Here is a 57,671-nt window from a genome sequence, read left to right as displayed (position 1 = left end):
GTTTGTTCGGTTTTAGAGTGTAAGGCAAAAGTGCTTTTTACTTTCATCCCACACTCCTCATCCTCATTGATTTAATGAGCACTATAATTTAAAAGACTGATAAGCTAGTTTCAGAAAATACATAGCGTTTTTTGATCTAAACTATCCTAGCTCATGACGAAAGCCTTAACTTCTAAAACCAAGTAAATACCTTTTCTATGCCAGCTCGTAGCTCGCTTAATTTCATGCACTGAGGCATTCAAAATTTGTTCTGTTTCTTCTCTTCTATTTTTGACCTTGCGTCCCACTCGTCCTAAGCTCAATCATCGCCTCTTCTACTAAAGAGTTTGCTTTCCCCTTATCACGCTCAACCAATAACGCCAACTGGATAAAAGCAAATAACACGTTGCTTTGTTTAAAATAAGCAAAATATCTCGATTCCCAATTTGTTACATACTGTTCTTTTTCTTTCCTTGCATCTTTAAATCCATAAATTTGATCGCCATACTTATAAAAAATATTGATAAAGCGCTCATTTAAAAACGAATATTTTGTTTCACCAACATTAGATAACGGCGCTGTTCCTAAATAAATAGACTCGTAACCACGTTTTTGATAGACAGCAATAAAATGAGTCAGTAAAAAATCCGTAACATGCTCTGGCGCTTGTCCAGAATAACGTAATAAATCATAGGACATTTTCTGATTTTTAATAATTGGTTTAGCTGTAATAAAACCAATCACTTCCTGCCGAACATTTCGCAAAATCCCTACATCACTCAACCTAAGATATTCTTTGTCAAAATATCCCCCAACAAAATTTCGTTCTCGCTGAGACCCTGACCACTCTTCGGATATACGTGCCAATTCTTGCAACAGTTCATCTGAAATAGGCTCATGATACATCGTAAACTTGTAGCCCAAATTACTTAAATGCTGAAGTTTCATGTTATTTGTGTCTAAAGAAATCGATGCTGATTCAATACAAGCAAAATCAACGATTCCTTCTTCCCCAGCTTTCATAAAATTAAATCCCAAATCATGCAAAACCATTGCGTAAACTTCACTGATTCGATAAAAGGCGGCTTGATACCCTAGCAGATCGGCACTATCCATAAAAGCTAATGTAGCCTGTGCCCACTTTTCTTTATTGCCAAGTGGATCAGCTAAAATAAAACATTTATTTGCCTTGATCTGATAAGCAAACAAGATTTGATCTTCATTATTTTCCTGATAATAATAATAAGAGTAATTTTTCAAATATAACAGATGACTGCCCTCAGTCCCGCCGTATTTGTCGATCAACGCTGTTAACCGCTCTTCTTGATAAGAGACACCTAAATTTTTTGACGTATCTGCTAAGTATTGATACAGCGTAATCAAGCTGATCATTGAAATTCCTAAACCAATCAAACCAGAAAACCAGACATCATCTGAAGGAAAAAGTAAAAACGTATGAGGTAACGGTCCTGTTTTATCTGGATGAGAACTGTAATATCCAGCAACAGCGTAAATAATAAATAAGAAACTAAACAAAACCCCGTCGACTGCAAGCGCACCCCAAGAATAAACAAATTTTTCCCGGTAAAACTCTTTTCTTGCTAAAAAGACAGCGGAAAGAATAACTAGATAAACTAAAATCAACTGCCATGAAGCTGTTCTAGAAATTGTATTAGCGATCCCGAAAATTAATAACCCAATCGTTGGCCAGTATGCTTTTTTTACTTTCATAGAAATCCCTCTGGCCAGCCCTAGCAACAAAAATCCGATTAACATATTAAATGTTTGATCTAAGAAATCAAAAGAAAACGGTAATAAAATTTTAAACAGACGACTAACGTTCGATAAGTTCGTGATGGTTGAAAGTAAAACCATCATAATTCCAGCAAAATAAAGTGCTGCAACTAAAATAAAGTGCGCCACTTTTTGCGAGAAAAGCTGTGGTAAATTGTCAAAAAATCGATTGATTTTGATTCCTGTTTGATGAATAAATAAAATAATTCCAGTAATAAAAGGCAACACATAATAAAACAATCGATAATAAATCAACCAAACTACAGCTGTAGATTGCCCAACGCCTAACTGAGATAAACCTAAAATCATCAAGACGTCAAAAGTTCCCATTCCTCCTGGAACCATTGTCAGCATCCCAATCAGGGTTGCTATCACAAACATTGGATACACCGAAAGTAGCGATACATCGACTCTCATCAATGCTCCTACACTTAAAAAGACAAGCAACGCGCCTACCCACTGCCCAAATGAAGCACCTAATAAAAGAAAAACACCTTTCGGAAAAAAATCCTTAAACAACGTATATTTTTTTAGGTGAGTAAATAGCAATAAAATTGGCGCAATCAAACTTCCTGCAAGCAGCCAGACCCAATACTCTCGAAATAAACTATCTGGTCGAATAAAAAAGACATCAACAAACGCAATACACGATAAAATAGACAACCCAGAAATCATAAACAACGCTACTTTAGAAACCGTAGCAACCACTTTTTTACGCGGCGCGTCTTTGCCATAAAAATTAGCTCTCAAGGTTGCACCCACCACACCGCCAAAACCAGCAAGATTATTAATTGTATTTGTGACCCAGGCAGAAACAAACCACTCCCAGCGACTCATTTTTGACTCGCCTTGTTCTTCAAGCACTTTTACCACAACTACATCATATAAAAGCATCGGCAGTACACCTAGCAAACCAGCAAAAATCATTCCGATTATACGAAAGCGACTCTGCTGTCCCATCGTATGAAAAACATCTTGCCAAGTCATCCCCTGAACAATATGCGTCACTTGGTTGGCTACGAAGATTAACACAGAGCCAAGAAATATTAGTTTTAATAATAAACTGTGTTCTTTCATCCAATGGAATAGTTTATTCATTCTATTTTTCACCTTCTCACCACCTTTGTACTTGTTAAACAGTTTTTCTTCTATATGTTAGCTTATAACTAGTCATTTTTCCAGTGTCGCTCTTGAAATCACTATTTTTCAAAAAAGTTAGTTGTTAAGCTTTATTATCCCAGCTTAACAACTACACCAATTATGACTATATAGCGAACTTGCCTTTCTAAGAAAAAGCGAGAGAGATAAAGCTAGAATTAGATCACCTGCTTTATCTCTCAATTTTTTATAAATTTTGTCTTTCTAATGTTCTTAATGAAATATAGCCAAAAATAACAATCGAAACAATCGTCAAGAATAACTGAAACGTATAACTTCCAGTTGAACTAAAGTCAAATGAATAAGCTAATGTTTGTAAAATTCCAGTTATCAAACTACTCAGAATATTGAAACCAATGAACAGTAAAAACGAAAGATTTTTACCTTTCATGATGATACAAGACGCTGCAATCACCATCAACATATTCAAGTAACCAAACAAACTAGAAAAAATAAATTTTCCAAAGCTCAAATCTGTATAATAAAATGCTGAATTAAACCCATCAGCAAAACTGTCCCACGCATCTAATTGAATTAATTTTATCAAAATCAATAGCATAGGAATCAATGCGATCATCAGCATCAAAGCAATCGTACAAATAAAAATTGCACCTATTTTTGCAAAAAATAATTTTCGTCTATTCACACCTGAAGCAACCATCATTGCCATAACATTATTTTTATAATCCATAGAAATCATGTGGAATGGATAAACATAAGCAAAAATAATATTTCCAAATAAGACAACTACACCCACAAATGCTAAGGTTACTATCATTGATGCTGCAGCGTTTGATTCATAATATGAATCTGTAAAATTCGATGCTAAACTTATTGAAAGCAATGTCAAGACAATATTCAACACACTAATAACTCCAGCGGTAATTAAAAAGCTTTTATCTCGTAAAAATTTAAATAATTCCATTTTAAAAATCAGTTTTCCAGTCATTTTTTTGCCCCTCCTAATTCAATTTCTCTTCTAAAATTTTCACTTTAGATAGCTCAGAAATATCAATTGCTTCCTCTGTTAAACGTTGTTTCACAAATACCCAGCGTTCATCAGAGATGTCCAATTTGACGCCGTCTTCAGCTTCTATCTGATAGTAATAATTAGCCTCATCCAAAATTTCGGTCAGACGGGCATTATTTGTCGTGTCAATTCGGCGAATCTGTTTATTCTTTTCTGCATTGATATCGATTGTTTCAGAGATGCGACCACGATCAATCACATATACAATATCACATAGCGCTTCTAAGTCGTTTTGGACATGACTGGAAATCACCAATGTTAATCCTTGTTCTGTCAATTGTTTCAAGTAATTTTTAAACCATTTAACGGTGTCGATATCTAACCCACGAAACGGTTCGTCTAAAATCAAAACCTCTGGTGTATGCATCAAAGCAATCAATAAGATCAATTTTTTCTGCATTCCATAAGAATACGTTTTTACTTTTTGATCCAACACAGCAAATAAATCCAACTCTCTAGCTAAATCTTTCGCTTTGTCTTCATCAAACGTTCCACGCAATCCAGAAAAATACTGGATATTGAACCAGCCAGAACGATTCGAATAAACAGACATGCCGTCTAGAACAATTCCTACATTCAGCAACACTTCATTGTGTAGTTTCACAGATGTCTCATTGATTAAAATTTCTCCTTGGTAATTAGCGATGATATTCGTCATACATTTAAATAACGTTGTTTTACCCGCACCGTTATGACCAACCAAACCATACGATGTGCCTTTTTCAAAATCCAAAGTACGAATGTTTAAAACTTCAGCACGACCATAGCGCATAACTAAATCCCTTACTTTAATTTCCATTGTAAACTCCTTTAATTTTTAATGTGAAAAAAGATGAACAATAATAGTTTATCATGTTTTTTATTATATATGGAAATAGTTTTAAAATAAAAGATGCTTTGACAGAGAATAACTTTTTCAAAATGCTAATAGATATGGTATTAGTTAAAAAATAACCAGTTTCCGTACAGCCTTTCCATTTTGCAGATTATTATAGCGAAGCATAACCTTCCTCCACGTTAATCCCCCGATTCCTTCTCTAAATCAAACCTAAGTCACAAAAAAATAAAAAACTAAGATCAACCCAAAAACAGTCGATCTCAGTTCCTATGCCTTACCCATTCTGTCTGGCAAGATACGTCTCAAGATATTCACTCAACAGTTTATATCCTTCCATCTTTTGTTCTACTTCTTTCGGGCAATAAATCCACTTACCCATAACTTTTCGTTTCTTGGATAGTACTTCTACTTCATCTAAAAATTCATCCAAATCCTCAACGAGCTGTTGACTACTTAATTCATTGCCTAGCAAAATATCTTTCTTTTCTCGTTCATATACAGAAGCCCACAAATACGGCAATACTTCGATTTTGCGAATATTCGCATAAAAATCATCTTTTGGCATCATCCCTTTATGCCCTATTCCTCGTCCTTGTTGGAAAAATGAATGGATATCCCACTCTAATTTTTTCAAACGACGTAAAGACGGACCTTGTGACTCTTCTGATTCATAGCCATTTTGATTATATCTTTCATCAAATGCCCAAGAATTTCTGGTTTCAGCTGTTTGAGGATGCTTTTCTGAAACTCGATCAAGCATTTCTTCGATCGCTAAAGTAACAGTTGGTCTCTCTCCATCTACTTCTGCCACTGGTCTAGCTGGTCTGTTTGCTTGTAGAAATGTCTCTTTTGTTGGGAAATTTCTATTCGCTTGTACAGCAGTCTTTTGTTGTGATGTTTCTGGACTCGTCGGTGGTGCTGGTGGTCCCATCATTGTATTATTTGATCTGGTTACAGGAGCTTGCTGAACAATTGCTACTGGTTCTTGGCTTACTATCGGATCAACGTTTGTTGTTTGACGCATTTTTTGTTCTAATTCAGCAATTTTCTGGTGCGCTTTAATCAATTGAACGTCCACTTTACCCACAGTTTGTGTTAATTTTTTGATTTCTGTTGCATTTGATTTTAATTGTTCTTGATCTTTTTGATGCTGTTCAGCGAATCTTGTTGCTGAATCGCTTTTTGTCAGTTTTACTGTTGGTACTTTTTTCTTTTTACTTTTGATTGTTGTAAGTTCGGTTTCAACGGTTTGTAATTTCATTGTCAATTGATCGATCACTTGGTTTAATTTAACAGTTTCTGACGCTGTTTCTTGTAATTGTCCATGATCTTTTTCTATTCTTGCCAATGCTTCAGCATCTGGTTTTGCTTCAACGGTTGATTCCACCGCATTCAATTTATCATTAACTTGCTTTAACTGTTGTGCAATGGTTGTGACTTCTTCACTGGTTGTTGCCAATTTTTCTGCCAGCTTATCTTGCTCATTAATTGCTTTTTTTGCATTAGAGAAGGTTAATTTCGGTTTTTTCACTTGTTTATTTTTTTCGATTGTTTTATTCAGTTCCATAACTTTTTGATCTGAGTGCACCATTTTTTGCGCTAGTGTTTCAATTCTCTGCAGTGCTTCATCTAAACGAGATTCCAACGACGGTCCTGCTTCTTCACCTGACCCATATGTGATTTTAAATTTCGGCGGTGTCTTTGATTTTGGTATATTTGTTAATTTGTTATTTACATGTGTTTTAAATGTTGAAAATTCTTCTGCTAACTGGGTAATTTTTTTAGTTGCTATTTTTAATTGCTTAGCGTTTTCAGATTCCAACGCCTCTTTAGCAGCAACTTTACTTTGTATTACTTTAACTACTGGCGGCGTTCTCTTGTCTTTGACTGATTGAATTTCTTTGTAAATATCATTTAAGTTGTCACTAAATTGATTCATCATTTCTGTTAAAAGTAAAACTTCACTATTCGTTTCCTGCAGTCCTTTTACCATTTCAAGCGGAACTTCTTTGGAGAAACTAGACATGTGCTCTAATGGTAATTCTGGAACTGTTAAACTGCTGATCCAAGTACGCAAATCGCTGATTTGCAACTTGCTTAACGGATGCGCTAAAGCCAAAAGTAAGGTGATATAAACTGCTTTTTGCGTCACACGCACATAAACATTTTTCGCGACACAGTCTTCAAATTCATGATTGAATTCTTCCGGAAGAACTGCTAAAAGTGTTTCAAATTGTTCTGGCTGTTCATAATCTTCTGTTACTTCGAATTTCCTGATAAGGTAAACAGAATATTGACTCAGCACATCATCTGAATAGAGTTCTTCTCCTAATCGATTTGCTTCAATTTCTTTTCTTAAAAACACTTTTTTATTTACTGGTTTATTTTTTGTAAGATTCAACTTTTCCATATGTACTAACGGCCCCTTTTTTTCTTGTACCTTACCTTTTATTTAAAATCACTCTTTTTATAGTCAAAATAACTTTTTGTAGTACCAGTTTGTTTGAATTAAAGCAGTAAAAATAGCTCTGTACTATTTACACTCTAATTCCCTGTACATTCTGTTTACAATTCTTTGTTTATTACTCTCGTTTTTAACCAATCATCTTTAATTTTACACTAAAAATAGCTCTAGATGTTTTCAAAAAATGTCTAAATATTGAAAAAAAATGAGAATAACTATGAAAAACATTGTTTTATTAGGATTTTCTAATTTTTTTATCTGTTTTTTCATCAAAAAAGATGTGATAGTACCAAAAATCAGCCGTATCTCACTTTGTATACTTACTCTTTATATTGCTTTTCAATTCGTCTATCGGGGATGATCCACATAATCAAAATACCAATATTTAAAATCAACACAAAATAGGGATGAATCAGCCAACCTAAGAACAAGCCTAAGATATTCAAGAATATTGTTACATAAGACTTATTATAGCGCTGAAAAAATTCACTTAATTTAGAATTGCTCCCATTTACTCGTATCAACTCTTTAGTCAGAACTAGGTATGAAATGTTTGCTAAAAGAGTCATGATGCCATAAGTTATCTGCGGTACTAAACTATTGATAAAATCCCCGACCCAAGCAGTAACAAATGGAACCAAGGTTAAAGTAAAAATAAAAAAGTTATTCGCCCAAAGAACACGACCATCTATTTTCTGGACCAATTGAAACATATGATGATGATTGTTCCAATAAATTGCCAGCATTACAAAACTAACTACATAAATAAATAATTTCCGCTCAATTCCGACTAAACCAGCTAAAGTATCTGTTTTCGGTTGGTGCAATTCTAACACTAGGATAGTCATCACTATCGCAATAACAGCATCCGTAAAAGCTTCTAGCCTTGATTTTGACATTTTCTTCATCTCCTTATTTTCATTTTACGTTCTTTTTAGACAAACACAATCATAATGACCCGCCTTAGGATGGAGAGAAAATCAGCCTAAAGGTGGATTCCTTAAGTAAGAATTCTTGCTATACTTTATTCATAGAGAACAAGAGAAAAAATGGAGGTTTTATAAAATGAGACAACAATCAATGGTAATGAATATATTAATGGCAATCGGATTATTCTTCGCAGGTAGTATTATTTTGAGTATTGTGCTTGGACTTTTAGGTGGTTTATTATGGTTTGCGGTTAAAATCATGATTCCTGTGGCTATCGCAGTATGGCTAGTTCGTAAGATTTCAGGTCCATCAAATAATCGTCGTAGATATTACTAAGCATAGTCGTCAATTTAGCATTTTTTGCTTCTTCATAAAAAAAAACGATTCAGTCTCTAGGTGAGCTGAATCGTTTTTTATTTTATTTATACATGTTTCCGCGGAAAGCTTGTTCAAGGCTCTCAAAATAATTAAGAGAATTTTTTGTTTGAATTTCCCATTTATCATCTTTTTTCTTCATTACTACTTTATAATCATCATAATCATCAATACTTACTGGTTTTGAATTTTTGAAGATTTCAGGCAACTTGTCTAACACTGCCTTTTGTGCGGCTTTACTTTTCTCATCAAACTCTTGATCTTCGTGAGCGTCGTAATATTCCTTATTTGCCGCTTCCATGTCATCGCTCATTTCTTTAAATGACAACCCCTCTAGCTTCAATGTTATTTCCGCTACATCAGGAAAATACGATGCAATCTCATACTCAACAGTGGCAACTTTTGCATTATCTTCTCTAAAAACTTTAGCCAGCGCTAAACCTTCTTCATCCGTCACTTTATAGTTATAAAATTGTTTTTTGAGTGCTTTATTGAAATTTTCATCAAAGTTTTTAACTGCTTCATCACGATCATTAGCTACTAGTTTATTGTACTCTTTATTTTCAGTCGCTAAAAAAACTTCATCCACAAAAGCTGTTGCGGCTTTAATTGCTTCTTCACTATGATCCTTGTATTCAGATGCAGCTACATCAAGAATGATTGGTTCTGGTTCTTTTTCTCCATCGTAAATTCTTGGTTCAAAATGTAGTTTGTATTTTTCTTTTTTCTCTACCGGAAAAACAATGTAACCTGTTTTACTTTTCTTACCAGAAATTTTTTCATAAGCAAGAAGCGGTGTTTTACTATCATCTAGATAAAGGTCCAATGCTTCGATTTTACTATCCTCTTCATCATAAAGCATAATATCCTTCGCACTCATATCCAAACTTTTATCTGTTTGATTTTTGATGGTTACTTTTAAAGCAAGAAAGCCTTCCCCATCTTCTGCTTCCTCTTTCTTTGGCACAACGTATTCCCCTTCATCGATCGAAATAGATGCAATTTTCGATTGAGATGCTTTTTTTTCTGTTTTATTGTCGTCTCCGCTTTTACTAGAAGACCCCGATCCTCCACATGCTGCTAATGAAATAATTGCAACTGCTGATAAAAGTACTAACCCAAACTTTTTCATTTCTATCTCCCCTTATTTATAGTTGTTAAATACCATTCCTATTTTACTACAACTGGAAGACTGTTTTATCTCAATCTTATTAGGATTTGTGTAATTTTTTGAGAATTTAAATAGATTCATTTATTTTTTCTGTATACATTTTATCTCGATGAAGCAATAATTGTTGCTCTTTGATTTTTTCAATTGCTTGAAAAGCATAGCCTACACCGCTATGGTAATCTTTATGGACTTGTTTCGAAACTGTTAAAAGATTGCTTTCATGATCACTTCCGCCTTCTGATACAAAAACTAGGTGATGGATTTCAACTTGATGGTTACTCGCTGGAATTCTAACACCAAAACGATTCGTAATCGCTAAATCTTCTCCCGTTACTCTGCAATAAAACAGATCTCTGCTAGCAATCCTATAAGGCAAAGTAGAAATTCCTCGTTTGAAAAATGTTGCTTTACCATAATTTCGACTACAACGATCCGAGCAAAAGGATCTTCTTCGCCCTTCTAAAGGTTGATTACACCATTTACATACGTCTAAATCCTTGCGAAAATCAATTGTTTTAAAGCCAATTGTTTCGCCAAAGGCTTTTTCATATTCATAAAGACTCAACCAGCGTCTTTTATAGGTATCTGATTTCTCCTCTAAACGTAGTTGACTGCCTTTAGCTTTGTATATATATTTATCTGGAATTTCCTGCATAGTTTCTTGAATTTCTTTTTTCCGTTCAGCAGAAAATGCCGAAAAACCATTCGCAGCTAATTCCCCCACACCAAATTGTCCGATTGTTTTACATTTAAAACAAATATAAAATTGTATCGACGAGGAAGAGTCTTCTGAAAAAAGCAATTCTACTTTTCTTGAACATTTTGGGCAATAGGCCTTAGGTAGTTTAAAACGATGATAGCTCATGGTGTCATTCCTTTGAATTTTTTTCTATTATAGCGTACTTTTAAAGTGAAAAAATAGAGGATAATCTATCAAAGATCACCCTCGACTTTATATTATTGAATTATAAATCAGTTTTTAGCTTAATTCTTCTGTTTTTCTTACAATTTTTTTGATTTCATGAATAGCTTTCTTTTGTTCTAAATAGCTTTTCACTTTGTTTTCATCGCTATCCATTTTACTTAATGTCGAATTTAATTTATCGATTTCAACATTGATTTGATACACTAATGAATCTTGATCATCGATCCATTTTTCATCATTTTTAACAGCTTTATCCAGTGCTCGCTGTTCTTCTTTTTCAATCTTATTTTCTTTACGGATAATTGATTTCACTTCATGTAATGCTTTTTCTTGTTCAAAAAAATGGTTGATTTTATTATCAGTTTCTTCCATTTTTCCAAGCGTAATGTTCAATTTATCCATTTCTTTCCCAATTTTCTTTACTAATTTTACCTCTTTTTCTGCATAATTCGCCATGTTTGTTTCCTCCTCGTATAATTTTTATCTAAATGAGTAATACCAAACAGCACAAAATAAAATCCAACTAATAAAACTTAATGTTAGTGCTGAAGATAGTTGTTAAAACAAATAGAATCCCCAGAATCAAGGATCCCCAGTCTAAATTTTTTCTGATTGTTTCATTTCTACTATCCCGCTCCTTCTTAATTCTTTCAATACTTTTATGGTACTCCGAAAAATTCGTATAATCAAAAATAAGGATCTAAAAATCAAGTTTTTATAAAAAAATAATAAAATTATTGCATTTATGTTACGGAAGTGTTACATTAGTGTTGCTTAAAAAATATTTAGGAGTGTGTTAAAATGAAAAAATTATTTTTATCTAGCTTGTTGCTTGGTTGTTTGTTGTTTCCTCAAAATTCTTTTGCTGAAGGTTCACAGACCACTCTTTCATCTGAGCAGTCAGTCGCTACATCTGTAGAATCAAGCTTTTCGAGTGATTCTTCTAATTCTAAAGAGAGTGTAACGAAAGAAAGTACTATAAGTTCCACACAGCCAGAGTCAAACACAACTGCCAGCAATCAAATTGAAAAAGACTATAGTTCTTCACCTGGCAAAATTTACAAAAAAGGGGATACTTTAGACCCAAATGATTTTAAAACTTATTTGGAGGAAATGTCTGGTCTTACATTGACTGATTTGAAATTTCCAGCCAAACATTCATATGAAACCGAAACTTTAGATCTGCACAAAGCTCAAATAATTGCTACAGACGCAACTGGTCAAGAGTATTTATTTTCTGTTACCTACCTTGTTAAAAACAATGTTGCTACTTTAAAGATATGGGATGTTCACTTTGATCAAGACACAAAAATTCTTAGTGGTAAAAAATCAGCAAACTCTGATTTATATGTTTATGGTGTCGGTCTTGAAACACAACCACCTATTTTTGTTTCTTCAGATTTTGCATCTGAACACTTTTCTTTCCAATTTACTTCTGAACATTCTGGTCGTTTACTTTCGCTTATCACGTATTCACCAGCTTCTGTAGAATACAGTGAACCATATACAGTAAAACTTCCGCTTTTTGACGGCACGGAGCCTAGTCAAACTGAGAGTACAACTACTTCTGAACCAAGCAGTAACAACAAGGAAACTGCGAAAAACGAAACTGCTCAGAAAAAAACACTACCTTCAACCGGAGAGTATAATTCTACTTTATTAACTATTCTCGGTGTTATAGCTTTAGCTTTGGGTACATGGCTTTTAGTAAAAAAAGTAAAAAAATAAATAATTTCTATTTCAGCCTTTTTTACTTGTAACATTTCAAATTACTTTTTAAAAAGATTGTGACTTGTGAAATTCGGTTTTTAGGAGACAGAGACAAAACCCTTGAGTTTTGTCTCTGTCTCCTTTCTTCTTTCTTCTTGTCATTTTTTTATGGAACAACTCGTTAGGTACCTAAATGTTAATAAGATTATTTCAAAGTTACATCTTAAAAATGATTAAAAAAAGGGAATTATTCAGACAAGAGAAAATCAAGAATACAACGATGGCATTAGTAACTTCAGACTTTTTCATAGTGTTAATAAATAATTCTTTGTACATTATTTACGAGAAAGAACCTATCGCCTCTAAGCACTTAGTACTATCTACAAAAACATTTGTTATATTATTTTTCCCGTTTTCAAGAAAACGAATCTTGAATAATTAAATATTTAATTTATAAAAAAACACCGATAATCAAAAAAATCATTTTACATTTCGTTTTCATCATTATTTATTGATGTTTTTTTGAAGTTAATCATATAATATTATTTATATTTTCTTTATTTACAGTTTTTGACTGTTTTTCTCAAAAAGAGAGTATAGTAAAGAAAAAAACATGCGTATCCGCTTCTCCAAAAATAAAATAACGGAAAAATCGACTTTTAAATATAAAATAATTTTTATTTTTTTTTGCGAAAATCATTTTAAATTGTTTTTTTTTGTTATATAATTTAATTTATAAAATGAAAAGTGAGGTTCTAATATGAAAACATGGTTACCAGCATGTATATTGTTATTCTGTGGTTTATCAGGAAATACAGAAGTTTATGGAGAACAACAAAAACCATTGAAAGAAAATGTTTCATCTATGGAAGAAACACAGCAACAAAATCAAAAACAGATTACAAAAGAATTTGTAGGGCGAGGCAATGCAGTACAAGAAAAAAATCGCCAACGAAGATCACTAAGTTATTCAAGTTTAGAACCCAGTGGATTATATGCAGAAGAAGGAAATACTTTAATTATTGAAGTCAAGGGACAAGATCTATTAGAATTAGTCATTGGAACACCCGAACGTGATACACAAAAAAAATATTCTTTAAATCAAGGAACAAACATAATAAAAATGGAGAACAAAGGAGCCATTTATATTACAAATCCTAATGACAATGGAAGTGCGTTGGTAACAATTTCAGGGGCAACTGGCTCTATGCCTTATTTTGATTTAAATACAACGAGTGTCGAGGATTTTCAAAAACAAATGTCTACGGAAACAAGTGCAGCAGATGTTCAATTGGTAAGCAACAAAGCTATTATTACCGTGAGTTACGAGCAAGCCAAAAAAAACATCGAAAATCCTAAAGAATTAATGGAATACTTCGATACATTTTTATTAGCTCAAGATCGAGTATCAGGAATTAATAATCAAGGAAAACCAGAAAATTTTGTAGATCGTCATTTCCAACATTTTATAGAAGTATCAAGAATGTATATGTTTGCTACAAACGAATATATGGGATTTAACGGCGATAGTGCATTATCTAAATTATTAAAAACAGATAATGGATGGGGAAGTTGGCATGAAAGTGGACATCAAAGACAACAGTCTCCATGGAAATGGGGATCAGTAACAGAATCTACAGTAAATATTTATTCCATGGCTGCTCAAAAAGAGATAACTGGATCCATAACTGCGCTTGATGAGCATTATCCTCAAATGCATACCTTTTTAAAATCAAAAGATAAAGATTTTGAAAAACAAAATAATAATTTGAAAATGGTGCTCTTTGGTCAGCTAGCGAACACTTTTGGAGAAGACTTTTATCCGACTTTACACCAGTATTATCGAGAAAATGAACTATCTTATAGTACAGATAATGACCGTATTCAAACTTTCGTTTTAAGTGTTTCCAATATAACTGGTTATAATATGGTCCCTTATTTTGAACAGTGGGGATTCTCAATTGAAGAAGCTACAAGAAATCAAACTCTTCACTTACTTGATTTACCTGAACCAATCTGGCTAAATGATAATCAAGAAACCAAAAAATTACCAATAAGACTAATTGACACAGTCTCTCTTTCTGAAACAGGTGTAAATATTAATTTAACTGCTTTCGAAAATGATATTTATCAAGGACAAAAGTTAGTGTTAACCAAAAATGGTCAGTATGTTTCAGAATTGACAAACAAAAAAGCGTATTATAGTAATTTGAATGGAAACGTTTGGCAAACCAAAACTGAGATCACCCCAACGGATAACATTCGGATAGAAGTTAGTAATTCTGATGGTAATTTTCAGATCTATAATGGCTCTATTATAGCGAATCAATTAAAGAATACTATTTTAGAATATTTAAACTCAGAAGAAAGTCTTAGTGATATTCTTACCCAATCCATGTTAGATGACATGAGAAATGAAATAGCTAAAATAACTGATGAAGGTGACAAACAAACCCTTTCAGACTTACTAGAGACATTAGAAACAAGGTATTTAGAATCTTTAGTGAAAGATATCTCACTTGATACAGATGGTAAACTATTTGTAGAGTTTACCAACGATAAATTTAAAGAATATAATAAAATTGTTATCTTGGGAACTGATAATTATCTTGCTGAATTGGTAAATGGTCATCCTTATTATGGTAATTTATCTGGTAATATTTTGATGATTTCTCATCAAGAAAATCAAGAAAATTTTTCTGTGCAATTTAGATTACCTCATAAAACGTATACCACTAGTAAAATTAATAAAAAGGAACTTACATTAAAAAAAGATATTGAGGATCTATTTATAGGAGATAATCAACTAAAAGGGGATGTAACTCAGGAAACACTAGATGATTTACGTACTAGAAATGCCCTTTTATCGGGTAATATAGAAAAACAGTTAACTGCAAGAATTAATTATGCACAACAATTATTTTTTGACTCAATGGTCTCTGAATTAGCTTTCAATAAAAATAAATTAGCTATTACTTTTTCAAATGAGCTATATAAAAATTATAAAATCGTTGTCTTAGAAGATAAAAAATATATGGCTGAAGTAAATAATGGAAAAGCTTATTATGGACAGCTAAGTGGATCAATATTTAATCCTACCAAACAAGCTAATCCAGGTAGTTTATACGAAGTAGAAGTACGACATTCTAGTGGTAATTATATAGTTAAAGAAAAGACTTTTGATTAGAGCAACACTAAAAACTAGTCCCAATCAAGTAGCTACAAATCTAATTTGTTAGATGTTGACTGATCCCTAATTGGTGCTTTTCAAATTTTTGTGACTCAATAGGTAATGTGCAACATCCACTCATTCCATTCACTGTATTTTAACAACAATTTCAGCTTATTTTCGAAGCCATCAAAGTGGAGATCTTTAACTCTAGAGGTTTCATACGTAATGATTTAGTATTTCTTATCATTGTACTATTTCGAAAGCTATTAATTAAAAGGGGCTAAGAAAAAGCTCTTTGTCTACTACTCTGTCGAAGCAAATCAAAAAGTTATCTTGAATACAAAACAGGTCTGGCACATAATGAGCTCAGACCTGTTTTGTATTTATCCTTTTTTCTTACCAATCGATTGAAATGCCCGCTTAATCACATCAAAAAATCCCAAAGACTGCACCATGTGATTAGGTGCTACATATTCCTGCATTTCCCGAAGTACTTTTTTCGGTTGCTTAGAAGAGAAAGTAAATGTTCCGTTTTTTTTCGTTTGAATCGCATAACGTGGAATCCATTTCCCCTTAAACATCACCGAAGCGATCACATAATCGACTTCTTCCCATGGAATCTGAACAAATTTACGGCTATCACGAGAATTGTAAAATTCAAAACCTTTGTCACCGATCATAATTTTTCCATAATCCGTAAGACCTGTAAAAGCAGTAGCATCGGTTATGAAATCTACTTTTGTATTTAGTGATTGAACCATCTTATTTGCCTCATTTCTTCAGTGATTTATCCTATTCATCATAGGTTTTTTCAAACAATTAAGCTATGTAAAAGAACTTAGGGCAAAACTGGGGAATTTTTTGCCCTAAGTTTAAAATTCAGATTAAATTACAGTAATCCGACTACATGGCCAAGTACACCAACTACGAACAAACCAAGAATGATAACAATCGGTGAAACTTTTTTCTTTAATAACCACATACAGAAGAATGTTAATAGTAATGCAGCTAAACCAGGAATCAATTGATCCAAGTTATCTTGTAAAGTCGTCACTTTCATTGCTGAGAGTGCTTTACCTGAGCCAACTTCTTCAAACGCTTTTTGTAGTCCGTTTCCACCACTCGGAAGTTTATCCCACTCTATATAAGCACCTTTATCCAATTTAACGGTAGAAACAATCGGAAGAAACTTGATGGATACCCAGCGCTGTACTAAAGCCGCTAGTACAAACATTCCAAGAATCGAAGCACCTTTCGTTACATCTTGCAATAATCCGCCTGAAAGGTCTTCCGTAATTTTAGAACCCGCTTTATAACCAAATTCTTGTGTGTACCACATAAATGACCAACGAATAATATTCCAAGCTAAGAAGAAAATGATTGGGCCAAGAATATTTCCACCAATTGCAAGTGAAGCACCTAAGGCACCTAACATTGGACGGATCGTAAACCAGAATACTGGATCACCAACACCCGCTAAAGGGCCCATCATTCCAACTTTTACCCCTTGAATTGCTACATCATCAACAGGAGCTCCATTGGCACGTTCCTCTTCCAATGCTAAGGTTACACCCAGAATCGGTGAAGCAATGTATGGGTGAGTGTTAAAGAACTCTAAATGACGTTTTAATGCTGCTGATTGATCTTCTTTTGTTTTATATAATTTACGGATCGCTGGAATCATTGAGAATGCCCAACCACCATTTTGCATACGTTCATAGTTCCAAGAGCCCTGAATGAATGTCGAGCGCCATGCAACGGCTAAACGATCTTTTTTTGATAATTCAATTTTTTCTGCCATGTCTCTCTCTCCTCCTCTTGCTTTAATAGTCGTTTAAGATGTCGCCAAGTGGATCACCAGTATTGCTTCCACCACCGCTGCCATTTGAAGAACCGCCCATTTTAGAAAGGTTCAAGTAGATCAACGCTAAGGCTACACCTAAAGCACCAAGAGCAATCAATGTTAATTGAGAAATTGCTGCTACGACAAAACCAATAATAAAGAATGGCCATACTTCTTTGGTTGCCATCATGTTGATTACTAATGCATAACCTACAGCTACAACCATACCACCACCGATAGCCATACCTTCAGTTAACCATGATGGCATTGATTCTAATGCTGATTGAACCGTTTCCGCAGGAATGAATAATAGTGCTGCTGCTGGAATTGCAATACGGATTCCTTGCATACATACAGCTAAAATATGAAGCATTTCAATTTTTCTAATGTCCCCTTTTTCAGCTGCCGCATCCATCATATGCACAATCGGTACAGCAAGCGTACGAACGATCATTGTTAAGAAAAGACCCGCTACTGCAAGTGGTACAGCAATCGCGATTGCTGAAGGAACACCTTTAACCCCTTGTCCGCCTAATACTAAAATAATTGCTGATGCAACAGATGCCAATGCCGCATCCGGTGCTACTGCGGCTCCAATGTTCGCCCAACCAAGAGCGATCATTTGTAATGTTCCGCCAAGAACGATCCCAGCTTCCAAATTACCTGTTACTAAACCGATCAAGGTACATGCCACTAACGGTTGATGAAATTGAAATTCGTCTAGAATTCCTTCCATACCAGCTAGAAAGGCAACGAAAATTACTAAAATAATTGATATAATAGACATGATAAGCCTCCTATTTTCATTTGATTTTTTGTGTTATTTTGAGTGTGCTTGTGCTAACTCATGTTTTGCTTTTTTAAGGATTTCATCCATGTGAGCACTAGAGTCATTCGGTACTTTACGGACATCAAATTTAACACCCAAATTTGCTAATTTTTCAAAAGCGTCAACATCTTCTTGTCCCATTGATAATACTTTACTTACCACTACTTTTCCGACTGAATGAGCCATCGAACCAACATTTACTTCTTTGATATCCACACCTGCTTCAACCACTTTAACCACATCTTCTGGATTTTCAAACAGCAATAATGCTTTAGTGTTTCCAAAACGTGGATCTTTTGAAATTTCAATTAGCTTACTAAGTGGGATTACATTAGCCTTAACCCCTGGCGGCGCTGCTTGTTCGATCAGTTTTTTACGAAGATCATCTTTTGACACTGCATCAGAAACAACAATGATCCGATTTGGTAAAACTGATTTTGTCCATGCAGTCGCGACTTGTCCATGTAATAAACGAGAGTCAACACGTGTCAAAGCAAACTTAATTTTGCCATCTCCAACAACTGTTCCTTCCGGTAGTGCTCCTTTTGGCTGTGCGTCTTCTGAAACAGCTTTAGGCGTTTCAGCAGGTTCTAATTCTTCCGGCTTGATTCGCACACCTTCTTTAGCTGTTTCAAGGATGTGAGTAGCGATTTCTTGCGCTGAGTTCATTGAGAAACGTGAAGCATATGCTTCGATTAACATTGGTAAGTTCAATCCGCTAACGATCGCCCATTTGTCTTTATGTTCTTCAAAAAGACTATTTGCTTGGTTAAACGGTGTTCCTCCCCATAGATCGACCAAAAATAATACTTCGTCTTCTTCATCAAACGTTGCGATTGCTTCTTTCAATTTTGCTTTTAAATCGTCTGGGCCTTCGCTAGGCATCAATACAACTGCTTGTACTTTTTCCTGTTCACCAAAAATCATGGAACCGGATTGTAAAATGCCTTGAGCAAATTCCCCATGGCTAGCAATAATAATTCCTACCATAATTTGATACCTCCTATATTTTTTTCAATTACTTCGTCATTACCACTATCAACAGATGAAAACACTTACTAGAAAAATAGAAAAAGAAAAAATGCATTACTCAGTATACGTTCTCAGTTATTCTTTACGATCTGTTAGATAATTTTTAATGACCATCTATCACTTAGCAATTACTTTATTCGTCGACTTTAATCGATTGGATCACTCCTTTCAATTTTTAAGCATAAGATACGGCAATTAACGTCAAGTCTATCTGTCATGACATTTATATAGACTCTGAAAAAAGAATCACACTAACTGTTCTTTTTTCAGCAGTTCCATCAAATTTACTTGGTTATCTGCAACCACTTTCCGGATTTCTAATGTAATACCTCGGTCATGTAGGTACTTAAATGCTGCAATATCCTCTTCGTTAACAGCAACAGCATTTGTGATCATGCGCTTCCCACTAGTAAAACTCATCCCGCCAATATTGACTGAGTTGAATACTACATTTCCTTCTACCACACGTTTTACATCTTCTGGATTCGTAAACAACAACATTACTTTTAATCGATCGAAACGTTCATCAGCAAAAATATCGATCATTTTTTCAACGGTAATGACATTTACTTTTACACCCGGCGGCGCTGCTTGTACAAGTAATGCTTTTCTTAGTGTATCGTGCGCAACAGCATCGCTAATAACTAATATCCGGTTTACATTAGTACTTTTAGTCCAGACAGTCGCAACTTGTCCATGAATCAAACGATCATCGATTCGTACTAAACGAATATCCATCATACATTGTTCCCCTTTTCTTGGTTGGTCTAGTCTGCAAATTCTTGATTCTTTATTACTAAAATACTATGTCCCATTAATTATTGCCAAAATAAAGACTAGCAAGAACAACCAAATCATTACAAATGGATTAATTGAACAATCGATAGATTTTGTCCACTGACTTTATTTAAAGCAAGTTTCGTGCCAAAATTAGTGTATTGCTAAAATAAAGCAAAAAATAAGGCTTTTTTTAAGAAAATACACAAAGAAGATACACTAAAACAGTGTATCTTCTTTGTGTATTTTCTCTAGTGTATCTTCTGTATTTTGTGCTTGATTCAACTGTGTATTTTTAATCAGCTGAATAATATAATAGACCTCTTCCAATGGCAACGTTAAGTTGAAAAGCTTTTTTAGATAGCGTGTTGCTTCCATTACGATCTCATAACTAGGCTCAGTTGTGATCTGTCTAAGTTCTTCTTCAGTCAATGTCAATGTATCGTGCTGTAACACTCTTTCCATCATCCCTGCAAGATGCATGACTAAATTAACATAAAAAGAATAATCAAGTTGTAAATCAAGCTTCGTTCTGATAATATCTACAAATTCCCATAGAGGATCGATTACTTTTTTAGGATTGATAAATGTAAAACTTTCCTCCATATAATCAATACAGATTTTTTTAGCTACTGGTTCATCCATTTCTTGTGTTTCTACATAAATGTCACTGTCTATCAACAGCTGATTGATTACAGACTCGGCTTCACCTGAGAAAAAGGTCTCCATTGGAATAAATGGTGCTGCAATTTTAGGATCAGTGATACCTGTTGTAGCGATTACACGATATTCTTCTTGGATTGTGACAAGTTGTTCTTTCATATCAATAATAGATAATGGTAATACTTCCAATTCTAAACCTAATTGTGGCGAAACAGCCGCTTCAATCATTTCCTTCATCCGTTTGGCTGTCCCTTCGCCAGAAGCACAGATTGCGATGATTACCCGTTTTTTCCAAGAGCCTAAAGGATCGATTTCTCTTGTTTGACGGATATCTGCATATCCTTGGAAGTTTTTTAGTGAATCATATAACGTATCCAGCTGAGTATCAATCAATGCTGTTTTTCTAGCTGTTTCTAAAACAATAGGCGTTGTGACCATATCGACCGTTCGAACATCGATTCCTGTCTGCCGAGTGATTTCATCTGAAAAAGTAGCTAAAGAACCCATATCTACTAAAAGAATCACACCGCTATCTTCATTGACTTCCTTCGCCGCATTGACGATTTGACGCAGCGCTTCTTTGGGTTGCATCTCTAGCGGCATATCAACCGCTCTTAGATTATCAACATTCAACAGCTGAGAGACAACTTGCACCATACTCGTAGCCGTGCTTTTCCCATGTGCTGCAACAACAATCCCAATTCGTCCTGCATCTTTATTTTCTCTTAGTGAAATCAGTAACACAGCTAAATAATACGTTTCAAATTCAGGAATCTTCATTTGGTAATTGATTTCGATAATGCGTTTGATTTCTTGTGCTGTCTCAAATTCTACTGGGTAATCCAACACCATATTTCTAATATTTTCATTTAATTGATGCTGATGTTCTTCGCCGTTTTGGATTCGTTTTAAAAATGAGCTGATATGCAAACTCATAGCGTAAATAAAGTTGGATTGAAAATTATAATTAAGTTTTTGTTTGGCAAAATTATAAATTTCTTTGGTGACATCGATAATACGCTGATCTACGATTTCTGCGAGTTTGTTTTCAGTGTCAAAAGTAAACCCATGATCTTTGTAGAAGGATTTTAGATGAACATTGATATCTGTTGTTATAAAGTTATTGATTACTTCTTGTTCTAGCCCATCGGCTTTTAATAAGGCTGCTTTATCCCCAATGATTTCATATAAATTATAAGGCAGTTCATACGAATCTGACTGTATTGTTACTAAGGGTTCATTTGGCGCCACAATCATTTGCGGTTCTAAGTATTTAGATAGTTCAGCTAATGCGTCACGATTGCTTGCCAACTGCATCATGCCTTCTTTAATACTATCAGTCAATTCGTCGATCGTAATTGTCAATTCCTCTCGGTCAATATGATTTAGAAAACCTCTGGCAGTCACTAACTGAACATTTGATTTCAACTGACCGACATTTCCATATGAAACACTTCCAATCAAGGCTTTCACTACATCTTCTGACAAAGAAATTTTTCTCTGAATACGAGAAGCTTCCATTGAAATCATTACTCTAAGCAGATCAATTTTCTCTTTTGCTGGTCGATCAATAAAATTAGGCAACTGAATAATGATAGGGATTCTTCTAACAAATGTATTTAATAAAGAGGAAGTGGGATTTTCTGTCGTGGCACAGATGATTCGCACGTCTGCACGACGTTTTTTCATACTTTCACCTAACCTTGAATAAGTGCCATGATCCATAAAATAAAAAACCATCTCCTGACCTTCTGGTGGTAAACGATGAACCTCATCTAAAAATAAAATGCTCCCATCTGCTTCGTGGATGATTCCTTCTTTTGCTTTTGTTGCACCAGTAAACGCTCCTTCAGCATAACCGAAGAGATGAGACATCAATAGTTCAGGATTATGAGCATAATCAGCACAATTAAAGACAACGAGTTTTTTATCTGGATCAATTACATGGTTTAGCAACGCAAATTGGAACATCGCATGAGCAAAATAGGTTTTTCCAGATCCTGTTGGTCCGGTAATCAAACAATTCAAGCCTTTTGGTGGATACAATATCGCCGCTTTTGCTTGTTCAACAGGTGTTCTCATGCTACCAGTCGAACCGATCATTCCTTTAAAAATATCTTCTCCAGCAAATTTTTTAGCAGGTTTACGTAAATGAGTACTCGATGATTTACGGTCTTCACGGAGGTTATGTTCGCGATAACTTTTTACGGGTTTCGTCAACGGCTGGTATTTAAAAATGACTTTGTCTACATATTTTACTGGACGCCCATCCGTTTTTTCCAATAATCCTTCTCTAACAAGTTGATTCAAATCTTTGCTAGCATTTGACCTTTGAATATTCAAGACTTCTGAAACATCAACCGTCGTCACACCACCGCCCAATGAAACGTCGCTTGGTGTCAGATTTCCAGTTTGTTCTTTTACATAAAGATAGATTCGTTCGATACGCTTCATCTTTGTTCCTCCTTTCAATTAAAAGCTGAACTAATAAAAGATACACTAATTTTATGTGTATCATACAGTGTATCTTTTTAAAAGTACACTAATAACCTTTTTATTAAAATGTTTCACATGAAACACTGTTTCTATAAAAAGTGAGCTTATTTTAGTAAAATCCATAAGGTATTTCTGAAAAAGTCTGAAATTCCTTGAAAAATGTGGTTTTCCTCGCTATAATGCAGAGAGGTTTAACTATTCTATATGAAGTGAGGAAAACAATTGATTACTGTAAATGATGTAAGTTTGCTATTTTCAGACCGCAAACTTTTTGATGATGTAAATATTAAATTCACACCTGGCAACTGTTATGGCTTGATTGGCGCGAATGGCGCTGGTAAATCAACATTCTTAAAGATTTTATCTGGTGATATCCAACCAACGACTGGGAATATTGCTTTAGGGCCTGACGAACGTTTGGCTATCTTGAAACAAAATCATTTTGACTTTGAAGATAATACTGTTTTAGAAACGGTTATCATGGGTCACAAACGGTTATATGAAGTAATGAAAGAAAAAGATGCGGTTTACATGAAGGAAGATTTCACGGATGAAGATGGGATTAAAGCTGCTGAACTTGAAGGTGAATTCGCTGAGCTTAACGGTTGGGAAGCGGAGCCAGAAGCTGCGGTTTTATTACAAGGGTTGAATATTCCTGAAAGTCTACATGACCAAAAAATGAGTGAACTCACTGCTGGTCAAAAAGTAAAAGTGTTGCTTGCTCAATCTCTATTCGGTAAACCTGATGTTTTACTTCTAGATGAGCCTACCAACGGTTTGGACACTCGTTCAATCAACTGGTTGGAAGAGTTCTTAATCAACTTTGAAAATACTGTTATCGTCGTTTCCCATGACCGTCACTTCTTAAACAAAGTATGTACGCACATGGCCGATCTTGATTTTGGTAAGATCAAATTATATGTTGGTAACTATGATTTCTGGTTAGAATCAAGCCAATTAGCTGCTAAATTACAATCCAATGCTAATGCTAAAAAAGAAGAACAAATCAAAGAGTTGCAAGACTTCATTGCTCGTTTTAGTGCGAATGCATCGAAATCAAAACAAGCAACTTCTCGTAAAAAAATGTTGGATAAAATTACATTAGATGATATTCAACCTTCTTCACGTCGCTATCCATTCGTAGGATTTACGCCAGATAGAGAAATCGGAAATGATTTACTACATGTGGAAAATGTCTCTGTAACGATCGATGGCAAGAAAATTTTGGACAATATCTCCTTCTCTTTAAATAACGTTGATAAAGTAGCATTCATTGCAGATAATGATATCGTTACAACCACTTTATTCAAAGTGATCATGGGTGAAATTACTCCTGATACAGGTAGCGTACGTTGGGGTGTTACAACGACTCAAGCTTACTTACCGAAAGATAATAGCAAAGATTTCGACACTGATTTGACCATTTTAGATTGGTTACGTCAATTTGCAAGTAAAGAAGAAGATGACAATACATTTTTACGTGGTTTCTTAGGAAGAATGTTATTCTCTGGTGAAGACGTACTGAAATCAGTTAACGTGCTTTCAGGGGGCGAAAAAGTTCGTGTGATGTTATCTAAATTAATGTTATCTAAATCAAATGTGCTTGTTTTAGATGATCCAACGAATCACTTGGATTTAGAATCAATTACCGCTTTGAATGATGGACTAATGGCATTTACTGGCGCAATTTTATTTGCCTCACATGACCATCAATTTATTCAAACATTAGCAAATCGCATTATTGCTGTTTCTGACAAAGGTGTGGTTGATCGTGCGGATACAACGTATGATGAATTCTTGGAAAATAAAGATGTTCAAAAACAATTGGATGAATTGTTTTCTGGTGAGTATTAAAAAAGAGTTTATTTACAATTTAATAAGGTGAGACAAAAGAAGTTTACTTTTTTCCAAAATATAGCAGATTAACTACTTTTTCTCTCTGTTTATTCATATTTAGAGAGCGAAACAAAACTGATATTTAGTTTTGCACGCTCTCTATTTTCATGTGTTTTTTTCATACCAATGAAACTCACTTGAGTAAACTTAATTAAAATATACAAGATTTTTTTTATTTAATTATAGATACAATGATCTATTTATCTCTTTTTCCCTCTAGAAAATACTGCAATACAGCCATCTCCGGTATGACTAGTAATCGTTGGCCCTAGTGGATGTAAACGAATCTCTTTGACTTGTATTTTTTCTTCAATCAATGCTTTGACTTTCTCAGCACTCTCTAAATCACCAGCATATGCGATGAATATTGTTTGTTTTAGTGGTTCAACTATTCCTTTGACCGTTTCATCAGCTAATTTTTTTAAGGCTTTGTTACGACCACGAACTTTACCAATATTTTGTAGTTTTCCTTGTTGGTCTACTATAATAATTGGTTTAACGTTCATCAATCCACCGATTGCAGCGGCAGCTTTAGAAATTCTGCCACCACGTTCTAAATGTTTTAAATCGTCTACAGTGACCCAAGAATGGACCTTCATTTTATTTTCTGATAACCATAACAGAATATCTTCTAACGAATGTCCCTCTTCTTTTAATTGAATAACTTCACTGACTAGCAGGCCTTCACCTAAACTAGCCGCTTTTGTATCAAGAACATAAATTTCAGCATCTCTATATTCTTCTTTAAGGATGTCAACAGCCTGCATAGCACTTTGATATGAGCCGCTTAATCCTGAAGAAAACGCCAAATATAGTATTGGGATCTTTTTTTCCACATAGGATCTGAAAAATTCAATATATCTCCCAACATTTACTTGGGATGTTGTTGGCATGCCCCCTATTTTTATTTCTTCTAAAAACCAGTCATAGTCAAACGTTTCACCCAAATCGTCAATCAATTCTTTTCCATTCAGTTGAATCGTCATACTGATAAAATCGACATCGTTCGCTTTTAAATATGTATATGGTAAATCACAACATGAATCTGTCATTATTTTAAAAATCATTATAAATCCTCCCTAACTATTTTTCTATTTTAACACATAATCGCTTGATACTCATGCATTATTAAATAAGTAGACAATCAAAAAGCGAGAGACAATTTTTACTTTGCCCCTCGCTTATCTTATCGTTTAAATTTGTGCCCAAACACTTTCTAATACATTTGTTTGATTACGGTCTGGACCTACTGAGAATGTTGAAATGCGTACACCAACTAATTCAGAAATACGGTGGACATAGTTTCTTGCATTCGCTGGAAGATCAGCTAATGTTTTACATTCAGTAATATCTTCTGACCAACCTGGTAATTCTTCATAGACAGGTTCACAGCGACTCAACTCTTTCAAGCTAGCTGGATAATGATAGATCAATTCACCATCTAATTCATAAGCTGTACAGATTTTGACCGTGTCTAAACCACTTAAAACATCAATCGAATTCAATGACAGATTTGTGATTCCTGATACACGTTTAGAATGACGCATTACAACTGTATCAAACCACCCCACACGACGTGGACGACCTGTTGTTGTACCGTATTCTTTCCCAACTCTGCGGATTGTTTCTCCTGTTTCGTCAAACAATTCTGTAGGGAATGGGCCATCACCAACACGTGATGTGTAGGCTTTACAAACGCCTACGACTTTATTGATCTTAGAAGGACCAACACCACTTCCAATCGTCACGCCTCCAGCAACTGGATTTGACGATGTAACAAATGGATAAGTTCCTTGATCGATATCTAGCATAACGCCTTGTGCACCTTCAAATAGAACTCGTTTGCCAGCATCTAATGCGTCATTCAAAATAACCGAAGTGTCTGTTACGTATTGTTTGATTTGTTGTCCGTACTCATAATATTCTTCAAAAATCTCTTCAAAAGCAATTGGTTCGCTATCGAACATTTTGACAAATTGACGATTTTTTTCTTCTAGATTTATTTTCAAGCGTTCTTCAAAAATCTCTTTATCTAGTAAATCTGCTACACGAATCCCTACACGAGCTGCTTTATCCATGTATGCAGGACCAATCCCTTTAATTGTTGTACCAATTTTGTTTTCACCTTTAGCATCTTCTTGCAATTGATCCAATTGGATATGGTACGGTAAAATCACATGGGCACGATCTGAAATGCGCAAATTATCTGTTGTGACATTATTCTCTTTTAAATAAGCCAGTTCTTTTACTAATGATTTCGGATTGACTACAACACCATTTCCGATCACACTGATCTTGTCTTTGTAAAAGATACCTGAAGGAATCAAGTGTAGTTTATAAGTAACACCATCAAATTTAATGGTATGACCTGCATTATCTCCGCCTTGATAACGTGCGATGACCTCAGCATTCTCACTTAAAAAATCTGTGATCTTTCCTTTTCCTTCATCGCCCCACTGCGTTCCGACTACTACAACTGATGACATTCGAACACCTCGTTCTAAATTATTTTGTCCTGATTCATTGTACCAAGAAAGCAGAACGTGTTCAAGAAAAAATCGAATATTTTTTTTTTTGAAAATAAAAAAAAGGGCAAAACACGAACGTTATTTTGGAAATCATTTTACATCAGATAAAAAAACGAAAATTTATTTATTCTTTTGCAAAAGAATTTCATTTTGTTATAATTTTAACCAATACATTATGAACCTTAATAGGAGGTATATTCGGGATATGAGACATTCTTTTTGTTTAGAGATTGACGAATCTTTATCTTTAGTTCAGCCAACACTTGAGATGGCACACGACCTTTTTGAAGTTGTTGATTCAGATCGGAATCATTTGAGGAGGTTCCTTGATTTTGTGGATTCTTCAACATCTTTTGAATCGCAAGAGCAATATATCAAGATGAAATTAGAAGGCTATATCAATAGAACTGATCGGTTATTTTTAATTGCTTTTGATCAGAAAATAATCGGCTGTATTGATTTACATTTTATTGATAGTAATAATAAAAAAGCTGAACTTGGTTACTGGCTTCATTCGTCCCAAACCAATAAAGGCATTATGACAAAAGTAGTTAAAAACGTCTGTACAATTGCGTTTGAAAACATGAACCTAAATAAATTAAGTATTAAAGCTGACACTGAAAATATAGCTAGTAATGCGGTTGCAGTTAAAAGTGGCTTCTCCTTTGTTGGGACGGACAAATCCGAGCTTTTTATGTATGGCGAATTTAGAGACCTAAATAAGTATTCTCTGCTAAAAGCGGATTTTAACTAAAAAAATAGCCCAGGTAAGTTCTTATCTGACACTTACTTGGGCTATTTTTTCACAATTAAAACTCTTCTCTTGTTGATAGCGAAGCGAATTTATTAAACTCTTTGATAAACAACAGTTCCACAGTTCCACGAGCACCACTACGGTTTTTCTCAATGATAACTTCAATCACGTTGTCGATTTCCGGCTCCTCACGAGCACCATCTTCGCCTTCTTCACCACGATCATAATAATCATCACGATAAAGAAACGCAACGATATCCGCATCTTGCTCAATAGATCCAGACTCACGGATATCACTTAGTACAGGACGTTTATCCTGACGCTGTTCTACACCACGGGATAACTGGGATAGTGCAATAACCGGAACTTTTAATTCTTTCGCCAACTTTTTCAATTGACGAGAAATTTCAGAGACTTCTTGTTGACGACTCTCACGACCAGTTCCTTCGATCAATTGCAAGTAATCGATCAATATCAACCCAAGATTGCCGCGTTCTTGTGCTAATTTTCGGCATTTTGCGCGAATTTCTGTAATTTTAATACCAGGTGTATCATCGATATAGATTTGAGCTCTGGACAAACTTCCCATCGCAATAATCAGATTTTGCCACTCTTCTTCTGACAACTGTCCTGTCCTTAGATGTCCTGCTTCAATCGAACCTTCCGCACAAAGCATCCGATTAACTAATGATTCTGCACCCATTTCCAAACTGAATATAGCAACAGAGCGATCTGTTTTCGTCCCAATATTTTGGGCTATATTTAAAGCAAAAGCTGTTTTTCCTACGGCTGGACGAGCCGCCAAAATAATCAGTTCTTCTGCTTGTAGTCCAGCTGTCATTTTATCTAAAGCAGGATAACCAGTAGGTAAGCCAGTGATTTCTTCATCATTTTGGTAAAGTTGGTCTATATTTGCGATCGAGGTATTCAATACATCTGCAATCGATAAGAAGCCACTTCGGTTTCTTTTTTCTGAAACTTCTAAAATACTGCGTTCTGCATCATCAAGAATAGTCTCAACATCTTCGCCTTGTTCAAATCCTTTTGTAACAATCTCTGTAGCTGTTTGAATCAAGTTGCGGAGTAATGATTTTTGCTCCACGATTTTCGCATAATAAACAATATTAGCCGCTGTCGGTACAGCTAAGGCCAAATCAGACAGATAGCTTAAACCACCAACGTCTTCTAGCAAATTCTCTTGCTCCAAACGATCTTTGATCGTAATCACATCAATCGCTTCATTTCGATCATTCAAGGTAAGCATAGTCTGGAAAATCAATTGATGATTACGGCGATAAAAATCTTTTGGCTCTATGTATTCTAAAGCATCGATAATAACCTCAGCATCTAAAAAAACCGACCCTAAAACGGCCTGCTCTGCTTCCATACTTTGGGGTGGTACTCGATCTTGCCATACTTTATTCATTTTTTTCTCTCCTATAACCATAATTACGCTTGTCATTCTTTCTATTTTAACAAGAAACAAGTGAAATGTACAATGGCAATATCTTGTTATTCCTTCTTGTGATGCGCAAAAAACAGAGGAAATCCTCTGTTTTTAGGCTACTTATTCTTCTAGAACCTGGACTTTAATCGTTGCAGTTACTTCATGATGCAATTTCGCTGGAACTTTTGTAAAACCTAATGAGCGGATCGGTTGTGATAATTCTAGCTTACGTTTGTCTAATTTGACCTTATATTGCTTGTTTAAGGCTTCTGCAATTTGTTTTGAAGGAATAGCTCCAAAAAGACGCCCATCCTCTCCAGCCTTCGCTTTAAGCTCTACAACAGTCTCTTCTTTTTCTAAGAATTCTTGCATTTTTTTCGCTTCTGCCAAAATTTCAGCTTCATGCTTATCTTGAGCTTTTTTTTGTCCAGCAAGAGCACTGATACTTCCTTTATTAGCTTCTTTGGCATATCCATTCTTGATTAGAAAGTTTTGTCCGTATCCATTTGGTACTTCCTTTATTTCCCCTTTTTTCCCTTTCCCTTTAACATCTTGTAAAAAAATAACTTTCATACGTATTATTCCTCCTTGTATACTAATCTAATAAAGAGTTCAGCCATAAATAAATTTTCTTTTTCACGAATAGCTAACCTAATGAATCTGAATCGTACATCACATCTATATTTTGATGAATCACTTTTAGCAGCTGCTCTTTTACCTCAGCGACTGTTACATCAGATAATTGTACCGCAGCATTCGTAAAATGACCACCTCCACCCAAGTTTTCCATAATGAGTTGGACGTTTATGGATCCATCACTTCGTGCGCTGATACCAATTTGCTTATCAGTCCGTTTTGTTATGACAAATGCCGCATTGATTCCAACCATTGATAATAAGGTATCTGCTGTTTTAGCCGCAGTCACACTATCATACTCCTTCTCTTCATTGCCAGTTACGATGACCGTGTCTGGTGTAACATACTCACTTTGAGCAATCAAACTGTTCATTTCTAAATAACTAGTTAAATCCGAGCTCAATAGATATTGTACTAAAGATGAAGCAGCTCCACAAGTTCTTAAATAACTAGCTACATCGAATGTACGCGCTGTAGTTCGAACACTAAAACTTTTTGTATCAACAAAAATTCCTGCAAGCAATAAGGTTGCTTCAAATTTATCCAGTTTTTTTTGAGCATTACTTTGATACTCGATCAATTCTGTTACCAACTCAGAAGCAGATGAAGCGGATGACTCAATATATGAAAGTAAAGGTTTAACTGGAAACTCATCCCCTCGACGATGATGATCAATAATTACGACTTTATCAAATTGTTCATATAATTCTTGTGAGATCGAAAGTGAAGGTTTGTGGTAATCTACCATTATCAATAAACTACTATCGGTTTTCTTTCTCATCGCTTCTTTTGGCGTAATAATTTGCTTTGCTAGTTCCGGATATTTTGCTAGTTCAGACATCACTCTTTCAACATCTGGGATACTTTCATTTTGCTCCAACACAACCCAAGCTTCTTTGTTATGAAATTTGGCTAATCTTGCCATACCAAATGCCGAACCAATCGCATCCATATCAGGAAATCGATGCCCCATGATATATACATCTGAGGACTCAGAAAAAATCCCTTGAATCGCTGTACTCATTGCTCGAGAACGAACGCGCGTTCTCTTCGCTACGGAGGCTGTTCTACCACCATAAAAAATAGGCTTAGCATTGTCTCTCGCTTCTTTTACAACGACTTGATCTCCGCCTCTAACTAATGCAGTATCTAAGTTTGTTTGTGCTATGTTACCAGTCTGACTCAACGTTTCTCCACCATAAGAAATCCCCATACTTAATGTAATCGCTATCTCTCTTGTACTAGATTCTTTTCTAATTTTATCCAAAATTTGAAATTTAGAATCCATCATTTTTTTTACATCTTCTAACTGAGCGATGAAAAAATAACGTTCTGCGTTCAATCTTTTATAAAAAACTTGATATTCAGCCATCCAATCAGAAACCATCGTGGTAATAAAACTATTTAAGTAAGATATTTCTTTTTCATCCATACTATCTGTGATATCATCATAATTGTCAACGGAAACAATCCCGATTGCTGTCTGCATCTCTACTTTTTCATGGTATAGATTACTTTCTTTTGTAATATCCTTAAAGGTAATCGTATTTTGTTTTGTATCAACATTGAAGCGATAAACATGATCACCAATTTTAAATATATCTTTACTTTTTTCAGCCAATGTAACATAAGTTTGTATTAATTCTGGATTAATAAATGTTTGACCTTCTTTATGAAAAATTTCTTCTGCGAAAGGATTTAACCACTTCGCTTCTTTTGTATCAGGATCATAATTTATAATACCAACAGATACTTCGTTAAAAGCGTAATCCAATGACTTTTCTGCAATCGTACTTGCTTCTCTAATTTTCTCTGTATTGGATATCTCAATTTTTTCAATCAGGTAAAATATCCGATTTATCAATATAAGATTGAGTATCAATAATCCAGCTATAAATATAAATTTATTAGATATGAAGAAAAATAGCATTACTTCTAATAAAAAGAGAACGAATACAGAACCTAAAATCCGTTTCATTCCATTTTTTTTCATTATAAAGACTCCTCCATTGTTCTGCAGATAAGGTTATTTTAGCATAAAAAAAGAATTTCTGCGAATCACAAAATGTTTCACGTGAAACATTCGAAGAATCTATTATATTGCTTAATTATGAGTAAAACAGACAGTTTAAACCGATACACTTCGAAGATTAAGATAAAAAAAGAGATCAAAGAATCGAATTCTTTAACCCCTTTTAAATACTATATTATTGCTCTTCACCAACAAATGGTAATAAGCCCATGATACGTGCACGTTTGATTGCAATTGTTAATTTACGTTGATTCTTAGCGCCAGTACCTGTTACACGACGTGGTAAAATTTTTCCACGTTCAGAAATGAATTTTTTTAGTAATTCGATATCTTTATAATCAATATATTCAATATGGTTAGCAGCGATATAATCGACTTTACGACGTTTACGTCCGCCTCTTCTTTGTTGTGCCATTCTTATTCCCTCCTATCAAATTCGTTTAGAATGGTAAATCATCATCTGAAATGTCAATAGTCGAACCTGATCCACTAAACGGGTCAGAATCTCTATCAAAATCAGGCATACCGTTATTGCTAGACTGAGAGGATGATTGATTAAAATTGTTTTGCCCAGAAAAATTATTATTCTGTGGTTGTTGGAAACTTCCGCCACCAGCATTATAACTTGGTGCCGAATCTGATCCTTCTGTTGTCTGTCTTTGTTCTGATGCAGAACGCGACTCTAACAACTGGAAATTCTCACATACAACTTCAGTCACATAGACACGTTGACCTTGTTGATTTTCGTAATTTCTAGTTTGAATACGACCAGTTACACCTAATAAGGTTCCTTTGCGCGCATAGTTTGCCATTGTTTCAGCAGGTTTACGCCAAATCACACAGTTAATAAAATCTGCTTCACGATTTCCATTTGCATTCGTAAAGTTACGATTTACCGCTAGAGTAAATGTCGCAACAGCCGAACCACTAGATGTATATCGCAAATCGGGATCTTTCGTTAGTCTTCCGACTAATACAACGTTGTTAATCATTTAAACATCTCCTTTCGTCAATCCAATGTTTCACGTGAAACATTTGGCTATGCTTCTTCCTTGATAATCATGTGACGGATAATATCGTCATTGATTTTAGCAAGACGATCAAATTCATTGATTGCTCCTGCAGTTGATGGAGAAGATACTTTAACGATATGATAGATGCCTTCACGGAATCCGTTCATTTCATATGCTAAGCGGCGTTTTTCCCAATCTTTTGATTCGATAACTTCTGCTCCGTTATCTTTCAAAATTGTGTCGAAACGTTCTACTAAAGCAGTTTTTGCTTCTTCATCAATGTTCGGACGAATAATATACATAACTTCATAATTCGTAACTTGACTCATTGATTTTCACCTCCCTATGGACTTTAGGCTCTTAGGTTGCTAAGAGCAAGGAGAGTTATCTAAAATATATAGACTACTCACAATGTTTCATTATACAGCTTAAAGCTGATAAAATCAAGTCTTCTCAGCAATTTTTGATCATTTTTTTTAGCAATCATTTTTCTCTTCTGTCTTACTCTTAATATACGCATAAATTAATGTATTTCATTTTACTCCTTATAATTTAGGTTATTTCTTTTTCATGTTATACTATCCTTGCTCGAAAATGCACAAATATTTTAAAGTAGTTTGAAAGGATGCTGTTACATTGAATCAATTGTTAGAATACAAACCGCTCAACTTATATACGAATTATCTTGAGGCTGCGCTTAATACCCCAGAAACTACCATCATTCATGATGAATCCTTACCAGCTTTTCCTGAACTTGGAACGAATTATACCTATCAATTAAGTCATGAAGCAATTTTGAATCGTGCTTATCAACTGGCTAGTTTGGGTGTTAAAGCAAAGGATAAAATCATTATTTTCAAAAGCTCAAAATTCGATACGTATTTGTTGGCAGTTGCTGCTTCATATTTAGGCGCTGTTCCTGCAATGATTTCTTACCATTTTCCGGCTGAAACGATTGAAGTTTTTGTTGATCGTTTGGAAAATCCATTTATCATATTCGATGATGAAACTGCAGATAAAATAGCTAAAGTAAAGAATAGTTCTCCAGAAAAACAAATTTCAGTTGCAAAACTTTTGGAAGCTTCCGCTAAAGAAGTTCCACAAGTGGAATTACCTAAAGATATGATTGCTTATATGACACATACCTCTGGTACAACGGGCATTCCTAAATTGATTTGCCACTCCGCTAATTCAATGGGCTGGCGTACAAAATGGCAAAAAACGATTTTTACAAAGATTGCTGAGAAAAAACTTGTTGGATTCCATATTTCCCCCGTTCACTCTCGCTTTAATATTGGGATTTCTTCATTAATGGCGATGGGTTTTCCAATGATGCCGTTGTCGATTTCAAATAGTGATTCTGTTTCAAAAATGCTTATAAACTACCAACCAATTGCACTTGAAACACATCCAAATAATTTTGTTCAATGGACCTCTTTAGCCAAAAGACAGCCAGAAGCTTTCGCTAGCATTCGTTACTACCATTCTACATTTGATGCAATTAATAATGCAACAATGGGCAGTTTCTTAAAAGCTTCAGAGAAAAACGATCCGATTTTTCTTCAAGTCTACGGTCAAAGTGAATGTGGTCCAATGATCTTAAAAGCTCATACTTTAGAGTCTCTAAAAACTTCTGATGCTCGTGACATGGGAGTTGGTTTAGAAGGGTTAACTGAAGCACGAATCGCAGATAAAGAGGGCAATGTTTTACCTGCTATGACAGATGGACATATCCAATTTTTATCTAAAGGACGTGCCTTAACATATTATAAAGAAGACGAACGTTTCCAAGCAACGGTCTTTGGTCCTTGGTGGGATAGCGGTGATTATGGTTTTATGGATGAAAATGGTCATTTATTCCTGAAAGATCGTCAGGTTGATTTGATTGAAAAAATCGATAGTAATTTGGCGATTGAGGATCATTTACTAGACGCTCTAGATTTCCTTCAAGAAGTAATTATTGTTAGAGCAAAAGATAATTCTCCTCAACCAATTCTCGCAGTTGATCCAAAACAAGGCATGGATTGGGATGCTTGGTGGGAACAAGTGGCTGACTTGCCTCGTCTAAATAAACCTATCATTATGGATTGGGACGAAATTCCTCGTACAGCTACGATGAAAGTGCAACGATTACAAATTGAAAAAGCTTTAAAAGAAAAATAACCAGTTATTCTAAAAAGAATCACAGACTAAGATAAAAAATAGCCTGTGATTCTTTTTTTTATTTAGTATATATTGTGTCATAAACACTATATTTTAATAACGTTTTTGAAGATAAAGAAACACCAATTCCCAAACCACCAGGCACACTAATTTCACCATTTTGAATTTCAATAGGTTCCGTCAAAATATCTTCATAGTAATAACGATCCGAAGCCGAAATATCTCCAGGGAATGTGAAGATTCTTTGAGAAGCAAACTGTAAATTCAGCGCTCTTCCCACACCAGATTCAAACATGCCGCCCAGCCAAACTAGTAACTCTTTTTCCTTACAAAAATCGACTATTTTCATAGCCTCTGTAATTCCGCCTACTCTAGGAATTTTTAGATTGATACTTCGGCAGCTTCCCAAAGAAAAGGCTAACGCACAATCTTTAAGTGTTCGAATATTTTCATCCAAACAAATATCTGTCTTGAGTTCTTTTTGTAATTGTGCATGGTCTAAAAAGTCATTCGCTGAAAATGGTTGTTCGATCATTGCAAGATCATAGGCATCTAATTGTTTCAGGTGCGATATATCTTTAATGGTATAGGCTGAATTAGCATCTACCATCAGAGAAAGGCTGGGAAATTTTTCTCGAATCATTTCGATTGGTTTTAAATCATAACCTGGTCGAATTTTTAATTTGACTCTTTGGTAGCCATGAGCAACATATTCGGTGATTTGATTGTTTAATTGGGCTAAATCGGTCTGAATACCAACACTGACTCCAACAGGAATTTGAGTTCTGGTTTCAGAGAAATATGCTTTTAGACTTTTGCCGTTACGTTTCGCATATAAATCCCAAATTGCTGTCTCAAGGCTTGATTTTGCCATTTGGTTCCCTTTAACCTCCGTGAAAAGGAGTGATACTTCTTTAGGATGATGGATTTCTGCATCTTTTATTAAAGGAATCAAATGTTTTTCTATAATAATTCGTGCAGTATCGATCGTTTCTTCTATGTAATCTGGCTGTTCAAAAGGAACCAATTCACCTATTCCCTGATTGCCTAATTCATCAGTCACTAATAAAAGATCAAATGCTTTCTCTGTTAAGCGCCCATAACTTGTTTCAAAAGGATTCCGTAAAGGCAGCCGAACACGATAGCGATCAATGCGTTTAATTTTCAATGTGGTTTCCTCCTTTTAAACGCGTAGCGGAACCATTCAACTTTAACATTTTATCTATTTTCATAAAGATTGATTTGTATGGCTAGATAAAAAACTATAAATAATTCCCTCAAATATCTCTGGTTTTTCCAAATGAACGCAATGACCCGCATCACTCACAACTTTAATCGACATCTCTGGTTGTTTTTCCTGCATACTTTGGGCGATACGTTGAAATTTAAGGTCTAATTCCCCCACTACCAACAGAGTAGGCACGTTTATTTTGTTCAGCTCTTGCCAAAAGTCAGGCTGAACCCCTGTCCCCATATACCACAAACTACAGGCCAACCCAAAAACGTGTTGGGATAACCGCTCTTGACGAAGCGTTCTCTGAACTTTAGTTGATAATCGCTTTTGACTGTCAAACAGGGACAGTTTTTCCCATTTATCAACAAAAGCTTCAATGGGATGACTCATAATAAACCCAGCTAGATGTTCATCGGAACGTTTGCGCATCATTTGCTCCAACATGCTCTGTAAACCAGGAGAACCACTCTCTAAGATCAGTTGATGAACCTTCTGAGGAAATAGGCACGTGAAGCCTAAAGCCACTCTAGCGCCCATTGAATAGCCTAATAAAGAAAACGCAACGATCCCTAATCGTTCGGTCAACAATGCAATATCCTGGCATAAGCAAGCCAGCTGATAACGATAGGGGTGAACATAGCAGTCTGTTTGGCCATGGCCAATTAAATCAATCACTAAAATGTTTTTATCGCTTTCTTTTTGAAAAACTGGAGCAAACGTTTGGCTCGTTCCAGTAAATCCATGAAAGCAAACCAATGTTGGACGATGTGACTCATAGGCGGACAACCACTCATAATAATACGTTACACCATTTATATTTGTTTTCATTTATTTTTTCCTAACTTTTTTTTCAATCCATCCATAACTTTTTCATACAATAATACATTTTCCTGACGATCACCAACCACTTCTATCAATTGAAATTTTGGTTGCTTTTGTGCCGCTTCCAGCAACAGAGCCAAGTGCTCTAAACTCTCCGCTTTTACGTATTCAGCGCCATATAATTGAGCAACTAAAGAAAAATCTAAATCGATCGGTGTACCAAATATCGGTTCAAAATCTTCTACTTTCAATTGACGTTGTGAAAGAAAAGAAAAAATACCACCACCATTATTGTTTAATAAAACAATTGTTAATGGCAAATTATATCGTTTAGCTAGCAATAATCCATTCATATCATGATACATAGCCAAATCACCGATCAACAATACAGTTTGGCGATCTGGACTTGTCGCACACATTCCCAAAGCTGTTGAGACAATACCGTCAATTCCATTGATTCCTCGATTACCAAATACCTGATAATGAGTATTTCTAGGCGTTGAAAATCGGTCTAAAAAACGAATCGCGTTGCTGTTTGAAACAAACAATTGACCATTTTTTGCCATTTTTTTATGCACTAGAATACTTGCAGAGGTTTCATTTAGTGTCTTCATTTCGCTAAGTTCCGTTAATTGTTGTTCTGCTGTTTCTTGCCAATCGATCCATTGATTGCGCCATGAATCTGAGGTTCTTGTTTTAATTTTATCCGTAATTGCCTTAGCGAAAGTTTGTTCTTCTGCTTGAATAGCAACTTGGGCTTGTTTTAATTGATCCTGCCACTCACCCGTTTCATCAACAAAGTAAACAGTTGTTTTTTCATTAAGAGATTGCAGCCAGAACATCGTATTTTTTGAAATTGGCAACACCCCAAATCGAACCACCACTTCAGGGGATTGGATCATTTCGACTTCTTGGATAAACAAGTCGGCATAACTCATGATTAAAGGACTCTCTTCACTGCTTGAAGTGATATTTGCTAAGGGATCACTGAGAAGCGGCCAATTTAATCTTTCTGCTAATTCAATAAATACTTCGCCTTCTTTTGGTGTGTGACTTCCACCAACCACTAAAACACCTTTTTTCCCTTGCCATGCGTCCACACACCTTATTAATTGTTCTTCTGACAATTGCTTTTTACCTGCGAAGATTTCGGTTGTTCTTTCGATAACTAATGATCGATTTAAATCAGGTAACAACGGCTCCCGCAATGGAAAATTCAAATGAACTGGTCCTTTTGGTATTTGGCAAGCCGTATCTGTAGCACGCATTCCTTGCCAATAGGCATAATCCAGCATCGTCTTCGTTCCTTCTGGGATTGCCATCTCTATGAATTCCTTCACGTGACCTTGAAACAAATGAAACTGATCCATCGCTTGGGGAGCACCTACTTGCCGTAATTCATGAGGCCGATCGGTTGTCAAAATGACCAATGGAATATGACTAGCGTTGGCTTCGCAAATTGCTGGATAGTAATTCGCTGCGGCAGTTCCTGATGTACATAATAAAACGACTGGCTTACAGCTTGCTTTACTTAAACCTAAAGCAAAAAAAGCCGCCGAACGTTCATCTACTTCAATAAATGTCTCGATTGGTTCTTGTCGATGCAACAATAAGGCTAATGGCGTGGAACGAGAACCAGGACTTATCACAGCTTGCTCTACGCCACTGCTGATCATCCCTTCAACAAAGGTTTGTAAATAATTTGTCATTTCACTTTGATTTGTCATGATCGTCCCCGCCTATTCCTCTTAACATCGGTTGAAATTTAATTTTTGTCTCCATTCTTTCTTGCTCTGCTTGAGAGTCTTTAACGATACCGCATCCAGCATATAGATAGCCCACTTTATCAGAAAATACGGCTGAACGGATTCCCACCGCAAATTCACCTATATCTTCTTTGATAGCAACCCAGCCGATTGGCGCACCGTATAATCCTCGATCTAACTGTTCATGCTTTTTAAGCCATGTCAACGCTAGTTCCTTTGGTTCTCCACCTAACGCTGGTGTTGGATGTAGTTGCTGGATTCCATTCAAGAAACGATAATCGTTTTGACGTTGTCCTTCAATAGGTAGATGTAAATGCTGAATATCACGATTCTTTAATAATTCTGGTTTCTGAACCACTATAGAAGTTCCTGTCATTTTTTCTAATTCTTTGATGATTCTATCGACAACAATTTTGTGCTCCTGTTTATTCTTCATATCATTCAATAAATAGTCACCCAGCTCATCATCTTCTATCTCCGTTGTTCCACGTGAAACAGAGCCCGCGATACTTGCCGTTGAAAAAGTCTTTGTAGAAGCTTTCAGTAGGCGCTCTGGCGTAGCACCGATAAAGACATGATCCTCTGCTTCAAACACAAAAAAGTACGTATTGGTTTGCTGTTGTTGAAGATTGTTTAAAATGATATCTGCTTGAAATAGACGATCACTTCTCACTTCCATCCGTCTTGCCAAAACGACTTTCTCCAAAGGTCCTGCTTCTCTTAGTTCTGCTACTGTTTCATCAACGACCTTCATCCACTCAGACACAGCGATTTCTTCGGCTTTTATTTGCGCAGTCTCTTTCCTTTCTATCAACTGAGTAGTCATTACTTCTGCAAATTGTGTTGTAAGTTCCAACAATTTTTGCTTTAGGCTTTCTTTATTTTCTGCACTGAAATTCAGCGTAAAATATTGTTTTCCAGCGGTTTCTGTAAGTAAAAAGGTCGGTAAATAAAACAATCCTTCTTCCATAATTCCCCAGTCATTTTCTTTAGATTTTCTGCTATCAAAAGCAAATCCTCCAAATAAAATAGCCCCTGTTCCGGGAATAGAACAGTTTTGATAAATTTTATCTTTTTCATCTAAAATAAATGTATCTACTTGTTCAAATGACGCTTGATCATGCGCTAATTCTTTTTCTTTACCGAAACCGACTAGCGTAAAATTTTTGTCAGGTGTTTGCCAATAAAATCGTTCGCCTTTAAATACTTTTTGCCCCTTCTCAAAAGAAGTACGCAAAGAATCTGTATTTTCATTTATTTCTTTGACCCAGCTAAATTGACGGTAGCCATTTTCATAAGCTTGTTCTAATTCTTTAGGAATGCTCATTTGCTTAAAAAAGCCTCCCTTTCTCTTGTTGTTAAGCGGTGTTTCGCTAATTTTCCACTAGCTGTTTTAGGTAATGAATGGCACAAATAGATCCGTTTAGGCAATTTATATTTTGCTAAGTAATGTTTGGCAAAAGCGTTTATTTTTTCTATTGTAATCGTTGAGTCTCCAACAATGTAAGCTACTGGAACAGCGCCCCATTTTGCATCGGCTTCACCCACTACAGCAACTTCTTTTACCCCAGGAAACTCTTGTAATATGTGTTCGATTTCTGTAGGATAAATATTTTCGCCGCCAGAAATGATCAACTCACTTAAACGGCTGACTAAATACAGATATCCATCTTCATCTAGATACCCCATATCCCCTGTTTTAAACCAGCCATCTGATGTCCATTTTACCGTTTGCCATTGCTCGCCATTTAAATACGTATGAACGACATTCTTTCCTTTTAATAAAATCTCTCCAACTTCATTTGGAAGTACTCGTTTGTCTTGTGCATCAACGATTTTGATAGCCATTCCCATCAATGGTTTACCAGCAGAACCAATTTTATTCGCTGCATCTTCAAAGCTTAATGCCACGACTTGAGAGCAAGTTTCGGTCATCCCATATGATTGGATCACAGGAATACCGTAGTATTCACATTTCTCCAACGCTTTGGAAGAAATGGGTCCACCACCAAGCAACATCGCTTTGAAATTCGAGCTATAGCCCTCCTTAGGATAGTTTTCCAGTAATTCTTGCAACATAACAGCCACAACAGAAATCACCGTTCCCCGACCTTCGGCTAGATCATTTGTCACTATTTTTGCATCAAATTTACTATATAAACGGACACTGCAGCCCAGTACTAATTGGCGAATGATGATCGACAAGCCACTAATATGAAATAACGGTACTGGACAAAGCCAATAATCTTCAGCTGTAATATTCATATTTTCTTGTGTTGCCAATGCACTAGCAAAATGATTACTAAAACACTGCACGACACCTTTGGGCTTTCCTGTCGTGCCTGATGTGTACATGATTGAAGCTATGGTATTAAGTTGATACATAGAATCTATTTCCGTTTCTAAGACTGCTTGAGTTCCATCTTGCTTTATCATTTCAATAAGCGTTACTTGATCCAATTCAGTAAAAAAAGGCAAACTTTCAGTAGAAACCACTACCAGATTCACCTTTGCATCGGTCAATTGATAGTGGAGTTCCTGCAAGCTTAACTGTGTATTTAATAACACGAGTTCTTTACCTAATTCCCACAAAGCTAGGATCGAAAAATACATTTCTTTTGAATTACGGCTAAATAGAGCAACTCGTTTTTCTTTATTTGGTATCTTTAATGAAAATAATGCTGTCCATTGTTTGACTTCTTGAGCGACCTCAGCAAATGACCATGCTTCATCCTGCCAATAAAAAGCAGGATGATTAGGTCTTTCATTTACTTGTTTTTGCAGCCAACTACTCATGTTTTCACCCTTTTATTTTATGGAAATTTAGGAAATTGGTCGAAATCAGGATCACGTTTTTCTTTAAACGAATCACGTCCTTCTTTGGCTTCATCCATTGTGTAATAGAGTAACGTTGCATCTCCAGCTAATTGCTGAATTCCAGCCAATCCATCTGTGTCGGCATTTAGAGACGCTTTGATCATACGCAAAGCAAGCGGACTTTTCTTCAACATTTCCTCTGCCCATTCCATTGTAACATCTTCAACATCTGCTAAGGGTACGACTGTATTGATCCACCCCATATCCAGCGCTTCTTCAGCGGAATATTGTTTACATAAGAACCAGACTTCTTTGGCTTTTTTATGACCAACTACACGAGCTAAGTATCCAGAACCGTACCCCCCGTCAAAACTACCTACATTTGGTCCTGTTTGACCGAATTTAGCGTTATCCGCTGCAATCGTTAGATCACAAACAAGTTGAAGGACATTTCCGCCGCCGATCGAATATCCTTTAACCATCGCAATAACAGGTTTTGGAATCACACGAATCAAGCGTTGTAAATCTAATACATTTAAACGAGGAACACTATCTTCCCCTACATAGCCACCATGACCGCGGACTTTTTGGTCACCACCAGAACAAAATGCGTTGTCTCCTGCACCCGTTAAAATAATGACGCCGACATCTTGTTTATCACGACTAATGTTGAATGCATCAATCATTTCCATAACGGTTTTTGGGGTAAAGGCATTGTGTACTTGAGGACGATTAATCGTGATTTTTGCCACTTTACCTTCTTGTTCAAATAAAATTTCATCGTATTCTTTGATTGTTGTCCAGTTTCTCATGAAGAAACCTCCTTATAATTTTAAAAGCGTAGTGGGCTCGTCCAGCCTCGACTGGAAAATAGGAAATTATGACTGAGGTGCTTTTTGCCTCATTCATAATTTATCTTTTTCCCGAGAGGCTAGCCCGCGTAGCTAGATAACAATAAAAGCGGAACAAATCGGTTAATTCTGTAGAAAATCAGGAAATCGGCATTGAAACGCTCTTTGTTTCACTGACAATTTATTTATTTTCCTAAGGATTGATTTGTGCAGCTAGATAACACTAATGAGCAGCACTTTCTATGAAAGTCTTGTACTTTTCAACATCAGTTCATTTCATTCACTGTGTTTCAAAGCAAAAGCTGAGCTGATTGTTTTCAATGTTTCTATTATACACAAATATAGAAATTTTAGAATGATAGACGGTTTAGAGGGTGGTGAAATTGAATGAACATTTACTAGACAAAAGAGAATAGTTACAAAGAGAATATAAGAAAATCCAACATTTAAAGTGGAGCAGTATCTCGTTCTGTCTTGCCGCTTTGCAATTGGATTTAGAAAAACAACTAAACATAACCCCATCAAAAACCTCAACTAGTCGATTTTTGATGGAGTTAAATTTAACGATTTACATGATTATCAGTGCGCTAACATCTCTTGCGCAATATCAAATCCAGTCATATCAACAGGATAGTATGTCGGCCAATTATCCATTTCTTCTAATAATTTTTGCTGACTTTCCTCACCGAAATAAATATGGAAATGCACTGCTTTTGAAGGTGCGATCCCATGATCTGAAAATTGAACATACTTATACGGCGTATCTTCTATGGCTTCAAATAAATAGCGAACCCCACGATTTCCGGCTTTGTAGGTTAAGATTTCTTTTCCTGCGTATTTATATTTTGAGGTGTACTTTTTATCCCTTACTATAAATGTCATAGCATCTTTGCTAATATCAATTCGATCCACGTCTGTTTGATATCCTATTTGATAATAGGCTTTGTATTCTTCCGCCGTCATTTTTCTCGTTAGTTTTTCTTTATAATCAAATACTTGATCAAATGTGCCATCTTCTAAATAAGGAAACACCGATTGCCACTCACCTGCATAATCAGAAAGGGCACGGTCTTTAACATCCTTGTCGTCAAAATACCCATTTGAAACTGTCTTGTTCACAGCAGTTTCAGTTAGTTCTTTTTTCGGGGGAACTTCAGTTGATTTTACCAATGCTTCTAAATTCTCTTTCATCACGCTAATGTATGTTTTCCCTGCTTCCATATCCTCATTGGTAAGGCCTTCTAACGGATTTAATACAAGTAATTCAACACCTGTCTCGTTTGCTAAGGTTTTCGCTACTCGGTCATTTGCATTTTCTTCAAAATAGATATAGTTGATTCCTGTTTCTTCAACTAATTTTTTCAGTTCTGCAATCCGAGAAGGCTGTGGTTCTTGATCGGGAGAAATTCCTGCGATCGGTATTTGTTTTAAGTTATAATCTAAGGCCCGATAAGAAAAAGCAGTATGTTGGGTAATAAAATTCGTTTGTTTAGCATTCGTCAACTTGGTTTCATACAACTTGTTAAGCTCTGTTAATTGCTCGATATACTCTGCTGCATTTTTAGTAAATGTCGCTTTTTGTTCTGGAAAAAGTTTAATCAAACCATCTCTAATCGTCTCAACTTCTTTGATTGCTCGAAAAGGACTCAACCATAAATGGGGATCATAATCATGAGAATGTCCGTCATGATTTTCTTCTGCCGAATGATCATGATCTTCACTTCCAGGTAAAAGAACCATCCCTTCACTTGCTTTGATACTGGTCACATTCTTTAGTGATTTTTCCATCTTTGGAACCCAAGTTTCCATATATTCACTATTGTAAACAAAAGCATCTGCATCTTGCAATTTGGCGATTTCTTTTGCAGAAGGCTCATAATCATGCGCTTCAGTTCCAGCAGGCACCATTAATGTAACCTCGCCAGTATCCCCGACAATATTTCTTGTAAATTCATACATTGGATAAAAAGAGGTGACAATCGTTAGCTGTTTTTGATCTTTGTTCTTTGTTTCAGTTTTCGGTTTAGTGCAAGCAGTTAAACTAATCGTTAGTAAAAATAAACCTGTAATAATGAGCATTAACTTCTTCATCTTTAATCTCCTAACTATATCTTAAAATAATTGCTAATGCGAAAAATGCATTTTTGTATAGGTTTTAATTGTTCATCTGACTGCTCCTTTCCGATTCACGCCAGTCAAAACGTAACGATTACGTTTTGACCACATGAGAATATAACAATATTTTTTTTCATTGTCAAGAGACGAAAAAAAGACCAAGAAAAAAACAAGCATGCTTTTTTCTTGGTCTTTATCTTATTCTATTTTTTTACTATTATTCCATATAAACACTATTTGTAGGAACAACCTGCGCACCAAATGGCATCAACGCCAGCTTGGCTAGTTTAAATGACTGCATGCCAAACGGAATTCCAATAATCGTTACACATAAAATAATTCCGCTAACACAATGTCCTACTGCTAACCAAAATCCGCTGAGTACTAACCATATAATATTCACTAAAAACGAACTCGTGCTCGTACTATAAACAACCCTTTTACCGAACGGCCAAAAACATAGGCCCGCAAGCTTGAAACACTGCAGCCCAATCGGAATCCCAACAATCGTAATACACCAAAGTACCCCAGCTAAAAACCAAGCCAAACCACCAGCAAAACCGCCAAAAATAAACCAAATAATATTTCCTAGACACCCCATAAGTGATTCCTCTACTTTCTACTTAAACTTACAAAAATAAATTATACTACAAAAGTAAAAAATAATTCTTTGCTCGAAGCATAAAATTACTAAATCATATGAATTTCCTTGTGAACATTTAATAACTTAGTTACTATTATTATTGAGTCGTTAATCACAAAGGAGAGATTTTTATGAGCACAGCAATTGTAGTATATCAAGGTACACCAATGATTGGAAAAAGTAAACTACCCAACAGAAATATCCTAGGCATGTTTAAACAAAATGAACTAGTAACTCTGCTAAATCAAGCACTTGAAAAGAAAAATAGTCACTGGATCGCTACTTTAGACAACTCCATTGCGGATATCAACGTTATCGCCCAAGAAGCAGATGCTATTATCTGTGTTCCAGGACTACAAAAACAATTTGATCTAAAAGATTATCCCAAAGAAAAAGTTTTCTACTTTGATTCTTTAAGTTATCATGAGTTGAATCTAGATAAGGTGATCGCTTTTCTGGATTCGATCCAACAATGATTTTTTTAAGAAAGAAAGGATTGATTTTCATGCATTTATTAGATTATTTAAAAATAGAAACAGCTGAACTATCTAAAGAAAAAGTTATTCTAACAATGAAAATAGCAGATTTCCATAAACAGCCTTACGGGATTTTACATGGAGGAATGAATGGTATTTTGATTGAAACAGCATGTAGTTTAGGCGCTAATGAACAGCTAAATCAGGATTCCTATGCGGCAGGGATTGATCTTCAGATCAGCCATTTAAAAAGCGTTGCTGGTGGAACAGTGACCGTTGAGGCTACCGCCAATCGTGTGGGACAAACAATACAGGTTTGGGAAGGCAAAGTGTTTAATGATGTTGGTGAACTGACTGCAGTTGGGCGATGTACATTGATGAGTCAAAAGATAAAAAAATAATGCAAGAGTGACAGGGTTGTATCGCTGCGAGTTACACCCCTGTCACTTAGAATTCGCTACTTACACAGTTTATTTTACACTCGCAACTTCCATCCCAGCCTCTCTCTACGTTCAAATAAATGGCAAGAAAAAAACAGACTACGGAAGCTTCAATCATATCAAGCACTAAGAGTTGAACGTCTTTGTCTCTCCTCTTCATTAACTTTAAAAAATCGTCCTTACCAATCCAACGAGCACTCCCATCACTGGAACTAATACCCAAATCCATGAATTCCAATCATTTTTATTATCTTCTTTCATCATTGCTATACGTAATTTCAAGTTTTCGTTTTCTACTCTTAATACTTCAATTTTTTCATTGTGATTTGTCCTATTTGTCTGCTCCTAATTAATTGATAAACTTATTATGACGGATTCCGCTGTATGACAATTATCATACTCTTTTCAAAAAGAAATGTAGCTCTCAACTAGATAATTTCACCTGTGATAACTTTCAAATTCATCAGTAACGATGACATCACCTCTAACTCTCTTTGATCTACTTCAGAATATTTTTGATTCATCATTTTTTCTCTTTCTTTTTTGACAAGTAAATACATTAAATTTAATTCTTCTGAAGTCAAATTTGATAAATAAACATGATTCGGTTCTGAATATGCAAAAGCTTCTATTTCAAACGTTTCTGGATTTCTTTTCAAACTCGTTCGGATCTGAAAACCATTTGAAAAAGTGATCATCTCCACATAAAGATACTCTGAAAAAGTAATCGGTCTACGTTCAAAAACAGTTGTTTTCCCTCCAAATATTTCCAGTATGTTTTCAATAAAATTTGATAGTGCCGTTCCAATATTTAATTGCTTTGAAAAAGTTTTATATAATAATAATTTCTCTTGTGTCATAATTTTTACCTCTCACTTCTGATTACTCTTATTATAATCATACTTTTTTTCAAAACAAAGCGAAATGATATTATATTTTTTTTGAATTGAAAAATTATGCAGAAAAAGAACATCTCAGCCTTCCACCGAAATGTCCTTTTTCGTTTATTCTTCTGTCGTTGTATCTGTATCTAGCGTTTCAGTTTCGATCACTGTTGTTTCTACACCTTCAACTTCTTCAACCATTTCATCTGGTTCTGGTTCAACAACGGCCATCGTCACAACTTTTGCATCCTCTTCCATTCTCATCAAGCGCACACCTAATGTAGCACGACCTGTTTGAGAAACTGAATCCACATTGAAACGAATAATGACACCTTTATTGGTAATCACTAGAATATCTTCATCACCGCGAACAGTTGTGAGTCCAGCTAACGGACCATTTTTCGCTGTAATGTTGGCTGTCTTGATTCCTTTACCGCCACGGCCCTTCACAGGGTACTCAGAGGCTTTTGTACGCTTGCCGTAACCATTTTCCGTCAACACTAGAACTTCCGTGTCAGCGTTGAGTAAAGAGGCTCCTACGACGTAATCATCTTCTCTTAGACGAATACCGCGTACACCTGATGCTGTACGACCCATATCACGGACTGCGGTTTCAGCAAAAGTCACAGAGTAACCATTATGGGTTCCAATAATCATATTTTGTTCGCCATTCGTCAAGACAACATTGACTAGTTCATCCTCTTCTTTTAGACCGATCGCGATCAAACCATTGCTTCTAATATTAGAAAATGCTTTGACTGCGGTACGTTTAACCGTACCTTTACGGGTCGTGAAGAATAAGTAATGTCCTTCTTCAGCTTGTCCTTCAACAGCGATGATTGCTTGGATTTTCTCACTAGAATCAATACCTAACAAATTGATCACTGGGATTCCTTTAGCTGTTCTGCCATATTCTGGAATTTCGTACCCTTTAGCACGATACACTTTTCCATTGTTCGTAAAGAATAGTAATGTATCATGTGTTGAACAAGAGACAAGGTTTTTCACAAAGTCATCATCGTGAACACCCATTCCTTGAACACCACGTCCACCACGACGCTGTGCTCTAAACTCGCTATTCGCTACACGTTTGATATAGCCATTATTTGTAAGTGTGATAACAACTTCTGCTTCTTCGATCAAGTCTTCATCTTCTAAACTCAACACTTCACCAACTAGTAGTTCCGTACGGCGAGCATCACCATATTTATCGCGAATATCACCTAATTCAGTTTTGATGATTTCAACTACACGTTCTGGGCGAGCTAAAATATCATTCATATCAGCAATAAACTTCAATAATTCTTGGTATTCATTTTCGATTTTATCTCGTTGCAAACCAGTCAAACTACGTAGACGCATATCTAAAATAGCTTGCGCTTGGCGATCAGAAAATTCAAATCGTTCGATCAAAGAAGCTTTTGCTTCATCATCTGCATTTGAATTTCGGATAATCGAAATGATTTCATCAATGTGATCTAAGGCAATTCGTAATCCTTCTAAGATGTGCGCACGCGATTCAGCTTTTTTCTTATCAAATTCTGTACGACGTGTAATAACTACTTTTTGATGCTCTATATAGTTTTCAAGAATTTGTTTCAAACTTAAAATTTTCGGCACGCCTTTTTCGATCGCTAACATATTGAAACCGAAAGAAGTTTGTAATGCGGTCATTTTATATAGATTATTTAAAATAACTGAAGCACTGACATCACGACGAACATCAATGACGATCCGCATACCTTCACGAGAAGATTCATCACGTAGATCAGTAATTCCTTCGATCCGCTTTTCACGGTGTAATTCGGAAATTCGTTCGATTAATTTCGCTTTATTGACCATATAGGGTAATTCAGAAACTAAGATCCGCTCTTTTCCATTCGGCATTTCCGTAATGTCTACTTTCGCACGAACAGTGATTGATCCACGACCTGTTTCATAAGCTCGACGAATACCAGATTTCCCCATCACCAAACCACCTGTAGGAAAATCAGGTCCAGGCAGTACTTCCATCAATTCGTTGGTTGTAATATCAGGATTTTCCATCAGCAAGCTAGTTGCTTCAATTACTTCAGCTAAGTTATGAGGTGGAATATTTGTTGCCATCCCAACCGCAATCCCCGTTGTTCCATTGACTAAAAGATTCGGGAAACGTGCGGGTAATACGTCTGGTTCTTGTTCAGAATCATCATAGTTACCATGAAAATCCACTGTATCTTTATTGATATCACGCAGCATTTCCAGAGCAATTTTGCTCATTCTTGCTTCGGTATAACGCATTGCAGCCGCTCCATCACCATCAACAGAACCAAAGTTTCCATGTCCATCTACTAACATACTACGGTAACTAAATGGTTGAGCCATCCGCACCATCGCTTCATAAATCGATGAATCGCCGTGAGGATGGTACTTACCCATTACATCCCCTACAACACGAGCAGATTTTTTATGTGGTTTATCTGGTGTTACACCTAGTTCATTCATTCCATATAAAATACGACGATGAACAGGTTTCAACCCATCACGAACATCAGGCAACGCACGCGCCACAATAACGCTCATTGCATAATCAATGAAGGATTCTTTCATTTCACTGGTCAGATTAACATCTTGAATGTTCTCTTTCATTTCTTCACTCATGAATTTATCTCCTTCTTCATTAAATATCTAGATTTTTCACGTAATGGGCATTTTCTTCAATAAATGCGCGGCGTGGTTCAACACGGTCTCCCATCAACATTTCAAAAATTTGATCGGCTTCGATCGCATCATCAACACTGACACGTGACATCAAACGTCTTTCAGGATCCATCGTTGTTTCCCATAATTGATGGTCATCCATCTCTCCAAGTCCTTTATAACGCTGAACACTTGGTTTAGGACTTGCTGGTAAAGAGGCTAAAATTTCAGCTAATTCTTCCTCAGCATTTTTCCCTGGTTGAACATATGTGATATTTTTCCCTTGTTTGACCCCATATAAAGGTGGTTGAGCGATATAGACATAACCCGCTTCAACAACTGGGCGCATGAAACGATAGAACAACGTTAGCAAGAGCGTACGGATATGGGCACCATCAACATCGGCATCGGTCATAATTACTAGTTTGTGGTAACGCGCTTTCGATACATCAAAATCAGCTCCAAATCCTGTTCCCATCGCTGTAAATAGTGAACGGATTTCTTCATTCGCTAAAATTTTATCCATGCTGGCTTTTTCAACATTTAGGATTTTCCCACGAATTGGTAAAATTGCTTGGAATTCACGACTACGGCCTTGTTTTGCTGAACCACCGGCCGAATCTCCTTCGACGATAAAAATTTCGCATTTTTCAGGATCTTTACTTGAACAATCGGCTAATTTACCAGGTAAATTACTAATTTCAAGTGCCCCTTTACGACGAGTCACTTCACGTGCACGTTTAGCAGCCATACGAGCTTTAGAAGCTAGTAAACCTTTTTCTACGATTTGTTTCCCAACAGTTGGATTTTCCATCAAGAATTTATTGAAATACTCAGAGAATAAACGATCTGTAACCGTACGAACTTCTGAATTTCCTAATTTTGTCTTGGTTTGTCCTTCAAATTGTGGTTCCGGATGTTTGATAGAAACAACAGCTGTCAATCCTTCACGAACATCTTCCCCCGTTAAGTTTTCATCATTTTCTTTCATGATCTTTTGTTTACGCGCATAATCATTAATTACACGCGTTAATGACGTTTTGAATCCTGATTCATGGGTTCCGCCTTCATACGTATGGATATTATTGGCGAAACTTAATAAATTGGTATGATAGCCATCAGTGTATTGCATAGACACTTCCACGATGATATCTTGTTGTTCCCCTTCAATGAAAACAGGTTCTGGGAATAACACATCTTTATTCGCATTCAAATGTTCTACGTAACTTTTGATCCCGCCTTCATAATGATATTCTTTCAAGACAGGCTTTTCTTCACGTTTATCTTCAATAGAGATTTTTAATCCTTTATTCAAAAATGCTAGCTCTCGGACACGAGTTGCTAATTTATCAAAATTAAACGTTGTTGTTTCTGTAAAGATTTCTGGATCTGGAATAAAATGGACAGCTGTCCCATGACGGTCTGTTTCACCGATCACTTTTAAATCATCTCTTACAGCGCCTTGATGGAATTCTTGATAATAAATTTTTCCTTCTTTGTAAACTTTTACGTCTAATGTTGTTGATAGAGCATTAACAACAGAGGAACCTACTCCGTGAAGTCCGCCGGAAACTTTATATCCGCCACCACCAAATTTTCCTCCAGCATGAAGAACGGTGAAGACTGTTTCTACAGCAGGTCTGCCTGTTTTGGCTTGGATACCAACTGGAATACCACGTCCGTCATCGACAACAGTAATACTGTTGTCCTCTTCAATAATGACTTGAATGCTTGAGGCAAAACCTGCCAAAGCCTCATCGATCGAATTATCAACGATCTCCCAAACTAAGTGGTGTAGTCCTTCCGAACTCGTCGATCCTATGTACATACCAGGACGTTTACGAACGGCTTCAAGACCTTCCAATACCTGAATCTGACTGGCATCATATTCTTGTGCGCGTTCGTTCATGTTTTTTTCTTCTTCTGTCATATTATGCTTCCCTCTCTATCTCTCCCTGATGAACATAAAATATATCTGGTTCAACGGTTAATTTATTGTTTAAATGATCCAAACTGGTTGTTGTTAAAAAAGTCTGAACCTTGCCTTCAATCGTTTCTAACAGATGCAATTGTCGTTCATTATCTAACTCACTCATGACATCATCTAATAATAAGACAGGATATTCACCTGTTTCTGAATACATTAAATCAATTTCCGCAAGCTTTACGCTAAGAGCCGTAGTTCTTTGCTGTCCTTGTGAACCATATGTCTGGACGTTTTGTCCATTTACATTAAAAATCAGGTCATCTCGATGAGGACCCAAAAAAGTATTTGCCTTAAACAACTCACGTTTCCGGCTATCAAGAAGGCTCTGGAGCAGTTGCTTTTGGATCTCTTCTAGTGAAAAATTTTCTTTGTCTAACGGGATACTTGAAAAATAGTCTATCGCTAATTCTTCTTTTCCATGACTGATTTTTTTATGCAGTAAATTCGCCCAGTGCTCTAATTTTTTAATAAATTCTAAACGAGCAAACAAAACCTTACCACCAAATTCCGCCAATTGTTCAGTTAAAATATCTAAATAAATGTGATCAGACTGCTTTTTTTCAGCTAACTGCTTTAAATATTGATTACGTTGTTTTAAAACAGACTGATATTGAACCAGATCATACAAATAAATCGGATTGACTTGGCCTAATTCCATGTCGATAAACTTGCGACGTAATTGCGGTGAGCCTTTGACTAGGGATAAGTCCTCCGGCGCAAATAAAATGACATTCAGTTGACCGATATACGAACTCAAACGCTTTTGTTCAATATGATTGACTTTTGTCTTGCGACCTTTAGTAGAAATAATGATTTCCAGCGGTACTGTTCCTGTCTTTTTTTCGATAACTCCGCTGATTCTTGCTGAATCGGAATCCCAATGAACCAATTCTTTCTCGTTACTGGTTCTGTGACTGCGAGTCATTGCTAAAACATAAATACTTTCTAAAAGGTTCGTCTTGCCTTGTGCGTTTTCCCCTAGAAAAATATTTAAGGTTTTAGGAAAATCTAAGGTCAGCCCATCATAATTACGATAATGCTGCACCTCGATTTCATTCAGTCTCATCGACTGCCTCGTCTTTTTTAATCATAAAAAAAGTACCTTCTTCAGGTATCTCGAGCATCATACCAGCATATAATTTTCTGCCGCGACGATTCTCTAATTCCCCATCTACAAAAACACTATTTTCCGCTAAGTACCATTTGGCACCGCCGCCGCTACTGATAACATCGACTTCTTTTAAGACTTGACCTAGTGTCATATAGTCCGTCTCTAAAACAATCGTCTTTTTCAAAATGCATCCCTCTTTTTTGATTTCACTTTTACTCACATATTATACTCTTTTTTACGTCAAAAAACAAATTTATCCGTCTAATTTTACTTCTAAGCAATTTTGAATACAATCGATAAAAAATATTCTAATGATTAAAAAAGGCTTAAAATGCATTTTAAGGAGAAATTTGTAAGTTTTGTCTCTTGAAATTTTTTTCAGTATTTTTCATTTAAGATTTTTCTTGATAAACTATTGAATTATACAGTTAAACGATATACAATCTAGATATACAGTTACACTGTATAAAAATAATTCTATAAAAGGTGTACGATAAATGAATAGTAGCAAGATCTTACCTCTAACAGAAACAACGTTTTATATTATGATGGCACTAATTGAACCTTCTCATGGATATGCTATCATGCAAAAAGTGGAGGAAATAAGCAACGGACGAGTACGCATTGCAGCTGGGACAATGTACGGCGCAACAGAAAATCTATTAAAACAAAAACTAATTTGTGAGGTGCCTGGAGAGGATAAACGGCGGCGTGTATATAAATTAACCAATAAAGGCAAAGAAGTTTTAAAGCTTGAAGTTGAACGATTAAAAGAATTAGTGGCACTTGCTGATAACTTATTATAGAGGAGGGGCAACATGAAAAAATTAAAATTGTTTAGTGATATAAAAAAAGAAGAACAGTATTTGAATAAGATGGCTGAACAAGGTTGGGCATTGGTAAAATATAATGCGTGGGGGATCTATACATTTGAGAAGATAGTTCCAAGAACACAGAATTACAGGATTGATTATCAGACATTTAAAAAGAAATCTGATTATATTGCTTATCTGACTTTATTTGAAGATAGTGGTTGGCAGCATATCAGTGGGACGAAAAGTAGTGGGTTTCAATTTTTTGTCCCACTGAATAGTACAAATCAAGAGTTGGATATATTTTCAGATGCTTCATCCATTAATGAACGCTATAAACGTTTGTATGATCAAGCAATTATTTGGGGAACACTAATGATTCTTTATTTTTTTATGTTACAACCGTCATTTGAGAACCTCTCTTCGTGGTACTTAACATCAAGTATTTGGGAGTATACTGGTCTACAATTGTTTGGAATGATACTTATGCAGACATTCTTTTTAATAATTCAGATAATGCCAATGATGTTTTTTATGTTTGGCGCTATCTACTTCACAATTATGGGAACTAAAACAAAAAAACTTATTAAAAAATATGAGGCTGGATAACAATTTTTATTTTGGATCTTAGTTACAATAAATACGAAAAAGTGAGTGGGAAAAACTAAATTTCAGTTTTTTCTCACTCACTTTTTTATCGATTTTTTAGTTCGTACGAACAGGTGTAATCAATTGAATAAAGTCTAAATCAGTTTCAGTCGGTTCTAATGTAAATGGACGAATCGCAGAAATAAATTTGACTGTAATACTCATATCACCAAATGCACGTAAGGCATCTTTCATATAATCTGGGTTGAAAGAAATTTCCAAAGGATCACCCGTTACTTTTTCATAGTTTAATGGTTCCTCTACTTTACCGATCTCTGGAGAATTCCCGTAAAGAACAACAGAATCAGAAGCAATTGCTAAACGAACGATATTATTGCGGCCTTCATGTGATAGTAAAGACGCACGATCGATGGCTGATAATAATTCAGGTACATAAAAATCGATTTCGGTATTAAAACTTGTAGGAATTAAACGATTGGTATCAGGATAATTACCTTCTAACAAACGAGAATAGAAATACATATTTTGGGTTTTAAACAATACTTGGTTTTCCATGATGCTAATTTCCACCATTTCTTCTTCATTCGTGAATGAACGAGATAGCTCAGTCAAACTTTTTCCTGGAATGACAATATTAAAATTTTCAGCCGCTTGCTCGATAGGAATGATTCGTTGACTCAAACGATGTGAATCTGTTGCAACAGCTAATAATTTTTGATCTTCTAAAATAAAATGAACCCCAGTCAAAATTGGACGACTTTCATGAAGTGAAACCGCAAAACCCGTTTCGTTGATTATTTTTGTCAACAGATGAATAGGTAATTGAATTTGATTTTTAGCATCGATAACAGGAAGGTGTGGATAATTGTCTGCATCTAGTCCGTTAACTGTAAAATCAGCTTTTCCTGAAGTAATTGCAACTTGATTATTGTCCAACACTTCTAATGTAAACATGTCTTCTGGTAATTTACGAATGATTTCTCCAAAGAAACGTGCTTGTAAAACGATGCTACCAGTTGATTCAATGGTCATTTGAGCTTTTTCGTCTTCTTTACTTAGGAAACTTTCAATAGAAATATCTGCATTACTACCTGTTAAGGATAGTCCTTCGTCCGTTAAAACAATTTTTACACCTGTTAAAATTGGGATAGTTGTCTTAGACGAAATAGCTCGTTGAACAGTTTGTAATTCTTGTAAGAAGATACTTCTTTTTACGGTTAATTTCATAATGATTGAACTCCTTTTTTAATTGAATTTAAAAGCATAAATTTTTCAAAAACAGTTTTGTATTTATATATAATAAATAATAAAAGTAGTAGGTGCTGTTAATTCTGTGGAAAAGTCTGGAAATGAAATAAAAGATAAGTTTTCCACTTGTGCATAACCTGTGGAAAACTTTTCACTTTTTCTTCTTCTTATCCACAGTCTATGAATTAAGCAAGTTTTTGATTTCCCCAACTTCTTTTTGTATGGTCGGATCTTTTTCCATTAATTGCTGAATTTTTTCATGAGCATGAATAACGGTTGTATGATCTTTTCCGCCAAATTCTGCCCCGATCTTTGGTAGAGAGTTTTCTGTCATCTCTCTAGAAAGGTACATTGAAATTTGTCTAGGAACAACAATAGATTTTACACGTTTCTTGCCTTTTAAATCTTTTAATTGGATATGGTAATACTTTGCCACTTCTTCTTGGATTTGTAAAATCGATAGATGATTTTGGCTACCGACAGATTTTAACGATTTTAAAGCATCTGCTGCTAAGCTAGTGGTAATATCTTCCCCATTGATCGTGGCAAATGCTTGAACTCGGACAAGTGCGCCTTCCAATTCACGAATATTAGAATCGATTTGACCTGCAATGTAGCTAAGTGTATCGTCAGGAATCTCTAAACGTTCTGCATCAGCTTTTTTCCGTAAAATGGCAATTCGTGTCTCTAAGTCCGGTGGTGTGATATCAACAGAAAGCCCCCATGCAAAGCGAGAGACTAATCGTTCAGGTAATTTTGGAATGTCATTAGGCGGTCGATCACTTGTTAATACGATTTGCTTATTTTCATTATACAAATCATTAAAGGTATGGAAAAATTCTTCCAATGTTGCTTCTTTCTCTGCTAAAAATTGAATATCATCGACTAATAGTAAATCAACATTTCGATATTCTTTTCTAAATTGTTCTGAATTTTTCGTTTGGATCGAATTGATAAATTCATTTGTAAAGGTTTCGCTACTGACATATTTTACTTTCGCATCGGGTCGATTTTGCAGCATTTGATGACCAATTGCGTGCATTAAATGGGTTTTACCAAGTCCAACGCCACCATAAAAAAACAGAGGGTTATAGATAGAACCAGGGTCTTCTGCTACGACTAAAGCCGCTGCATGCGCCATTTGGTTTCCTTTTCCGATAACAAAGGTGTCAAAAGAATACTTTGGATTCAATAAAGCTTTTTTCCCATGTTCCGCAATTTTTTCCTGCGTTACAGGGTTTTTTTTCTCTTCATGCATCGACATCATTTCTTTTTCACCAGTAACAACAAAATGAGGCATCACTTCAGCACCAGTCAATTTAAAGCCTGTTTCGACGATTTTTGCGGCCAAATTCTTTTCCCAATAGTCTTTATGAACAGCAGAAGGAACCTCTAACCATAATTGGTTATTCTCCAACTTTAGCGGTTGCGTTGTTTTTATCCAAGCATCAAAACTTGGTGCAGACAAAACAGATTGGTAAGTATCCTCTAGATCTTTCCAGAAACTTTCCATATCGGGCAT

At 35.6% G+C, this 57,671-nt stretch carries 47 protein-coding genes; 10 read left to right on the top strand and 37 right to left on the bottom strand.

What is annotated here, in order from left to right; all coding sequences use genetic code 11:
• Positions 1 to 264: 264 nt before the first annotated feature.
• From mprF to AC4BBR_RS00215, 5 genes are all read right to left on the bottom strand, one after another.
• Entirely contained in the window at positions 265 to 2,871 is a 2,607-nt protein-coding gene (mprF, locus tag AC4BBR_RS00235; protein ID WP_490462145.1) for a bifunctional lysylphosphatidylglycerol flippase/synthetase MprF, read from the bottom strand.
• A 247-nt stretch (positions 2,872 to 3,118) separates the two neighbouring features.
• A complete protein-coding gene (locus AC4BBR_RS00230; RefSeq protein WP_490460610.1) occupies positions 3,119 to 3,880 on the bottom strand; it encodes an ABC transporter permease in 762 nt (253 codons plus the stop codon).
• A 13-nt stretch (positions 3,881 to 3,893) separates the two neighbouring features.
• On the bottom strand, positions 3,894 to 4,760 hold the full coding sequence (locus tag AC4BBR_RS00225; protein ID WP_490460609.1) for an ABC transporter ATP-binding protein: 867 nt from the start codon (positions 4,758 to 4,760) through the stop codon (positions 3,894 to 3,896).
• Between the two features lie 313 nt (positions 4,761 to 5,073).
• A complete protein-coding gene (locus AC4BBR_RS00220) occupies positions 5,074 to 7,209 on the bottom strand; it encodes a hypothetical protein (RefSeq protein WP_490460608.1) in 2,136 nt (711 codons plus the stop codon).
• A 374-nt stretch (positions 7,210 to 7,583) separates the two neighbouring features.
• A complete protein-coding gene (locus AC4BBR_RS00215) occupies positions 7,584 to 8,162 on the bottom strand; it encodes a TMEM175 family protein (RefSeq protein WP_490460607.1) in 579 nt (192 codons plus the stop codon).
• Between the two features lie 166 nt (positions 8,163 to 8,328).
• Between AC4BBR_RS00215 and AC4BBR_RS00210 the strand changes: the two genes are divergently transcribed.
• A complete protein-coding gene (locus AC4BBR_RS00210) occupies positions 8,329 to 8,529 on the top strand; it encodes a hypothetical protein (protein WP_490460606.1) in 201 nt (66 codons plus the stop codon).
• An 82-nt stretch (positions 8,530 to 8,611) separates the two neighbouring features.
• Here the strand turns inward: AC4BBR_RS00210 and AC4BBR_RS00205 are convergent, their stop codons facing one another.
• The 3 genes from AC4BBR_RS00205 to AC4BBR_RS00195 form a co-directional block, all read right to left on the bottom strand.
• Entirely contained in the window at positions 8,612 to 9,700 is a 1,089-nt protein-coding gene (locus AC4BBR_RS00205) for a DUF5105 domain-containing protein (RefSeq protein ID WP_490460605.1), read from the bottom strand.
• A 106-nt stretch (positions 9,701 to 9,806) separates the two neighbouring features.
• Positions 9,807 to 10,604: an HNH endonuclease gene (locus AC4BBR_RS00200; RefSeq protein ID WP_490460604.1), complete on the bottom strand. Its 798-nt coding sequence runs from the start codon at positions 10,602 to 10,604 to the stop codon at positions 9,807 to 9,809.
• A gap of 114 nt (positions 10,605 to 10,718) precedes the next feature.
• The gene (locus tag AC4BBR_RS00195) at positions 10,719 to 11,120 is read right to left on the bottom strand and encodes a hypothetical protein (RefSeq protein ID WP_490460603.1); all 402 of its coding nucleotides are present in this window, start codon (positions 11,118 to 11,120) and stop codon (positions 10,719 to 10,721) included.
• Between the two features lie 345 nt (positions 11,121 to 11,465).
• Between AC4BBR_RS00195 and AC4BBR_RS00190 the strand changes: the two genes are divergently transcribed.
• The gene (locus AC4BBR_RS00190; protein ID WP_490460602.1) at positions 11,466 to 12,392 is read left to right on the top strand and encodes an LPXTG cell wall anchor domain-containing protein; all 927 of its coding nucleotides are present in this window, start codon (positions 11,466 to 11,468) and stop codon (positions 12,390 to 12,392) included.
• Positions 12,393 to 13,134: 742 nt separating this feature from the next.
• A complete protein-coding gene (locus AC4BBR_RS00185) occupies positions 13,135 to 15,561 on the top strand; it encodes a M60 family metallopeptidase (RefSeq protein ID WP_490460601.1) in 2,427 nt (808 codons plus the stop codon).
• A gap of 368 nt (positions 15,562 to 15,929) precedes the next feature.
• On the opposite strand, the gene AC4BBR_RS00180 is transcribed toward AC4BBR_RS00185, so the two are convergent.
• The 6 genes from AC4BBR_RS00180 to AC4BBR_RS00155 all read right to left on the bottom strand — a co-directional run bounded on the left by AC4BBR_RS00180 (position 15,930) and on the right by AC4BBR_RS00155 (position 23,144).
• Positions 15,930 to 16,307, bottom strand: coding sequence for a DUF956 family protein (locus tag AC4BBR_RS00180; RefSeq protein ID WP_490460600.1), 378 nt, complete (start codon positions 16,305 to 16,307; stop codon positions 15,930 to 15,932).
• Between the two features lie 128 nt (positions 16,308 to 16,435).
• Positions 16,436 to 17,347 (bottom strand): PTS system mannose/fructose/sorbose family transporter subunit IID, encoded by a 912-nt coding sequence (locus AC4BBR_RS00175; RefSeq protein WP_490460599.1) that lies wholly within the window; start codon positions 17,345 to 17,347, stop codon positions 16,436 to 16,438.
• A gap of 22 nt (positions 17,348 to 17,369) precedes the next feature.
• Positions 17,370 to 18,176: a PTS mannose/fructose/sorbose transporter subunit IIC gene (locus AC4BBR_RS00170; protein WP_490460598.1), complete on the bottom strand. Its 807-nt coding sequence runs from the start codon at positions 18,174 to 18,176 to the stop codon at positions 17,370 to 17,372.
• 33 nt (positions 18,177 to 18,209) lie between these two features.
• Complete coding sequence (locus AC4BBR_RS00165; protein ID WP_490460597.1) at positions 18,210 to 19,208, bottom strand: mannose/fructose/sorbose PTS transporter subunit IIA; 999 nt, start codon at positions 19,206 to 19,208, stop codon at positions 18,210 to 18,212.
• Between the two features lie 288 nt (positions 19,209 to 19,496).
• A complete protein-coding gene (locus tag AC4BBR_RS00160; protein WP_490460596.1) occupies positions 19,497 to 19,991 on the bottom strand; it encodes a mannose/fructose/sorbose PTS transporter subunit IIB in 495 nt (164 codons plus the stop codon).
• Between the two features lie 255 nt (positions 19,992 to 20,246).
• Entirely contained in the window at positions 20,247 to 23,144 is a 2,898-nt protein-coding gene (locus tag AC4BBR_RS00155; protein WP_490460595.1) for a sigma-54-dependent transcriptional regulator, read from the bottom strand.
• 264 nt (positions 23,145 to 23,408) lie between these two features.
• Between AC4BBR_RS00155 and AC4BBR_RS00150 the strand changes: the two genes are divergently transcribed.
• A complete protein-coding gene (locus AC4BBR_RS00150; RefSeq protein WP_490460594.1) occupies positions 23,409 to 25,040 on the top strand; it encodes an ABC-F family ATP-binding cassette domain-containing protein in 1,632 nt (543 codons plus the stop codon).
• Between the two features lie 242 nt (positions 25,041 to 25,282).
• Here AC4BBR_RS00150 and AC4BBR_RS00145 read toward each other — a convergent pair whose 3' ends face one another.
• Together AC4BBR_RS00145 and AC4BBR_RS00140 are read right to left on the bottom strand one after the other, a co-directional pair.
• Positions 25,283 to 26,146, bottom strand: a complete 864-nt coding sequence (locus AC4BBR_RS00145; RefSeq protein ID WP_490462144.1) for a DegV family protein — start codon at positions 26,144 to 26,146, stop codon at positions 25,283 to 25,285.
• A 129-nt stretch (positions 26,147 to 26,275) separates the two neighbouring features.
• Positions 26,276 to 27,568, bottom strand: a complete 1,293-nt coding sequence (locus AC4BBR_RS00140) for an adenylosuccinate synthase (RefSeq protein WP_490460593.1) — start codon at positions 27,566 to 27,568, stop codon at positions 26,276 to 26,278.
• A 247-nt stretch (positions 27,569 to 27,815) separates the two neighbouring features.
• On the opposite strand from AC4BBR_RS00140, the gene AC4BBR_RS00135 reads away from it, so the two are divergent.
• Entirely contained in the window at positions 27,816 to 28,364 is a 549-nt protein-coding gene (locus AC4BBR_RS00135; RefSeq protein ID WP_490460592.1) for a GNAT family N-acetyltransferase, read from the top strand.
• A 55-nt stretch (positions 28,365 to 28,419) separates the two neighbouring features.
• Here the strand turns inward: AC4BBR_RS00135 and dnaB are convergent, their stop codons facing one another.
• From dnaB to rpsF, 6 genes are all read right to left on the bottom strand, one after another.
• Entirely contained in the window at positions 28,420 to 29,790 is a 1,371-nt protein-coding gene (gene dnaB / locus AC4BBR_RS00130; RefSeq protein WP_490460591.1) for a replicative DNA helicase, read from the bottom strand.
• A gap of 141 nt (positions 29,791 to 29,931) precedes the next feature.
• The gene (rplI, locus tag AC4BBR_RS00125) at positions 29,932 to 30,384 is read right to left on the bottom strand and encodes a 50S ribosomal protein L9 (RefSeq protein WP_490460590.1); all 453 of its coding nucleotides are present in this window, start codon (positions 30,382 to 30,384) and stop codon (positions 29,932 to 29,934) included.
• 73 nt (positions 30,385 to 30,457) lie between these two features.
• Positions 30,458 to 32,440, bottom strand: coding sequence for a DHH family phosphoesterase (locus AC4BBR_RS00120; protein ID WP_490460589.1), 1,983 nt, complete (start codon positions 32,438 to 32,440; stop codon positions 30,458 to 30,460).
• Positions 32,441 to 32,654: 214 nt separating this feature from the next.
• Positions 32,655 to 32,894 (bottom strand): 30S ribosomal protein S18, encoded by a 240-nt coding sequence (gene rpsR, locus AC4BBR_RS00115; RefSeq protein WP_010762117.1) that lies wholly within the window; start codon positions 32,892 to 32,894, stop codon positions 32,655 to 32,657.
• Between the two features lie 25 nt (positions 32,895 to 32,919).
• Entirely contained in the window at positions 32,920 to 33,471 is a 552-nt protein-coding gene (ssb, locus tag AC4BBR_RS00110) for a single-stranded DNA-binding protein (RefSeq protein WP_490460588.1), read from the bottom strand.
• A 47-nt stretch (positions 33,472 to 33,518) separates the two neighbouring features.
• Positions 33,519 to 33,821: a 30S ribosomal protein S6 gene (gene rpsF, locus AC4BBR_RS00105; protein WP_010762119.1), complete on the bottom strand. Its 303-nt coding sequence runs from the start codon at positions 33,819 to 33,821 to the stop codon at positions 33,519 to 33,521.
• Between the two features lie 307 nt (positions 33,822 to 34,128).
• Between rpsF and AC4BBR_RS00100 the strand changes: the two genes are divergently transcribed.
• Positions 34,129 to 35,655 carry an AMP-binding protein gene (locus AC4BBR_RS00100; RefSeq protein WP_490460587.1) on the top strand — a complete coding sequence of 509 codons (1,527 nt, stop codon included), beginning with the start codon at positions 34,129 to 34,131 and terminating at the stop codon, positions 35,653 to 35,655.
• 58 nt (positions 35,656 to 35,713) lie between these two features.
• On the opposite strand, the gene menC is transcribed toward AC4BBR_RS00100, so the two are convergent.
• The 8 genes from menC to AC4BBR_RS00060 form a co-directional block, all read right to left on the bottom strand.
• Positions 35,714 to 36,823 (bottom strand): o-succinylbenzoate synthase, encoded by a 1,110-nt coding sequence (menC, locus tag AC4BBR_RS00095; RefSeq protein WP_490460586.1) that lies wholly within the window; start codon positions 36,821 to 36,823, stop codon positions 35,714 to 35,716.
• A gap of 60 nt (positions 36,824 to 36,883) precedes the next feature.
• Complete coding sequence (menH, locus tag AC4BBR_RS00090) at positions 36,884 to 37,717, bottom strand: 2-succinyl-6-hydroxy-2,4-cyclohexadiene-1-carboxylate synthase (protein WP_490460585.1); 834 nt, start codon at positions 37,715 to 37,717, stop codon at positions 36,884 to 36,886.
• The gene (gene menD, locus AC4BBR_RS00085) at positions 37,714 to 39,438 is read right to left on the bottom strand and encodes a 2-succinyl-5-enolpyruvyl-6-hydroxy-3-cyclohexene-1-carboxylic-acid synthase (protein WP_490460584.1); all 1,725 of its coding nucleotides are present in this window, start codon (positions 39,436 to 39,438) and stop codon (positions 37,714 to 37,716) included. The genes menH and menD overlap by 4 nt, the downstream gene beginning before the upstream one ends.
• A complete protein-coding gene (locus AC4BBR_RS00080) occupies positions 39,422 to 40,804 on the bottom strand; it encodes an isochorismate synthase (RefSeq protein ID WP_490460583.1) in 1,383 nt (460 codons plus the stop codon). Before AC4BBR_RS00080 ends, menD begins: the two co-directional genes overlap by 17 nt.
• A complete protein-coding gene (locus tag AC4BBR_RS00075) occupies positions 40,801 to 42,273 on the bottom strand; it encodes an o-succinylbenzoate--CoA ligase (RefSeq protein WP_490460582.1) in 1,473 nt (490 codons plus the stop codon). Before AC4BBR_RS00075 ends, AC4BBR_RS00080 begins: the two co-directional genes overlap by 4 nt.
• A gap of 17 nt (positions 42,274 to 42,290) precedes the next feature.
• Positions 42,291 to 43,106: a 1,4-dihydroxy-2-naphthoyl-CoA synthase gene (gene menB / locus AC4BBR_RS00070; RefSeq protein WP_490460581.1), complete on the bottom strand. Its 816-nt coding sequence runs from the start codon at positions 43,104 to 43,106 to the stop codon at positions 42,291 to 42,293.
• 618 nt (positions 43,107 to 43,724) lie between these two features.
• Complete coding sequence (locus AC4BBR_RS00065) at positions 43,725 to 45,236, bottom strand: zinc ABC transporter substrate-binding protein AdcA (protein WP_490460580.1); 1,512 nt, start codon at positions 45,234 to 45,236, stop codon at positions 43,725 to 43,727.
• A gap of 241 nt (positions 45,237 to 45,477) precedes the next feature.
• A complete protein-coding gene (locus AC4BBR_RS00060; RefSeq protein ID WP_490460579.1) occupies positions 45,478 to 45,861 on the bottom strand; it encodes a YccF domain-containing protein in 384 nt (127 codons plus the stop codon).
• Positions 45,862 to 46,034: 173 nt separating this feature from the next.
• On the opposite strand from AC4BBR_RS00060, the gene AC4BBR_RS00055 reads away from it, so the two are divergent.
• A complete protein-coding gene (locus AC4BBR_RS00055; protein WP_490460578.1) occupies positions 46,035 to 46,379 on the top strand; it encodes a hypothetical protein in 345 nt (114 codons plus the stop codon).
• Positions 46,380 to 46,408: 29 nt separating this feature from the next.
• On the top strand, positions 46,409 to 46,780 hold the full coding sequence (locus tag AC4BBR_RS00050; RefSeq protein WP_490460577.1) for a PaaI family thioesterase: 372 nt from the start codon (positions 46,409 to 46,411) through the stop codon (positions 46,778 to 46,780).
• Between the two features lie 467 nt (positions 46,781 to 47,247).
• Here AC4BBR_RS00050 and AC4BBR_RS00045 read toward each other — a convergent pair whose 3' ends face one another.
• The 5 genes from AC4BBR_RS00045 to yaaA all read right to left on the bottom strand — a co-directional run bounded on the left by AC4BBR_RS00045 (position 47,248) and on the right by yaaA (position 53,664).
• Positions 47,248 to 47,679 (bottom strand): hypothetical protein, encoded by a 432-nt coding sequence (locus AC4BBR_RS00045; RefSeq protein ID WP_490460576.1) that lies wholly within the window; start codon positions 47,677 to 47,679, stop codon positions 47,248 to 47,250.
• 144 nt (positions 47,680 to 47,823) lie between these two features.
• The gene (gene gyrA, locus AC4BBR_RS00040) at positions 47,824 to 50,343 is read right to left on the bottom strand and encodes a DNA gyrase subunit A (RefSeq protein WP_490460575.1); all 2,520 of its coding nucleotides are present in this window, start codon (positions 50,341 to 50,343) and stop codon (positions 47,824 to 47,826) included.
• A 19-nt stretch (positions 50,344 to 50,362) separates the two neighbouring features.
• Positions 50,363 to 52,312, bottom strand: coding sequence for a DNA topoisomerase (ATP-hydrolyzing) subunit B (gyrB, locus tag AC4BBR_RS00035; RefSeq protein ID WP_490460574.1), 1,950 nt, complete (start codon positions 52,310 to 52,312; stop codon positions 50,363 to 50,365).
• 1 nt (position 52,313) lies between these two features.
• Positions 52,314 to 53,435 (bottom strand): DNA replication/repair protein RecF, encoded by a 1,122-nt coding sequence (recF, locus tag AC4BBR_RS00030; RefSeq protein ID WP_490460573.1) that lies wholly within the window; start codon positions 53,433 to 53,435, stop codon positions 52,314 to 52,316.
• Complete coding sequence (gene yaaA, locus AC4BBR_RS00025) at positions 53,422 to 53,664, bottom strand: S4 domain-containing protein YaaA (protein WP_490460572.1); 243 nt, start codon at positions 53,662 to 53,664, stop codon at positions 53,422 to 53,424. The genes recF and yaaA overlap by 14 nt, the downstream gene beginning before the upstream one ends.
• 313 nt (positions 53,665 to 53,977) lie before the next feature.
• On the opposite strand from yaaA, the gene AC4BBR_RS00020 reads away from it, so the two are divergent.
• Positions 53,978 to 54,286 (top strand): PadR family transcriptional regulator, encoded by a 309-nt coding sequence (locus AC4BBR_RS00020; protein ID WP_490460571.1) that lies wholly within the window; start codon positions 53,978 to 53,980, stop codon positions 54,284 to 54,286.
• 12 nt (positions 54,287 to 54,298) lie between these two features.
• Positions 54,299 to 54,901, top strand: coding sequence for a DUF2812 domain-containing protein (locus AC4BBR_RS00015; RefSeq protein ID WP_490460570.1), 603 nt, complete (start codon positions 54,299 to 54,301; stop codon positions 54,899 to 54,901).
• A gap of 96 nt (positions 54,902 to 54,997) precedes the next feature.
• On the opposite strand, the gene dnaN is transcribed toward AC4BBR_RS00015, so the two are convergent.
• Positions 54,998 to 56,128, bottom strand: coding sequence for a DNA polymerase III subunit beta (dnaN, locus tag AC4BBR_RS00010; protein WP_490460569.1), 1,131 nt, complete (start codon positions 56,126 to 56,128; stop codon positions 54,998 to 55,000).
• Positions 56,129 to 56,327: 199 nt separating this feature from the next.
• Positions 56,328 to 57,671 (bottom strand): chromosomal replication initiator protein DnaA, encoded by a 1,344-nt coding sequence (dnaA, locus tag AC4BBR_RS00005; RefSeq protein ID WP_490460568.1) that lies wholly within the window; start codon positions 57,669 to 57,671, stop codon positions 56,328 to 56,330.

Source organism: Enterococcus sp. AMC1251 (genome assembly GCF_058216535.1).
The sequence above is the reverse complement of the archived record's forward strand: the minus strand, read 5'-3'. Positions and strand labels throughout refer to the sequence as shown.

Coding starts and splice junctions, on each gene's coding strand:
- gyrA (WP_490460575.1), bottom strand. CDS start 50,343: ATGAGTGAAGAAATGAAAGAGAACATTCAAGATGTTAATCTGACCAGT.
- AC4BBR_RS00140 (WP_490460593.1), bottom strand. CDS start 27,568: ATGTCATCAGTTGTAGTAGTCGGAACGCAGTGGGGCGATGAAGGAAAA.
- AC4BBR_RS00160 (WP_490460596.1), bottom strand. CDS start 19,991: ATGATGGATATTCGTTTAGTACGAATCGATGATCGTTTGATTCATGGA.
- ssb (WP_490460588.1), bottom strand. CDS start 33,471: ATGATTAACAACGTTGTATTAGTCGGAAGACTAACGAAAGATCCCGAT.
- AC4BBR_RS00060 (WP_490460579.1), bottom strand. CDS start 45,861: ATGGGGTGTCTAGGAAATATTATTTGGTTTATTTTTGGCGGTTTTGCT.
- AC4BBR_RS00170 (WP_490460598.1), bottom strand. CDS start 18,176: ATGTCTATTATATCAATTATTTTAGTAATTTTCGTTGCCTTTCTAGCT.
- AC4BBR_RS00135 (WP_490460592.1), top strand. CDS start 27,816: ATGAGACATTCTTTTTGTTTAGAGATTGACGAATCTTTATCTTTAGTT.
- AC4BBR_RS00190 (WP_490460602.1), top strand. CDS start 11,466: ATGAAAAAATTATTTTTATCTAGCTTGTTGCTTGGTTGTTTGTTGTTT.
- AC4BBR_RS00075 (WP_490460582.1), bottom strand. CDS start 42,273: ATGAGTAGTTGGCTGCAAAAACAAGTAAATGAAAGACCTAATCATCCT.
- menD (WP_490460584.1), bottom strand. CDS start 39,438: ATGACAAATCAAAGTGAAATGACAAATTATTTACAAACCTTTGTTGAA.
- AC4BBR_RS00165 (WP_490460597.1), bottom strand. CDS start 19,208: ATGGTAGGAATTATTATTGCTAGCCATGGGGAATTTGCTCAAGGCATT.
- AC4BBR_RS00065 (WP_490460580.1), bottom strand. CDS start 45,236: ATGAAGAAGTTAATGCTCATTATTACAGGTTTATTTTTACTAACGATT.
- AC4BBR_RS00175 (WP_490460599.1), bottom strand. CDS start 17,347: ATGGCAGAAAAAATTGAATTATCAAAAAAAGATCGTTTAGCCGTTGCA.
- AC4BBR_RS00225 (WP_490460609.1), bottom strand. CDS start 4,760: ATGGAAATTAAAGTAAGGGATTTAGTTATGCGCTATGGTCGTGCTGAA.
- AC4BBR_RS00180 (WP_490460600.1), bottom strand. CDS start 16,307: ATGGTTCAATCACTAAATACAAAAGTAGATTTCATAACCGATGCTACT.
- AC4BBR_RS00155 (WP_490460595.1), bottom strand. CDS start 23,144: ATGAAGCGTATCGAACGAATCTATCTTTATGTAAAAGAACAAACTGGA.
- dnaB (WP_490460591.1), bottom strand. CDS start 29,790: ATGAATAAAGTATGGCAAGATCGAGTACCACCCCAAAGTATGGAAGCA.
- dnaN (WP_490460569.1), bottom strand. CDS start 56,128: ATGAAATTAACCGTAAAAAGAAGTATCTTCTTACAAGAATTACAAACT.
- AC4BBR_RS00120 (WP_490460589.1), bottom strand. CDS start 32,440: ATGAAAAAAAATGGAATGAAACGGATTTTAGGTTCTGTATTCGTTCTC.
- AC4BBR_RS00200 (WP_490460604.1), bottom strand. CDS start 10,604: ATGAGCTATCATCGTTTTAAACTACCTAAGGCCTATTGCCCAAAATGT.
- AC4BBR_RS00185 (WP_490460601.1), top strand. CDS start 13,135: ATGAAAACATGGTTACCAGCATGTATATTGTTATTCTGTGGTTTATCA.
- rpsR (WP_010762117.1), bottom strand. CDS start 32,894: ATGGCACAACAAAGAAGAGGCGGACGTAAACGTCGTAAAGTCGATTAT.
- mprF (WP_490462145.1), bottom strand. CDS start 2,871: ATGAATAAACTATTCCATTGGATGAAAGAACACAGTTTATTATTAAAA.
- AC4BBR_RS00020 (WP_490460571.1), top strand. CDS start 53,978: ATGAATAGTAGCAAGATCTTACCTCTAACAGAAACAACGTTTTATATT.
- rplI (WP_490460590.1), bottom strand. CDS start 30,384: ATGAAAGTTATTTTTTTACAAGATGTTAAAGGGAAAGGGAAAAAAGGG.
- AC4BBR_RS00055 (WP_490460578.1), top strand. CDS start 46,035: ATGAGCACAGCAATTGTAGTATATCAAGGTACACCAATGATTGGAAAA.
- rpsF (WP_010762119.1), bottom strand. CDS start 33,821: ATGAGTCAAGTTACGAATTATGAAGTTATGTATATTATTCGTCCGAAC.
- AC4BBR_RS00215 (WP_490460607.1), bottom strand. CDS start 8,162: ATGTCAAAATCAAGGCTAGAAGCTTTTACGGATGCTGTTATTGCGATA.
- gyrB (WP_490460574.1), bottom strand. CDS start 52,312: ATGACAGAAGAAGAAAAAAACATGAACGAACGCGCACAAGAATATGAT.
- AC4BBR_RS00210 (WP_490460606.1), top strand. CDS start 8,329: ATGAGACAACAATCAATGGTAATGAATATATTAATGGCAATCGGATTA.
- menB (WP_490460581.1), bottom strand. CDS start 43,106: ATGAGAAACTGGACAACAATCAAAGAATACGATGAAATTTTATTTGAA.
- recF (WP_490460573.1), bottom strand. CDS start 53,435: ATGAGACTGAATGAAATCGAGGTGCAGCATTATCGTAATTATGATGGG.
- menH (WP_490460585.1), bottom strand. CDS start 37,717: ATGAAAACAAATATAAATGGTGTAACGTATTATTATGAGTGGTTGTCC.
- dnaA (WP_490460568.1), bottom strand. CDS start 57,671: ATGCCCGATATGGAAAGTTTCTGGAAAGATCTAGAGGATACTTACCAA.
- AC4BBR_RS00230 (WP_490460610.1), bottom strand. CDS start 3,880: ATGACTGGAAAACTGATTTTTAAAATGGAATTATTTAAATTTTTACGA.
- AC4BBR_RS00205 (WP_490460605.1), bottom strand. CDS start 9,700: ATGAAAAAGTTTGGGTTAGTACTTTTATCAGCAGTTGCAATTATTTCA.
- AC4BBR_RS00220 (WP_490460608.1), bottom strand. CDS start 7,209: ATGGAAAAGTTGAATCTTACAAAAAATAAACCAGTAAATAAAAAAGTG.
- AC4BBR_RS00015 (WP_490460570.1), top strand. CDS start 54,299: ATGAAAAAATTAAAATTGTTTAGTGATATAAAAAAAGAAGAACAGTAT.
- AC4BBR_RS00195 (WP_490460603.1), bottom strand. CDS start 11,120: ATGGCGAATTATGCAGAAAAAGAGGTAAAATTAGTAAAGAAAATTGGG.
- AC4BBR_RS00045 (WP_490460576.1), bottom strand. CDS start 47,679: ATGACACAAGAGAAATTATTATTATATAAAACTTTTTCAAAGCAATTA.
- AC4BBR_RS00050 (WP_490460577.1), top strand. CDS start 46,409: ATGCATTTATTAGATTATTTAAAAATAGAAACAGCTGAACTATCTAAA.
- AC4BBR_RS00080 (WP_490460583.1), bottom strand. CDS start 40,804: ATGAGCATTCCTAAAGAATTAGAACAAGCTTATGAAAATGGCTACCGT.